Source organism: Streptomyces blastmyceticus, from assembly GCF_039521185.1.
In the GTDB taxonomy this organism is placed as follows: Bacteria; Actinomycetota; Actinomycetes; order Streptomycetales; family Streptomycetaceae; genus Streptomyces; species Streptomyces blastmyceticus.
This window is the reverse complement of sequence record NZ_BAAABW010000005.1, coordinates 99,276-148,300: the sequence shown is the minus strand read 5'-3', so window position 1 is coordinate 148,300 and position 49,025 is coordinate 99,276. Positions and strand designations below refer to the sequence as shown.

At 72.2% G+C, this 49,025-nt stretch carries 42 protein-coding genes and 1 tRNA gene (1 of these 43 only partly in view); 27 read left to right on the top strand and 16 right to left on the bottom strand.

What is annotated here, in order from left to right; all coding sequences use genetic code 11:
• Window positions 1-176 precede the first annotated feature (176 nt).
• Both ABD269_RS05905 and ABD269_RS05900 read left to right on the top strand, forming a co-directional pair.
• Complete coding sequence (locus ABD269_RS05905; RefSeq protein ID WP_344116716.1) at window positions 177-860, top strand: DegT/DnrJ/EryC1/StrS family aminotransferase; 684 nt, start codon at window positions 177-179, stop codon at window positions 858-860.
• A gap of 60 nt (window positions 861-920) precedes the next feature.
• A tRNA-Thr gene (locus tag ABD269_RS05900) sits at window positions 921-996 on the top strand.
• 53 nt (window positions 997-1,049) lie between these two features.
• On the opposite strand, the gene ABD269_RS05895 is transcribed toward ABD269_RS05900, so the two are convergent.
• Window positions 1,050-3,668, bottom strand: a complete 2,619-nt coding sequence (locus ABD269_RS05895; protein WP_301894292.1) for a SpoIIE family protein phosphatase — start codon at window positions 3,666-3,668, stop codon at window positions 1,050-1,052.
• A 254-nt stretch (window positions 3,669-3,922) separates the two neighbouring features.
• Between ABD269_RS05895 and ABD269_RS05890 the strand changes: the two genes are divergently transcribed.
• From ABD269_RS05890 to ABD269_RS05840, 11 genes are all read left to right on the top strand, one after another.
• On the top strand, window positions 3,923-9,433 hold the full coding sequence (locus ABD269_RS05890; protein ID WP_344116714.1) for a HAMP domain-containing protein: 5,511 nt from the start codon (window positions 3,923-3,925) through the stop codon (window positions 9,431-9,433).
• A gap of 274 nt (window positions 9,434-9,707) precedes the next feature.
• Window positions 9,708-10,391, top strand: a complete 684-nt coding sequence (locus ABD269_RS05885; RefSeq protein ID WP_301891920.1) for a response regulator — start codon at window positions 9,708-9,710, stop codon at window positions 10,389-10,391.
• Window positions 10,392-10,495: 104 nt separating this feature from the next.
• A complete protein-coding gene (locus ABD269_RS05880; protein ID WP_344116712.1) occupies window positions 10,496-13,264 on the top strand; it encodes a DNA translocase FtsK in 2,769 nt (922 codons plus the stop codon).
• A gap of 267 nt (window positions 13,265-13,531) precedes the next feature.
• The gene (locus ABD269_RS05875) at window positions 13,532-14,359 is read left to right on the top strand and encodes a helix-turn-helix domain-containing protein (protein ID WP_344116710.1); all 828 of its coding nucleotides are present in this window, start codon (window positions 13,532-13,534) and stop codon (window positions 14,357-14,359) included.
• A gap of 173 nt (window positions 14,360-14,532) precedes the next feature.
• Window positions 14,533-16,050, top strand: a complete 1,518-nt coding sequence (gene rimO, locus ABD269_RS05870) for a 30S ribosomal protein S12 methylthiotransferase RimO (protein ID WP_301891917.1) — start codon at window positions 14,533-14,535, stop codon at window positions 16,048-16,050.
• Window positions 16,047-16,694 (top strand): CDP-diacylglycerol--glycerol-3-phosphate 3-phosphatidyltransferase, encoded by a 648-nt coding sequence (pgsA, locus tag ABD269_RS05865; RefSeq protein WP_344116707.1) that lies wholly within the window; start codon window positions 16,047-16,049, stop codon window positions 16,692-16,694. Before rimO ends, pgsA begins: the two co-directional genes overlap by 4 nt.
• Window positions 16,691-17,224 (top strand): CinA family protein, encoded by a 534-nt coding sequence (locus ABD269_RS05860; RefSeq protein ID WP_301891915.1) that lies wholly within the window; start codon window positions 16,691-16,693, stop codon window positions 17,222-17,224. The genes pgsA and ABD269_RS05860 overlap by 4 nt, the downstream gene beginning before the upstream one ends.
• Before the next feature lie 109 nt (window positions 17,225-17,333).
• Entirely contained in the window at window positions 17,334-17,717 is a 384-nt protein-coding gene (locus tag ABD269_RS05855) for a helix-turn-helix domain-containing protein (protein ID WP_086566431.1), read from the top strand.
• Window positions 17,718-17,894: 177 nt separating this feature from the next.
• A complete protein-coding gene (locus ABD269_RS05850; RefSeq protein ID WP_301891914.1) occupies window positions 17,895-18,365 on the top strand; it encodes a Dps family protein in 471 nt (156 codons plus the stop codon).
• 92 nt (window positions 18,366-18,457) lie between these two features.
• Window positions 18,458-18,685, top strand: coding sequence for a hypothetical protein (locus ABD269_RS05845; protein WP_344116705.1), 228 nt, complete (start codon window positions 18,458-18,460; stop codon window positions 18,683-18,685).
• Between the two features lie 110 nt (window positions 18,686-18,795).
• Window positions 18,796-19,104 (top strand): hypothetical protein, encoded by a 309-nt coding sequence (locus tag ABD269_RS05840; RefSeq protein ID WP_344116703.1) that lies wholly within the window; start codon window positions 18,796-18,798, stop codon window positions 19,102-19,104.
• Window positions 19,105-19,119: 15 nt separating this feature from the next.
• Here ABD269_RS05840 and ABD269_RS05835 read toward each other — a convergent pair whose 3' ends face one another.
• The 3 genes from ABD269_RS05835 to ABD269_RS05825 all read right to left on the bottom strand — a co-directional run bounded on the left by ABD269_RS05835 (window position 19,120) and on the right by ABD269_RS05825 (window position 25,717).
• Entirely contained in the window at window positions 19,120-19,926 is an 807-nt protein-coding gene (locus tag ABD269_RS05835; RefSeq protein ID WP_344116701.1) for a DNA-formamidopyrimidine glycosylase family protein, read from the bottom strand.
• A 48-nt stretch (window positions 19,927-19,974) separates the two neighbouring features.
• On the bottom strand, window positions 19,975-24,723 hold the full coding sequence (locus ABD269_RS05830; RefSeq protein WP_344116699.1) for an ATP-dependent helicase: 4,749 nt from the start codon (window positions 24,721-24,723) through the stop codon (window positions 19,975-19,977).
• Window positions 24,724-24,796: 73 nt separating this feature from the next.
• On the bottom strand, window positions 24,797-25,717 hold the full coding sequence (locus ABD269_RS05825) for a hypothetical protein (protein WP_344116697.1): 921 nt from the start codon (window positions 25,715-25,717) through the stop codon (window positions 24,797-24,799).
• Between the two features lie 79 nt (window positions 25,718-25,796).
• On the opposite strand from ABD269_RS05825, the gene ABD269_RS05820 reads away from it, so the two are divergent.
• The 4 genes from ABD269_RS05820 to recX all read left to right on the top strand — a co-directional run bounded on the left by ABD269_RS05820 (window position 25,797) and on the right by recX (window position 29,133).
• Window positions 25,797-25,991, top strand: coding sequence for a DUF3046 domain-containing protein (locus ABD269_RS05820; protein ID WP_301891908.1), 195 nt, complete (start codon window positions 25,797-25,799; stop codon window positions 25,989-25,991).
• A 102-nt stretch (window positions 25,992-26,093) separates the two neighbouring features.
• Window positions 26,094-27,209, top strand: coding sequence for an AI-2E family transporter (locus ABD269_RS05815; RefSeq protein WP_425572843.1), 1,116 nt, complete (start codon window positions 26,094-26,096; stop codon window positions 27,207-27,209).
• Between the two features lie 177 nt (window positions 27,210-27,386).
• A complete protein-coding gene (recA, locus tag ABD269_RS05810) occupies window positions 27,387-28,505 on the top strand; it encodes a recombinase RecA (RefSeq protein ID WP_344116693.1) in 1,119 nt (372 codons plus the stop codon).
• A gap of 4 nt (window positions 28,506-28,509) precedes the next feature.
• On the top strand, window positions 28,510-29,133 hold the full coding sequence (gene recX / locus ABD269_RS05805) for a recombination regulator RecX (protein ID WP_425572839.1): 624 nt from the start codon (window positions 28,510-28,512) through the stop codon (window positions 29,131-29,133).
• A gap of 63 nt (window positions 29,134-29,196) precedes the next feature.
• Here the strand turns inward: recX and ABD269_RS05800 are convergent, their stop codons facing one another.
• From ABD269_RS05800 to ABD269_RS05770, 8 genes are all read right to left on the bottom strand, one after another.
• Complete coding sequence (locus ABD269_RS05800) at window positions 29,197-29,571, bottom strand: rhodanese-like domain-containing protein (RefSeq protein WP_344116691.1); 375 nt, start codon at window positions 29,569-29,571, stop codon at window positions 29,197-29,199.
• Window positions 29,568-30,113, bottom strand: coding sequence for a cupin domain-containing protein (locus ABD269_RS05795; RefSeq protein WP_344116689.1), 546 nt, complete (start codon window positions 30,111-30,113; stop codon window positions 29,568-29,570). The genes ABD269_RS05800 and ABD269_RS05795 overlap by 4 nt, the downstream gene beginning before the upstream one ends.
• Before the next feature lie 96 nt (window positions 30,114-30,209).
• Window positions 30,210-30,281: a putative leader peptide gene (locus ABD269_RS35305; protein ID WP_311775615.1), complete on the bottom strand. Its 72-nt coding sequence runs from the start codon at window positions 30,279-30,281 to the stop codon at window positions 30,210-30,212.
• 48 nt (window positions 30,282-30,329) lie between these two features.
• Window positions 30,330-32,084, bottom strand: a complete 1,755-nt coding sequence (locus ABD269_RS05790) for an FAD-dependent monooxygenase (protein WP_344116687.1) — start codon at window positions 32,082-32,084, stop codon at window positions 30,330-30,332.
• A 242-nt stretch (window positions 32,085-32,326) separates the two neighbouring features.
• On the bottom strand, window positions 32,327-33,244 hold the full coding sequence (locus tag ABD269_RS05785) for an amino acid ABC transporter permease (protein WP_344116685.1): 918 nt from the start codon (window positions 33,242-33,244) through the stop codon (window positions 32,327-32,329).
• The gene (locus ABD269_RS05780) at window positions 33,241-33,891 is read right to left on the bottom strand and encodes an amino acid ABC transporter permease (RefSeq protein ID WP_301891901.1); all 651 of its coding nucleotides are present in this window, start codon (window positions 33,889-33,891) and stop codon (window positions 33,241-33,243) included. Before ABD269_RS05780 ends, ABD269_RS05785 begins: the two co-directional genes overlap by 4 nt.
• 41 nt (window positions 33,892-33,932) lie before the next feature.
• Entirely contained in the window at window positions 33,933-34,850 is a 918-nt protein-coding gene (locus ABD269_RS05775; protein ID WP_301891900.1) for a glutamate ABC transporter substrate-binding protein, read from the bottom strand.
• Between the two features lie 130 nt (window positions 34,851-34,980).
• Window positions 34,981-35,766, bottom strand: coding sequence for an amino acid ABC transporter ATP-binding protein (locus ABD269_RS05770; protein ID WP_301891899.1), 786 nt, complete (start codon window positions 35,764-35,766; stop codon window positions 34,981-34,983).
• 269 nt (window positions 35,767-36,035) lie between these two features.
• On the opposite strand from ABD269_RS05770, the gene ABD269_RS05765 reads away from it, so the two are divergent.
• Window positions 36,036-36,743, top strand: a complete 708-nt coding sequence (locus ABD269_RS05765) for a response regulator transcription factor (protein WP_301891898.1) — start codon at window positions 36,036-36,038, stop codon at window positions 36,741-36,743.
• Between the two features lie 15 nt (window positions 36,744-36,758).
• A complete protein-coding gene (locus ABD269_RS05760) occupies window positions 36,759-38,189 on the top strand; it encodes a sensor histidine kinase (RefSeq protein ID WP_301891897.1) in 1,431 nt (476 codons plus the stop codon).
• A gap of 41 nt (window positions 38,190-38,230) precedes the next feature.
• On the opposite strand, the gene ABD269_RS05755 is transcribed toward ABD269_RS05760, so the two are convergent.
• On the bottom strand, window positions 38,231-39,229 hold the full coding sequence (locus ABD269_RS05755; protein WP_301891896.1) for a TAXI family TRAP transporter solute-binding subunit: 999 nt from the start codon (window positions 39,227-39,229) through the stop codon (window positions 38,231-38,233).
• 91 nt (window positions 39,230-39,320) lie between these two features.
• Window positions 39,321-40,130 (bottom strand): LysR substrate-binding domain-containing protein, encoded by an 810-nt coding sequence (locus ABD269_RS05750; protein WP_344116680.1) that lies wholly within the window; start codon window positions 40,128-40,130, stop codon window positions 39,321-39,323.
• A 59-nt stretch (window positions 40,131-40,189) separates the two neighbouring features.
• On the opposite strand from ABD269_RS05750, the gene ABD269_RS05745 reads away from it, so the two are divergent.
• From ABD269_RS05745 to ABD269_RS05735, 3 genes are all read left to right on the top strand, one after another.
• Window positions 40,190-40,594 (top strand): DUF5997 family protein, encoded by a 405-nt coding sequence (locus ABD269_RS05745; RefSeq protein WP_344116678.1) that lies wholly within the window; start codon window positions 40,190-40,192, stop codon window positions 40,592-40,594.
• A 42-nt stretch (window positions 40,595-40,636) separates the two neighbouring features.
• On the top strand, window positions 40,637-42,163 hold the full coding sequence (gene miaB, locus ABD269_RS05740; protein WP_344116676.1) for a tRNA (N6-isopentenyl adenosine(37)-C2)-methylthiotransferase MiaB: 1,527 nt from the start codon (window positions 40,637-40,639) through the stop codon (window positions 42,161-42,163).
• A 133-nt stretch (window positions 42,164-42,296) separates the two neighbouring features.
• The gene (locus ABD269_RS05735; protein ID WP_344116674.1) at window positions 42,297-43,007 is read left to right on the top strand and encodes a class III extradiol dioxygenase subunit B-like domain-containing protein; all 711 of its coding nucleotides are present in this window, start codon (window positions 42,297-42,299) and stop codon (window positions 43,005-43,007) included.
• 187 nt (window positions 43,008-43,194) lie between these two features.
• Here ABD269_RS05735 and ABD269_RS05730 read toward each other — a convergent pair whose 3' ends face one another.
• Together ABD269_RS05730 and ABD269_RS05725 are read right to left on the bottom strand one after the other, a co-directional pair.
• Entirely contained in the window at window positions 43,195-43,440 is a 246-nt protein-coding gene (locus ABD269_RS05730; protein WP_116214236.1) for an antitoxin, read from the bottom strand.
• A 31-nt stretch (window positions 43,441-43,471) separates the two neighbouring features.
• Window positions 43,472-43,714, bottom strand: coding sequence for a hypothetical protein (locus ABD269_RS05725; RefSeq protein WP_116214237.1), 243 nt, complete (start codon window positions 43,712-43,714; stop codon window positions 43,472-43,474).
• 195 nt (window positions 43,715-43,909) lie between these two features.
• On the opposite strand from ABD269_RS05725, the gene miaA reads away from it, so the two are divergent.
• From miaA to ABD269_RS05700, 5 genes are all read left to right on the top strand, one after another.
• On the top strand, window positions 43,910-44,848 hold the full coding sequence (miaA, locus tag ABD269_RS05720) for a tRNA (adenosine(37)-N6)-dimethylallyltransferase MiaA (RefSeq protein ID WP_301891891.1): 939 nt from the start codon (window positions 43,910-43,912) through the stop codon (window positions 44,846-44,848).
• 108 nt (window positions 44,849-44,956) lie between these two features.
• A complete protein-coding gene (locus ABD269_RS05715; RefSeq protein WP_301894291.1) occupies window positions 44,957-45,412 on the top strand; it encodes a hypothetical protein in 456 nt (151 codons plus the stop codon).
• Between the two features lie 57 nt (window positions 45,413-45,469).
• Complete coding sequence (dapF, locus tag ABD269_RS05710) at window positions 45,470-46,351, top strand: diaminopimelate epimerase (protein ID WP_344116671.1); 882 nt, start codon at window positions 45,470-45,472, stop codon at window positions 46,349-46,351.
• Window positions 46,352-46,534: 183 nt separating this feature from the next.
• On the top strand, window positions 46,535-48,664 hold the full coding sequence (locus ABD269_RS05705; protein WP_301891889.1) for a RelA/SpoT family protein: 2,130 nt from the start codon (window positions 46,535-46,537) through the stop codon (window positions 48,662-48,664).
• Between the two features lie 195 nt (window positions 48,665-48,859).
• On the top strand, window positions 48,860-49,025 hold the start of the coding sequence (locus ABD269_RS05700; RefSeq protein WP_344116667.1) for a M1 family metallopeptidase. The gene runs 1,313 nt beyond the window's last position; only the first 166 of its 1,479 coding nucleotides appear in the window; its start codon is at window positions 48,860-48,862; its stop codon lies beyond the right edge, outside the window.

The following is a 49,025-nucleotide window of genomic DNA, read 5'->3' as shown; positions in this document are numbered from 1 at the left end:
CTTTCAGCGCCGATGGTACTGCATGGGGGACCGTGTGGGAGAGTAGGACGCCGCCGAACAAATTTTCAAAAAGCTCCGTTATCTGGACCTCGGTTCAGATAACGGAGCTTTTTTGTTTTCATGATGAAGTGCAGAGCGTCACTCCACGTTAACGTCCTGCCGTCACCCTCCCTTCCATGGGGACAGTGGAGAGGCTCACGGCAGCGGGGATCGGCGCAGGTGACGAGGTCGTTGTGCCCTCGTACGCCACCACAGGGGCGGCGGAGGCGGTCCGTCAGGCCGGCGCGGTGCCCGTGTTCGCGGACATCGACCCGTACAGCCTCTGTCTCGACCCGGTCTCCGTCGCCGCCGCACTGACGCTGCGTACCGCCGCCGTGATGCCCGTTCATCTCTTCGGCCACCGCGCGGACTTGGCGGGGCTGAAGGCCGTCGCCGCCGCCCGCGGGCTGCTCGTCATCGAGTACGAGCCGCTGCGTCCCGTGGACGAGGACACCAGGAGGCGCCGGGAGAACGCCGCTTATCTGAACGCGCGGCTCACCGGGGTGCTGACCCCGCCCATGGCGCCCGAACTCCCGCACAGCTACGGCTCGTACGTGGTGCGGGTGCCCGGCAACGGGCGGCCGGACCGGGACGCGTTCGCCCGGGCGCTGCGGGCCCGTCGGGTGTGGTGCCAGGTGCCCGTACAGACTCCGGTGCACCGGACCGCGGCGTTCAGGCGTGAGTTGTGGCTGGCGGAGACGGAGCGGGCCGCCGATGAATGCCTCGCGCTGCCCGTGGACGCGTTGACGACACAGCGGGAACTGCACCGTGTGGTGTCCGCGTGCAACGCGCTCGGAGGGCTGTTGCGGGTGGCCGCCTGACGGAGTGACCAGGTGGTCAAAAGGACGTGCGAACGTCGGGTATGCTTTATCTCGTTGCCGGCCCCAATAGCTCAGTCGGCAGAGCGTCTCCATGGTAAGGAGAAGGTCTACGGTTCGATTCCGTATTGGGGCTCCATAAAGGAAAGGCCCCCGCCATCAGGCGGGGGCCTTTCTGCTGTCCCGGCGCGATCAGTCCTCGTGCAGAGCGGGAACGCGCATCGCCAGAATCGCCATGTCGTCGGAGGCGGGTTCGGCGGCGAACCGCTCCACGGCGCGCAGGATGCGCGCGGCGACCGCGCCCGCCGTCAGGCCCGTACAGTTCGACAGGACGTCGCTCAGGCCGTCGTCACCCAGCATGCGGGCGCCCTCGCGGCGCTCGGTCACGCCGTCCGTGACGCACAGCAGGACGTCGCCCGGGTCGAGGGTGACCGTCTGCTCGTACAGCTCCAGGTCCTCCATGACGCCCAGCAGGGGCTGGGGGTCCGCCGCGGGCTCCACCGTGCCGTCCGGGCGCAGGCGCAGCGGCAGCGGGTGACCCGCGCAGACGACCTTGAGGATCGCGCTGCCGTCCTCCTGCGGCCACAGCTCGCCGTACAGGAGGGTGAGGAAGCGGCTGCGGGCCCCCTCGTCGAGGATGGCGGCGTTGAGCCGCTCCAGGACCGCGGGGCCGCCGTAGCCCTCGCGGGCGAGGAGGCGCAGCGCGTGCCGGGCGAGACCGGTGACCGCGGCGGCCTCCGGGCCCGTGCCGCAGACGTCGCCGATCGCGAAGCCGTAGGCGCCGTCACGGATCGGGAAGAGGTCGTAGAAGTCGCCGCCGACCTCGTTGCCCTCGCCGGCCGCGCGGTAGATGACGTCGACCTCGACGCCGGCCACGTGGGGCAGCTCCGGCGGCAGCAGGCTGCGCTGGAGGGACTGGCTGATGGCAGTGCGCTCGCTGTAGAGGCGGGCGTTGTCCAGGGCGAGCGCCGCCCGGCGCGAGAGGTCCTCCGCGAGCTCCAGGATCTCCTGGCGGAAGTGGTCGTCGGTGGGCTTGCCGAGGGTGAGCATGCCGATGACGCGGTTGCGGGCCACGAGCGGCAGCACGACCGTCTCGCCGCCGACGGCGGCCGCCGTCGCGAGTGACGTGCTCGGCCCGGCGGTCCGGGTGATGTCGGACAGGCCGAGGCTGCGCAGGGAGCTGCGCAGCGCCGCGGAGTGCGCGGCCTCGGCGGGTGCCGTCCAGACGCGGGCACCGGGCGTGGGGACGGGCTCCGGCGGCGCGAGCTTGCCGAGCAAGGTCTTGAGGCCGTCGATGCGGTCCTCGTCCTCGTGCAGGACGTACGACAGCTCGGGGTCGGATGCGGGGTCGGCGACGGTGTAGACGGCGCACCAGGTGGCGAGCGTGGGCACGGTCATCTGGGCCATCAGGGCCAGCGTCTGGTCCCGGTCGAGGGTGCCCGCGAGCAGATCGGAGGCCTCCACGAGGAAGGAGAGCGAACCGCGGCGCAGACGTTCGAGCTCGTTGAGGCGGGCGCGTTCGACGGCGAGGGCGATACGGTCGGCGGCGAACTGGAGCCGCAGGGCCTCTTCGTTGGTGTAGCGTCCGGGGGCCTCGGCGGCGACGCCGAGCGAGCCGGTGAGACGGCCCTCGACCTTGAGGGGGACGGTGACGACGGAGCGCATGCCGGTGTCGGCCAGCAGGGGCACGGCACCGGGGATGACGGCGAGGTCCTCGTGGACCGCGGGCATCCGGGCCGAGCCATAGCGGCCCGTGCCCGCTTCGACGGGGACGCGGGCGAAGCGCTGGCGGGCGGACGGGAGACCGGTGGAGGCGCGGACCTCCAGCTCGGTCTCGTCGTCGGTGGCGAGCAGCAGATAGGCCGCGTCCCCGTCGAGCATGTCGCGGGCGCGCTCGACGGTGCGCTGGAGGAGGCCGTCGAGATCGTCGGGCGCGGGGGAGCCGATGAAGACCTCGAAGGGGTCCGTGGCGGTGCCGCGCTCGCTGCTCGCGGCGTCCGTCGCGGGCGAGCGCTGGAAGCTCTGGAGGACCGCGCGCTCCTCCTCGCGCACGAGCAGGCAGACCGTGGAAGGCGCGCCCGCGTTGTCCCGTACGCGCAGGTGGGAGGCGTAGACCGGGGTGATGCGGCCGTCGGCGTCCCTTATGCCGTACGAGCCTTCCCAGCGGGAGAGCCGCAGGGCCTCGGCGATGCCGGTCGAGGTGCCGGGGGTGTGCGGCCAGGCGGCGAAGTCCGTGAGGGGCTTTCCGGTGACCTTGTCGGCGGGGAAGCCGAACATGGCCTGCGCGTCCTCGTTCCAGGCGCTGATGATGCCGCCGTGGTCGATCTGGACGACCGCGACGCGGACGCGGGCGTCGGCGACGGGCAGGGCCTCCGCGGGGAGCGCGGGGCCCGCGGAGCGCGTTCCGGCCGGGCGGTCGGGCAGGTCGAGCTGGAACCACACCTGCTTGTGGGTGCTGCTGTACTCCACGCCCCAGCGGGTCGCCAGGGCCGCGCAGAGCAGCAGACCGCGGCCGCCCTCGCGGTCGACGCCGCCGAGCCGGCGGGCGGAGCTCTGGAGCGGCAGCTCGCGGTCCGGATAGTGGTCGGCGACCTCCACGCGCACGCCGGTGTCCGTGCGCATGCACAGGACGTCGGCGGCGGTGCCGGCGTGGACGACGGCGTTGGTGACGAGTTCGCTGGTCAGGACGACGGCGTCGTCGATGATGTCGGGAAAGCCCCAGCCCTGGAGAGTGTCCCGGACGAAGGCACGGGCGGAGGCGACCGAGCGTCCGACCGGCTCGAAGGTGGCGGCTGCCCGCGCGGTGATCACAGGTCTCCTCGTGTAGGTCTCGGCGATCTGCTCACCCATGTCGCAGCGCCCCTCCATTGCCCCGGTCGATTGCCAGGTTACTTACCCTCACCGCACGGGCGGAGGCCGGTGCGCGCTGATTCCACCTTGGGAGTGCCCGCGGACCATGTGCGATGCTGCCGAACTGTTATGGCCTGGTTGGGCCGGGGTGAAACACTGGGGAAGATTGCAACGGAAGCCCGACGAGGATGATCGAACCCAGCGGGAGGGACACGGTGGAGTCTGGCGCAGCGGCGCGGGGCGTGAGCACGCGCGCGAAGGGCGGACGGTCCCGGGCCAATGGGACGACGGAAGTGGACACGGCGGCCCTGAACCGGCTGCTGTCGGCTCTCTCCGCGATGCGGGACGGGAACTTCCGGAAGCGACTGACGGTCGCCGACGACGGCGTGATGGCCGAGATCGCGGCGGTCTTCAACGAGGTCGCCGACCGCAACATGCAGCTGACGGGCGAGCTGGCGCGGGTGCGCCGGGTGGTCGGGCGTGAGGGAAAGCTCACGGAACGGCTGGAGGTCGGGGCCTGCGAGGGGGCGTGGGCGGCGGCGATCGACGCGTCCAACGCCCTGGTCGACGATCTCGTGCGGCCGGTGTCCGAGGTGGGCCGGGTGCTGTCGGCGGTGGCCGAGGGCGACCTGGAGCAGCGGATGGACCTGCGGTCGCAGGGGGCGGACGGGGCGGCGCACCCGCTGCGGGGCGAGTTCCTCAAGGTGGGGCGCACCGTCAACGGCCTCGTGGACCAGCTGTCGGCGTTCACCGACGAGGTGACGCGGGTGGCGAGCGAGGTCGGCACCGAGGGCAAGCTGGGCGGGCAGGCCCGGGTGCGCGGGATGTCGGGTTCGTGGAAGGACCTCACGGATTCCGTCAACACCATGGCGTCCCGGCTCACCGCCCAGGTGCGGGACATCGCGCTGGTGACGACCGCGGTCGCGAAGGGCGATCTCTCCCGGAAGGTCACCGTCCATGTGGCCGGGGAGATGCTGGAGCTCAAGAACACCGTCAACACGATGGTCGACCAGCTGTCGTCCTTCGCCTCCGAGGTGACCCGGGTCGCGCGTGAGGTGGGTACGGAGGGCGAGCTGGGCGGCCAGGCGCAGGTGCCCGGTGTCGCGGGGGTCTGGAAGGACCTGACGGACTCGGTCAACCTCATGGCCGGCAATCTGACGGCCCAGGTGCGCGGGATCGCCCAGGTCACCACGGCGGTCGCGAACGGCGACCTGTCGCAGAAGGTGACGGTGAGCGCGCGCGGCGAGGTCGCGCAGCTGGCCGAGACGATCAACCAGATGACGGAGACGCTGCGGACCTTCGCCGACGAGGTCACGCGGGTGGCCAGCGAGGTCGGCGTCGAGGGCCTGCTCAGCGGTCAGGCGCAGGTGCCGGGTGCTGCGGGTACGTGGAAGGACCTCACCGATTCCGTCAACACCGCGTTCCGTAACGTCACCACCCAGGTGAGGGACATCGCCCAGGTGACGACCGCGGTGGCCAACGGCGACCTCGGCCAGAAGGTCACCGTCGATGTGTCCGGCGAGATGCTGGAGTTGAAGAACACCGTCAACACGATGGTCGACCAGCTCTCGGCCTTCGGCTCCGAAGTGACGCGTGTGGCGCGGGAGATCGGCGTCGAGGGCGAGCTGGGCGGCCAGGCGGCGGTGCCGGGTGCGGCGGGCACGTGGAAGGACCTCACCGATTCGGTGAACACCGCCTTCCGCAACCTCACCGGACAGGTGCGCAACATCGCGCAGGTGACGACGGCCGTGGCCAACGGCGACCTCTCGCAGAAGGTCACCGTCGATGTGTCCGGCGAGATGCTCCAGTTGAAGAACACCGTGAACACCATGGTGGACCAGCTGTCCTCGTTCGCCGACCAGGTGACCCGGATGGCCCGCGACGTGGGCACCGAGGGGCGGCTCGGCGGCCAGGCCCGGGTGGACGGCGTCAGCGGCACCTGGAAGGAGCTCACCGACTCCGTCAACTTCATGGCCGGCAACCTCACTTCGCAGGTCCGGCAGATCGCCCAGGTGACGACGGCCGTCGCGCGCGGTGACCTCTCGCAGAAGATCGACGTGGATGCCCGGGGCGAGATCCTGGAGCTGAAGAACACCATCAACACGATGGTCGACCAGCTCTCCGCCTTCGCCGAGCAGGTGACCAGGGTCGCCCGCGAGGTCGGTACGGACGGGCGGCTCGGCGGCCAGGCGCAGGTGCCGGGCGTGGCCGGGGTGTGGCGCGATCTGACGGACTCCGTCAACGGCATGGCGGGGAACCTGACCGCCCAGGTGCGCAACATCGCCGGTGTCGCCACCGCGGTGGCCCGGGGCGACCTCTCGCAGAAGATCGACGTGGATGCCCGGGGCGAGATCCTGGAGCTGAAGAACACCCTCAACACCATGGTCGACCAGCTGTCCTCGTTCGCCGAGCAGGTGACACGGGTGGCGAGGGAGGTGGGCACCGAGGGCATCCTCGGCGGTCAGGCCGAGGTGCAGGGGGTCTCCGGCACCTGGAAGGACCTCACGCAGTCCGTCAACTTCATGGCGAACAACCTCACCTCCCAGGTGCGCAACATCGCCGAGGTGACGACGGCGGTGGCCAAGGGCGACCTCTCGAAGAAGATCACGGTCGACGCGAAGGGCGAGATCCTCGAACTGGTCACCACCGTGAACACGATGGTGGACCAGCTGTCGGACTTCGCCGAGCAGGTCACGCGGGTGGCCCGCGAGGTGGGCACCGAGGGACAGCTGGGCGGCCAGGCACGGGTGCGGGACGTCACCGGCATCTGGAAGGACCTCAGCGACAACGTCAACCTGATGGCGAACAACCTCACCAGTCAGGTCCGCAACATCTCGCAGGTTGCAGCCGCCGTTGCCAACGGTGACCTGACCAAGAAGGTGACGGTCGAGGCGCGCGGCGAGGTCGCGCAGCTGGCCGACACCGTCAACACCATGGTGACGACGCTGTCCTCCTTCGCGGACGAGGTCACGCGCGTGGCGCGCGAGGTCGGCACCGACGGGATCCTCGGCGGCCAGGCGCGGGTCCTGGGCGTCAGCGGCACGTGGAAGGACCTCACCGAGTCCGTGAACTCGATGGCGTCCAACCTGACCGGCCAGGTCCGCAACATCGCGATGGTGACCACCGCCATCGCCCAGGGCGACCTGACGAAGAAGATCGACATCGACGCGCGCGGTGAGATCCTCCAGCTGAAGACCACCATCAACACGATGGTCGACCAGCTGTCGTCCTTCGCCGACCAGGTGACCCGGGTGGCCCGCGAGGTCGGCACCGAGGGCCAGCTGGGCGGTCAGGCGCGGGTGCGCGACGTGGACGGCACCTGGCGCGACCTCACCGAGTCGGTGAACGAGATGGCCGGGAACCTCACCCGGCAGGTGCGTGCCATCGCCGAGGTCGCCACCGCGGTGACCCGCGGCGATCTCAACCTCAAGATCGACGTGGACGCGGCCGGCGAGATCCTGGAGCTCCAGGACAACATCAACACGATGATCGCCAACCTCCGCGAGACCACGCTCGCCAACAAGGAGCAGGACTGGCTCAAGGGCAACCTCGCCCGGATCTCCGGCCTGATGCAGGGCCGCCGCGATCTGGAGGACGTCGCCGGGATGATCATGAGCGAGCTGACGCCCGTGGTCTCCGCGCAGCACGGCGCGTTCTTCCTGGCGATGCCGACGGGCGGCCAGGCGGCCGAGGACGCGTACGAGCTCCGGATGCTCGGCTCCTACGGCTACTCGATGGGCTCGATGCCCACCTCCTTCCGGCCGGGCGAGACGCTCATCGGCACCGCCGCACAGGAGAAGCGCACGATCCTGGTGGAGAACGTCCCGCCGGGCTATCTGAAGATCGCCTCCGGTCTGGGGGAGGCGCCGCCCGCTCACGTCATCGTGCTGCCCGTGCTCTTCGAGGGGCAGGTGCTCGGTGTGATCGAGCTGGCGTCCTTCCAGCCGTTCGCGCAGATCCAGAAGGACTTCCTCAACCAGATCGCCGAGATGATCGGCACGAGCGTCAACACCATCAGCGTCAACACCAAGACCGAGGTGCTGCTCAAGCAGTCGCAGGAGCTGACGGAGCAACTGCGCGAGCGGTCGGCGGAGTTGGAGAACCGGCAGAAGGCGCTGGAGATCTCCAACGCCGAGCTGGAGGAGAAGTCCGAGCGGCTCGCCCGGCAGAACCGCGACATCGAGGTGAAGAACACCGAGATCGAGGAGGCCCGGCAGGTCCTTGAGGAGCGTGCCGAGCAGCTCGCCGTCTCGATGCGCTACAAGTCCGAGTTCCTGGCCAACATGTCGCACGAGCTGCGGACGCCGCTCAACTCGCTGCTGATCCTCGCCAAGTTGCTCGCCGACAACGCCGAGGGCAACCTCTCCCCGAAGCAGGTCGAGTTCGCGGAGACCATCCACGGCGCGGGCTCGGACCTGCTCCAGCTCATCAACGACATCCTGGACCTGTCGAAGGTCGAGGCGGGCAAGATGGACGTCAGTCCGACCCGTATCGCCCTGGTGCAGCTCGTGGACTACGTGGAGGCCACCTTCCGGCCGCTGACGGCGGAGAAGGGGCTCGACTTCTCCGTACGGGTCTCGCCGGAGCTCCCGGCGACGCTGCACACGGACGAGCAGCGGCTGCTCCAGGTGCTGCGCAACCTGCTGTCGAACGCGGTGAAGTTCACCGACACCGGCGCGGTCGAGCTCGTCATCCGCCCGGCGGGCGGTGACGTGCCGGACAGCATCCGGGAGCAGCTGCTGGAGGCGGGTTCGCTGCGCGACGCGGACGGCGACGTGATCGCCTTCTCGGTCACGGACACGGGGATCGGCATCGCCGCGAGCAAGATGCGGGTGATCTTCGAGGCGTTCAAGCAGGCGGACGGGACGACCAGCCGCAAGTACGGCGGTACGGGCCTCGGGCTGTCCATCAGCCGGGAGATCGCCCGGCTGCTGGGCGGTGAGATCCACGCGGCGAGCGAGCCGGGCCGTGGCTCCACCTTCACCCTCTACCTCCCGCTCAACACGGGTGAGCTGCCGCCCCAGGGCTATCCGCAGCTCACGCCGGGCGTCCACGGTCTCGCCGTGCCGGAGCCGTCGGCCGGCGCGGGGGGCGGGGGCGACCACTCCGACCCGTCCGCCGCCGAGCCCGCGCGCGGGGCGGCCGGGCTCTTCCTGCGCCGCCGGCGCGCCGCGCAGGCGGCGGGGCAGTGGCCCGCGCTGCCCGGCCCGTCCGGCGTCGGCACGGGGGCATCCGCCCCGGCGTCCGAACCCGCGTCCGTCCCGGAGGAGGGCTCCTGGCTGAATGAGTCGACCGGTGACGCAGAGCAACCGTCGAGCCACGGGTTCGGCAAGGGCTTCGGAGGGGCCTTCCACGGCGAGAAGGTGCTGATCGTCGACGACGACATCCGCAATGTGTTCGCCCTCACGAGCGTCCTGGAGCAGTACGGGCTGTCGGTGCTCTACGCGGAGAACGGCCGCGAGGGGATCGAGGTCCTGGAGCAGCACGACGACGTCGTGGTGGTCCTGATGGACATCATGATGCCGGAGATGGACGGCTACGCCACGACGGCCGCGATCCGCAGGATGCCGCAGTTCGCGGGCCTGCCCATCATCGCGCTCACGGCCAAGGCGATGAAGGGCGACCGGGAGAAGAGCATCGACGCCGGGGCTTCCGACTATGTCACCAAGCCGGTTGATACGGACCATCTGCTGACGGTGATGGAGCAGTGGATGCGCGCCGAGTGACGGGTAACCGGACGGTTCCTGACCACCTGTTGACAGACTGTGGCCGAAGACGTGTGGGAGCACGGGATTCGGGGAACCTTCTGGTCCCCCACTACGTTTCCGCTACGTGCACAGTGACATCGTGGTGACAGGGTGTGGCGACCGGCAGGGTGCGGCTACCATGACCGGCACAAGGACGGGCGGCGCAAGGGAGTCGTCCCCTGGGGCGGCGCCCGGTGCTTCCCCCGGCTCTTCGAGCTGGGGAGACCCCAAGCCGGGACGAGGAGGACGGGGCATGGTTCAGAAGGCCAAGATCCTCCTGGTCGATGACCGGCCGGAAAATCTGCTGGCGCTGGAGGCGATCCTCTCGGCGCTCGATCAGACACTGGTGCGGGCATCGTCAGGGGAGGAAGCGCTCAAGGCGCTGCTGACGGACGACTTCGCAGTGATCCTGCTGGATGTCCAGATGCCCGGCATGGACGGTTTCGAGACCGCCGCGCACATCAAGCGGCGGGAGCGGACCCGCGACATCCCGATCATCTTCCTCACCGCCATCAACCACGGCCCGCACCACACCTTCCGCGGTTACGCGGCGGGCGCCGTGGACTACATCTCCAAGCCGTTCGACCCCTGGGTGCTGCGCGCCAAGGTCTCGGTGTTCGTCGAGCTGTACATGAAGAACTGCCAGCTGCGCGAGCAAGCGGCCCTGTTGCGCCTCCAGCTGGAGAACGGCCAGGGCCGGGCCGGCGCGGCTGCGGCCCAGGAGCCCGCGGGGCTGCTCGCCGAGCTCTCCGCGCGGCTCGCCGCCGTGGAGGAGCAGGCCGAGGCGCTCACCAAGCAGCTCGACGAGTCCGCCGACGCGGCGGCCGTCGCCACCGCCGCCCACCTGGAGCGCAAACTCACCGGGCTGCGGCGGGCGCTGGACGCCCTGGAGCCGGGCACCGGCAGTGGCGCGAGCCCGCTTCCCTCGCCCAGCTGACCCCCTGACGCCGCGTCACCCTCGGCACCGCCGGAGCGCGACACGAATGGGTGAACGCATGGGCGCAGGTGTCCCTCACGTCCGACGACGGTAACCTCGGCACCATGGCCTCACGTACGTCCGGCAAGGGTTCCCAGAGCACGGCGGGCACCTCGAAGCAGCGCGCCGGACGACCCGCGGGCGCGGCCAAGAAGGCGCCCGCGAAAAAAGCGGCGCTCAAGCCCGTGGGCAAGGCGCCCGCGAAGAAGGCGGCACCGCGCAAGGCGCCCGCCAAGAAGGCCGTCGCCAAGAAGGCGGCGCCCAAGCCCGCGCCGTCCGCGACCGGTGGCATCTACCGCCTCGTCAAGGCCGTGTGGCTGGGTGTGGCGCACGCTGTCGGCGCGCTCTTCCGCGGGGTCGGCCGGGGCGCCAAGAACCTCGACCCGGCGCACCGCAAGGACGGCCAGGCGCTGCTGCTCCTCGGCCTCGCCCTGATCGTCGCCGCGGGCACCTGGTCCAACCTCCAGGGCCCGGTCGGCGAGCTGGTGCAGATGCTCATCACCGGCGCCTTCGGCCGCCTGGATCTCGTCGTGCCGATACTCCTCGGCGTCATCGCGATCCGGCTGATCCGCCACCCGGAACGGCCCGAGGCCAACGGGCGGATCGTGATCGGCCTGTCCGCGCTGGTGATCGGCGTCCTCGGGCAGGTCCACGTGGCCTGTGGCTCGCCCGGCCGGGGCGACGGCGAGGAGGCCCTGCGCAACGCGGGCGGCCTGATCGGCTGGGTCGCCGCCGAACCCCTGATCGTCACGGTCGGCGAGGTGCTGGCCGTCCCCCTGCTCGTCCTGCTGACCGTCTTCGGACTGCTGGTGGTCACGGCCACCCCGGTCAACACCATCCCCCAGCGGCTGCGCAGGCTCGGGGTGCGGCTCGGGGTGATCGAGCCCTATCCGGGGGAGTACGAGACCGAGCCGGAGTACGCGGAGTACGACGACGAATGGCGCGAGGCCCCCGCCCGGCGGCCCCGCCGTGCGGCGGCCGCCCCCGTGGACGTGGAGAGCGCCGAGGAGGAGGCGCTCGGCAGGCGCCGCCGGCCGCGCGCCGTGCAGCCCCCGGCGGACCGGCCGCTGGACGCCGTCGACGTGGCCGCCGCGGCCGCCGCCTCGCTGGACGGCGCGGTCCTCCACGGGGTGCAGCCGTCGCCGCTCGTCGCCGGGCTCAGCAGCGGCATCTCGACCGAGCGGGAGGCCGGGCCGCGGAGCGCGCCGGAGGCCGGAGCCGAGCGGTCCGGCGCGGTGCCGGGCGCGCGCGGCACCGCGAAGGCGGGGCGGCCCACGGGCGTCCCCGACCTCACCAAGGCCGCGCCAGAGCCCTCGCAGGGGCTGCCCGCCCGCGCCGAGCAGCTCCAGCTGTCCGGCGACATCACCTACGCGCTGCCCTCGCTCGACCTGCTGGAGCGCGGCGGCCCGGGGAAAGCCCGCAGCGCCGCCAACGACGCCATAGTGGCCGCACTGACGAACGTGTTCGCGGAGTTCAAGGTCGACGCGGCCGTCACCGGCTTCACCCGCGGCCCGACGGTCACGCGCTACGAGGTGGAGCTGGGCCCGGCCGTCAAGGTCGAGCGGATCACCGCACTCGCCAAGAACATCGCCTACGCCGTCGCCAGCCCGGACGTACGGATCATCAGCCCGATCCCCGGCAAGTCCGCGGTCGGCATCGAGATCCCCAACACCGACCGCGAGATGGTCAACCTCGGCGACGTGCTGCGGCTGGCGGACGCCGCCGGTGACGAGCACCCGATGCTCGTCGCCCTGGGCAAGGACGTCGAGGGCGGCTATGTGATGGCCAACCTGACGAAGATGCCGCACATCCTGGTCGCCGGAGCCACCGGCTCCGGAAAGTCGTCCTGCATCAACTGCCTGATCACCTCGGTCATGATCCGGGCGACCCCCGACGACGTGCGCATGGTCCTCATCGACCCCAAGCGCGTCGAGCTGACGGCCTACGAGGGCATCCCGCACCTGATCACGCCGATCATCACCAACCCCAAGCGGGCCGCCGAGGCCCTGCAGTGGGTGGTCCGCGAGATGGACCTGCGCTACGACGACCTGGCGGCGTTCGGCTTCCGGCACATCGACGACTTCAACGCGGCCGTGCGCAACGGCAAGGTCAAGCCCCCGGAGGGCAGCGGCCGCGACCTGTCGCCGTATCCGTACCTCCTGGTGATCGTCGACGAGCTCGCGGACCTGATGATGGTCGCCCCGCGGGACGTCGAGGACTCGATCGTCCGCATCACCCAGCTCGCGCGGGCCGCCGGCATCCACCTCGTGCTCGCCACCCAGCGGCCGTCCGTCGACGTCGTCACCGGCCTCATCAAGGCGAACGTGCCGTCCCGGCTCGCCTTCGCCACCTCCTCGCTCGCCGACAGCCGGGTCATCCTCGACCAGCCGGGCGCCGAGAAGCTGATCGGCAAGGGCGACAGCCTCTTCCTGCCGATGGGGGCGGGCAAGCCCACCCGCATGCAGGGCGCCTTCGTGACGGAGGTGGAGGTCGCCGGCGTCGTCCAGCACTGCAAGGACCAGATGGCGCCCGTCTTCCGCGACGACGTCACGGTCGGCACCGCGAAGAAGAAGGAGATCGACGAGGACATCGGCGACGACCTGGACCTGCTCTGCCAGGCCGCGGAACTGGTCGTCTCCACACAGTTCGGCTCCACTTCGATGCTCCAGCGGAAACTGCGTGTGGGATTCGCGAAGGCGGGCAGACTCATGGATCTGATGGAGTCGCGCAACATCGTGGGCCCGAGCGAGGGTTCGAAGGCCCGCGACGTGCTGGTCAAGCCCGACGAGCTGGACGCGGTGCTCGCGGTGATCCGTGGGGACGGCGGTTCCTAGCCGGGCCGGACACCGCAGGCCGGGGGGCGGGGACGGCGCCGCCCTACGGAGGCCGGAGGCCGGGAAACCCCCGGAAGAGGAACCGGCCGACCGTTTCTCCCGGCTGCGCGCCGAGTTGAGGAGAGAGGGGGCGGGCCGATGTCCCACCATCGGCGTCCGAGAGTCATCTGATGGCGTACAAAGTCCGTCTTTCCGCTTGCCCGATGTTTTTGCATCCCCCCTAGACTGAACCTCCAGCAGGTGGCTACACGCTCGAAAGGCGCCCACGTGTCCATCGGCAACTCTCCCGCGGACACTCCCGCGGACGACGACGACCGGCCTTCCATCGGCCAGGCTCTCCAGCAGGCCCGAACCAGCGCAGGACTGACCGTCGAAGAGGTCAGTTCGACCACCCGAGTGCGCATTCCGATCGTCCAGGCCATCGAGCAGGACGACTTCTCGCGCTGCGGTGGCCACGTCTACGCCCGAGGACATATCCGCGTGCTGGCGAGCACCGTCGGACTGGATCCGGCCGAGCTGCTCACGCAGTACGCCGCGCAGTACGGCGGGCGGCCCTCGCCGACCCCCGCGGCGCCGCTGTTCGACGCCGAGCGCATCCGGCCGGAGCCCCGGCGGCCCAACTGGACGGCCGCCATGGTGGCCGCGATCGTCGCCGTGGTCGGCTTCGTGGGGTTCACCCTCTTCAACGGCGGCGCGAAGAGCTCGGGCGACTCCGTCGCGGCCGACTCGCCCTCCGCCAAGCCCCCGGCGTCCCCGAGCGTAAAGGCCCCTCCGGCCAAGCCCGCCGACCCCAAGCCCGAACAGTCCGAGAGCGCCATCGCCGGCGTCCCCGCCAACATGGTCACCGTCAAGCTCACCGCCCAGAACGGCCAGACCTGGATGTCCGCCAAGGACCACAATGGCAAGCTGCTGGAAGAGGGCGTGCTCAAGCAGGGCGACTCCAAGACCTTCACCGACAACAAGCGCATCGACCTCGTGCTCGGCAACGCCGGAGCGGTGCAGCTCTTCGTGAACGGCAAGCAGGTGAAGAACCTGACCGACGACGGCAAGGTCCAGCGGCTGAGCTACACCAGGGGGGACCCGGTCGCGGGCTGAGGCGGGCCCGGGGCCGGTCCCCGTACGGCCGTCCGCACGCCGCCGACCAGGCATCGGAGGAGTGGACGAGCGCCGGGAGAACCCAGCGCGGCGCGCCGCCGGGTGACCATCCTCTCGGTACTCGTCGCCACTCGGCAGCGGATGCGGCCCCGGGACAAAGTAGGCTGAGCCCTATGCCCGAACGCCGTACCGTCGCTCTTGTCACACTTGGCTGCGCCCGTAACGAGGTGGACTCGGAGGAGCTGGCAGGCCGCTTGGCGGCGGATGGCTGGGACCTCGTCGAGGACGCCGCCGACGCCGATGTGGCCGTAGTCAACACCTGTGGTTTCGTCGAGGCCGCCAAGAAGGACTCCGTCGACGCCCTCCTCGAAGCAAACGATCTCAAGACCGCGTCCTCCGACGGCCGTGGTGGCCGGACCCAGGCCGTGGTCGCCGTCGGCTGCATGGCCGAGCGGTACGGCAAGGAGCTCGCCGAGGCGCTGCCCGAGGCCGACGGCGTGCTCGGTTTCGACGACTACGCCGACATCTCCGACCGGCTCCAGACCATCCTCTCCGGTGGCGTCCACGCCTCCCACACCCCGCGCGACCGGCGCAAGCTGCTGCCGATCAGCCCCGCCGAGCGGCAGACCGCCGCGGTGGCGCTGCCCGGTCACGCCCAGACCGGAACCGGCCAGGAGCCCGCGGAGGAGCCGCCGGCCGACCTCCCGGAAGGCGTCGCCCCGGCCTCCGGGCCGCGCGCGCCGCTCCGCCGCAGGCTCGGCACCAGCCCCGTCGCCTCGGTCAAGCTCGCCTCCGGCTGCGACCGCCGGTGCTCCTTCTGCGCCATCCCCTCCTTCCGCGGCTCGTTCATCTCCCGCCGCCCCTCCGACGTGCTGAGCGAGACGCGCTGGCTCGCGGAGCAGGGCGTGAAGGAGGTCATGCTGGTCTCCGAGAACAACACCTCGTACGGCAAGGACCTCGGCGACATCCGGCTCCTGGAGACGCTGCTGCCGGAGCTCGCGGCGGTGGACGGCCTGGAGCGCATCCGGGTCAGCTACCTCCAGCCCGCGGAGATGCGGCCGGGCCTGATCGACGTGCTGACCTCGACGGACAAGATCGCGCCGTATTTCGACCTGTCCTTCCAGCACTCCGCGCCCGGTGTGCTGCGCGCGATGCGCCGCTTCGGCGACACCGACCGCTTCCTGGAGCTGCTCGACCAGATCCGCTCCAAGGCCCCGCAGGCGGGTGCCCGCTCCAACTTCATCGTCGGCTTCCCCGGGGAGACCGAGGAGGACGTGGCCGAGCTGGAGCGCTTCCTGACCGGTGCGCGCCTGGACGCGATCGGCGTCTTCGGCTACTCCGACGAGGACGGCACCGAGGCCGCCACGTACGAGGACAAGCTCGACCCGGAGGTCGTGGCGGAGCGGCTGGAGCGCATCTCCCGGCTGGCCGAGGAGCTGACCGCGCAGCGCGCGGAGGAGCGGCTCGGAGAGACCATTGAAGTACTCGTCGACCGGATCGACGAGGAGGACGGCGTGCTCGGCCGGGCCGCCCACCAGGCGCCCGAGACCGACGGCCAGGTGCGGCTCGCCACGGACCGGGAGTTCGCCCCGGGCAGCATGGTCGTGGCCAAGGTGGTGGCGACCGAGGGAGTGGATCTCGTCGCCGAGCCACTGGGCGACGGAGGGTGTACCGAGGAGGCGGCCAGATGACCGGAGTCCCGGCCTCCGCTGCCGGAGGCCATGCCCCGGCATCGGCCATGAGGCCGGCCGGTTTGTGGAACATCGCCAATATCCTCACCATGGTGCGGCTGCTGCTCGTGCCCGGGTTCGTGTTGTTGATGCTCCATAACGGCGGTTCCGACCCGGCCTGGCGCTCCTTCGCCTGGGCCGCGTTCGCCGTCGCCATGATCACGGACCTGTTCGACGGCCATCTGGCCCGGATGTACAACCTGGTCACCGACTTCGGCAAGATCGCCGACCCGATCGCCGACAAGGCGATCATGGGCGCGGCGCTGATCTGCCTGTCCTCGCTGCATCTCCTGCCGTGGTGGGTCACGGGCGTGATCCTCTTCCGCGAGGTCGGCATCACGCTGATGCGGTTCTGGGTCATCAAGCACGGGGTCATCCCGGCCAGCCGCGGCGGCAAGATGAAGACGCTGGCCCAGGGCGTGGCGGTGGGGATGTACATCCTCGCGCTGACCGGGCCGTTGGCCACTGCCCGCTTCTGGGTGATGGTGGTGGCCGTGGCGTTGACCGTGTACACCGGCCTCGACTATGTGCGGCAGGCCCTCGTCCTGCGCCGGGCCGGGCTGGCCGCACAGCGCGAGCGGGCCGGCCGGGACGCCGTGCGATGAGCGCGGCCACGGACGACGCCCCGGCGCCGGCCGCGGCGGTCCTGGCCGCCCTGGTGGACCGCGGTCTGACGGTGGCGGCCGCCGAATCGCTCACCGGTGGCCTGGTCGCGGCTGGGCTGACCGCGGTGCCGGGCGCCTCCCGCGCGGTGCGCGGCTCGGTCACCGCGTACGCCTCCGAGGTCAAGCGCGACGTCCTGGGCGTGGACGGGGAACTGCTCGCCGGGCGCGGGGCCGTCGACCCGGACGTGGCGCGGCAGATGGCGGCCGGCGTACGGACGTTGCTGAACGCCGACTGGGGCACGGCCACGACCGGGGTCGCGGGGCCGGAGCCCCAGGACGGCCGGCCGGTCGGTACGGTGTTCGTCGCCGTCGCGGGACCGGGGGGCCGCTCGGCCGTCAGGGAACTGGCGCTGACCGGTGACCGGGGTCGGATCCGCGGGGAAAGCGTGCGGGCCGTGCTGGAACTGCTGCTGAGCGAACTGACAGAAAACGTGGGCGCAAAGGATACGGAACACAACGGGGGGAATTGATGTTTGCAGCCCTGAGTGAACACGACATAGCTCCCCGCACGGCCGGAGCCCGAGGCGGTACGGTGGGGCGTGAAGGATCCGGATTCGCGGTCCAAGGAGGGAGCCACCGATGATTTTGCTCCGTCGCCTGCTGGGTGACGTGCTGCGTCGGCAGCGCCAGCGCCAGGGCCGCACTCTGCGCGAGGTCTCCTCTTCCGCCCGGGTCTCGCTCGGTTACCTCTCCGAGGTCGAGCGGGGGCAGAAAGAGGCGTCCTCCGAGCTTCTCTCCGCAATCTGCGACGCTCTGGACGTACGGATGTCCGAGGTCATGCGCGAGGTGAGTGACGAATTGTCGCTCGCCGAGCTGGCGCAGTCGGCGGCGGCGAGTGAGCCGGTACCCGCGCCGATGCGGCCGATGTTCAATTCGGTGTCCGTGACGTCCGTGACGGGCGTCCCGGGAGAGCGTGTGACGATCAAGGCTCCCGCGGAGGCCGTGGACGTGGTCGCGGCCTGAGGGAGTACGGGACGGCGTTCGTTCCGGAAGCGTTTGTTTTCCATCGAAGATCCCGGTCAGGAGTCTGACCGGGATCTTCGCGTTTCCGGCCCCGTCGGGACCTTTGTGCGATGGTGGGGAAACGGGGAGCAAACCGATCAGAGCGGACAGTTTTCCCAGCCCGAACAGGAGAAGCGGATGTCTGTGGTGAAGAGCCCGCTGACCGAGAAGGACCGGAAGACCGTGGGCGACGCCCTCCAGGGCGCCCTGGTCGACCTGGTGGACCTCTCCCTCGTGGCCAAACAGGTCCACTGGACCGTGGTGGGCCCGCGCTTCCGCTCGGTCCACCTCCAGCTGGACGAGGTCGTCGCCAGCGCCCGCCTGCACGCCGACACCGTCGCCGAGCGCGCCTCGGCACTGGGCGTGGCACCGGACGGGCGGGCGGGGACCGTCGCCAAGACCAGCGGCATCGCCCCGGTGGGCGACGGCTGGAACAAGGACACCGCGGCGGTGCAGACCCTGGTCGACGCCCTGCACGCCGTGATCACCCGGATGCGGGAGCGCATCACGGACACGGGGGACCCGGATCCGGTCACCCAGGACATCCTCATCGGACTGACCGGGGACCTGGAGAAGCACCACTGGATGTTCCAGGCGGAGAACGCCTGAGCGGGCCCGGCGCCCGTCCCCGCCGGGCTCCCGGAGAGGCGCGTCGCGACTTCCGGTGGCGTGCGCCGCGCGGTCGCGCTCTCCTTGAGGGCATGGGCGAGGAGGGCACGGACGAGCACCCCGTGGTGCGCTTCACGAACGAGCTGGTGGTGGTCTCGGACCTCGACCGGACGACGGCCGGTGCCTTCGTCCGGCTGGTGTACCAGGAGGGCGTCCACGAGGGCGAGCAGCGGCTGATCGTCGACCTGCACCAGCGGGACCGCCGGATCACGGAGCTGGAGCGGGAGCTGGACCGGCTCCGCGGCACAGCGCCCGGCTGACGGGCCCGCCGCCCGGGGCGCGTACGGGAACGACGCACGCCGCTGCCGCCGCCCGGTGCGCTCTCTCCGGCCCCTGGAAGCCGGTCTACCGTCGCCCGAAGGAGGCAGCCATGGTCCGGCATGACTTCTGGGGCGGGATACGGCGTGGCGCCCGGAGAGGGCGCGGGCCGCGGGGGCCGGTCGGCTGGGTGGCCGCGGTGGTGCTCGGCGGGGTGTGGTGGTGTGCCGCGCTTCGGCTGCTCGCACAGCCGGAGCGGTCCGGGCCGGTGGAGGGGCTGGTCGTCGCGGGCGGCTGGGGGCTGAGCCTGCTGCCCGTGCACTGCGTGCCCTGGACCCGCCGCCCGTCCCGGGGCCGGGCGTGGACACGGCGGCTGGCCGCCCGGATATGGCGCGGCGGCGGGGGAGTGCGGGGCCGTTGACGCGGGCCGACCCCTTCACTCGTTCGGGTCAATGCCCGGGGCCGGCTGGCAGCGCGGACACCAGTAGGTGGGGCGTTCCTGCCCGGGCTGCCCCTGACCGGCGGAGCGCAGGAGCGTGCCACAGCGCCGGCAGGGCCGGTCGGCCCGCCCGTACACCCACAGCTGGTGGCCGGGGCGGGGGTCGGCGGTGGTGATGCGCGCGGGCCTGGCCTTGTTGGCCTCCAGGAACCTCTTCGCGAGCGCCGTCAGCCGCTCCGGCCCGGGGATCCGTGAGACCGGGAGCCACGGCGAGATCCTGAGGACGAAGCACAGCTCGGATTTGTAGACATTGCCGATCCCGGCGAGGTTGCGCTGGTCGAGCAGGGCCTCGCCGACGGGGCGCCCGGGATCGGCGAGCAGCCGCCGCAGCGCCTCCCCCGGGTCCCAGTCGGGGCCCAGGAGATCCGGGCCGAGGTGGCCGACGGCCGTGGACTCGTCGGCCGTGCGCAGCAGTTCCAGGACGGGGAGCCGGTAGCCCACCGCCGTGCGGTCGGCGTTGGCCAGCACGGCGCGGATCTGGTGCTGCGGGCCGCCGTGCCAGTGCTCCCCGGGGGCGAAGACCCGCCACGCGCCGTCCATCTTCAGGTGCGAGTGGAGGGTGAGGCCGCCCTCGACGCGCGTGAGGAGGTGCTTGCCGCGCGGGACGACCCCGGTGACGCGGCGACCCGTGAGATCGACGGTGGCGAGCTTGGGAACGCGCAGGTCGGAGCGGGTGAGCGGGCGATCCGCGAGGGCGCGGTGCAGGGCGTGGGCGGTGCGCCAGACCGTATCTCCTTCGGGCATGCCGCCATGATGCCGTCACGCCGCCCGACCGGGCGTGCGGCGGCCCGGTCAGGGGGCGCGCAATCGCAGACCGCGGGGTGTGGCGTGGAAGCCCGCGGCCTCCAGCAGCGCCCCCAAGGGGGAGGAGAGCGCCGGGGAGCCGTTGACCCGCTCGACGGTGACCGTGCCCAGCGCGCCCGCGCGTGCCGCTTCGGCCAGGGCCGCCGCCGCTTCGGCGAGCCCCGCGTCGTCGGGGCCCGCCGAAGCGGCTCCCTCCTCCTGGGGCCACATCAGCAAGGTCTTGCCGCCGCGCTCCACATAGAGCGCCAGCGCACCGTCGAGGAGCACCACCAGCGAACCGGCCTTGCGCCCGGGCTTGTGGGTCGAGCCGGTGGGCGGCTCGGGCCAGGGGAGCGCGGCGCCGTACGCGTTGGCCGGGTCGGCGGCGGCGAGGACGACCGCACGGCGGCGGGCGTTCCCGCGCGCGGGTGCCGCGTTGCCCCACGGGCCCTCGGGGGCGTCACCGCCCGCCCGCTCGCGCGCCGTGCTGACGGCCCGGAGCCGGTCGACCGCGCCCTCCATGGCGAACTGCGCGGCACCCAGGCCCTCGACCACATAGCCGCGTCGCGCCTGCCCGCTCTCCTCGAAGGCGGACAGTACGCGATAGGCGGCGGAGAAACCGCCCTCCACGCCCTCGGCCGCCACCGCCCCCCGCGTCACCACGCCGTGCCGGTCGAGGAGCGTACGGGCCAGGGCGTGGGCCCGGTGTGTCGGATCCGGCTCGTGCGGGGGCAGCAGCGACCAGCGGCCCGCGACCGTGGGCGGCCCGCTGCGCGATGCCGTGGAGGCCGTCGCGAGGCCCACCCGGCCGGTGAAGGAGCCGTAACGCCCGCGCGGGACGGCGCGTCTGGCGCGGTGCGCGGTGGAACCCGCCGTCCTGCCCGACCCCAGGAGCGCGCGGAGCGGGGCGAGGGTGTCGTTGGTGAGACGGCCGGACCAGGCCAGATCCCATACGGCGTCGGCGATCTGCGGGTCCGTACCGCCCGGATCCACCTCCCGTACGCGGTCGGCGATCTGACGGAAGAACAGGCCGTAGCCGCCCGACAGGGCGTCGAGCACGGCCCGGTGCACGAGGGAGAGCTCCAGCGGATGCGGCGCCGGGAGCAGCAGCGGGGCCGCGTCCGCGAGCAGCAGCGAGACCCAGCCATCCTTGCCGGGCAGGGCGCCCGCGCCGGCCCACACGACCTCACCGGCGGCGGTGAGTTCGTCGAGCATCGTCGGGGAGAAGTCCGCCACCCGGGCGGGCAGCACCAGCTTCTCCAGGGCGGAGGCCGGCACCGGCGCGCCCTGCAACTGCTCGACGGCGCGCGCCAGTCCGTCGATGCCGCGCAGGCTGTGCGTGCCGACGTGCTGCCACTGCGGGAGGAAGGCGGCCAGCGCGCGGGGCGGCACCGGCTCCAGCTCCTGCCGGAGCGCGGCCAGCGAGCGGCGCCGCAGCCGCCGCAGGACCGTGGCGTCGCACCATTCCTGACCGATGCCGGAGGGGTGGAACTCGCCTTGGACGACACGGCCGTTCGCCGCGAGCCGCTGCAGCGCGCCGTCGGTCACGGCCGGGCCGAGACCGAAGCGCGCGGCCGCCTGCGCGGAGGTGAACGGGCCGTGCGTGCGGGCGAAGCGGGCGAGGAGGTCCCCGAGCGGGTCCTTCACCGGCTCTGTGAACGCCTCGGGGACGCCGACCGGCAGCGCCGTGCCCAGCGCGTCCCGCAGCCGGCCGGCGTCCTCGACGGCCGCCCAGTGGTCCTGGGAGGTGATCCGGACGCGGATGGCCCGTCGCGCGGCCGCCAGCTCCTCCGGCCACCGCGGGTCGGCGCCCCGCTCGGCCAGCTCGGCCCCCGTGAGCGGGCCGAGGACGCGCAGCAGGTCGGCGACGCCCTCGGCGTCCTTGACCCGGCGGTCCTCGGTCAGCCACTGGAGCTCGCGCTCCAGCTCGGCGAGCACGTCCGCGTCGAGCAGCTCGCGCAGCTCGGCCTGGCCCAGCAGTTCGGCGAGCAGCCGTGAGTCGAGGGAGAGGGCCGCGGCCCGGCGCTCCGCGAGCGGGGAGTCGCCCTCGTAGAGGAACTGGGCCACGTAGCCGAACAGCAGCGAGCGGGCGAACGGCGAGGGCTCCGCGGTGGTCACCTCCACCAGCCGGACGCGGCGGGCCTCGATGTCGCCCATCAGCTCCGTCAGCCCCGGAACGTCGAAGACGTCCTGGAGGCACTCGCGGACGGCTTCGAGAATGATCGGGAACGACCCGAACTCCCCGGCGACCTGGAGCAGCTGGGACGCCCGCTGGCGCTGCTGCCACAGCGGGGTGCGCCTGCCCGGGCTGCGGCGGGGCAGCAGCAGGGCGCGGGCGGCGCACTCGCGGAACCGGGCGGCGAACAGCGCGGAGCCGCCCACCTGGTCGGTCACGACCTGGCCGATGTCGCCCTTGTCGAAGGTGATGTCGGCGGCGCCCACGGGGGACCGGCCGGCGTCGTACTCCGTGCCGCGCAGGGCGGGGTCGGCGTCGAGCAGGCCAAGGTCCATCAGCTCGGCGTCCGGCAGGCGCAGCACGATGCCGTCGTCGGCGTGCATCACCTGGGCGTCCATGCCGTACCGCTCCGTCAGCCGCGCGCCCAGGGCCAGCGCCCAGGGGGCGTGCACCTGGGCGCCGAACGGGGAGTGGACGACGACCCGCCAGTCGCCCAGCTCGTCACGGAACCGCTCCACGACGACCGTCCGGTCGTCCGGCACGTGCCCGCAGGCCGCGCGCTGCTCGGCGAGATAGGACAGGACGTTCTCCGCGGCCCAGGTGTCGAGGCCCGCCGCGGTGAGCCGCTCACGGGCGGCCCCGGGCGCCAGGCCGCCGACCTCGCGCAGGAACGCGCCCAGCGCGCGGCCCAGTTCGAGCGGGCGGCCCAGCTGGTCGCCCTTCCAGAACGGCAGCCGCCCGGGGACGCCCGGCGCGGGGCTCACCAGGACCCGGTCGCGGGTGATGTCCTCGATCCGCCAAGAGGTGGTGCCGAGGGTGAAGACGTCGCCCACCCGCGACTCGTACACCATCTCCTCGTCCAGCTCGCCGACGCGGCCGCCGCCCTTCTTGGGGTCCGCGCCCGCCAGGAAGACACCGAACAGACCGCGGTCGGGGATGGTGCCGCCCGAGGTGACGGCGAGCCGCTGCGCCCCGGGGCGGCCGGCGACCGTGCCCGCCACCCGGTCCCAGACCAGACGGGGCCGCAACTCCGCGAAGGCGTCGGACGGATAGCGCCCGGCGAGCATGTCGAGCACCGCCGAGAAGGCGGACTCGGGCAGGGCGGCGAAGGGCGCCGCCCGCCGCACCATGGTCAGCAGCTCCGTCACGTCCCAGGTGTCCAGGGCCACCATGGCGACGATCTGCTGGGCCAGCACGTCCAGCGGGTTGGCGGGGACGCGCAGCGACTCGATGGCCCCCGTGCGCATCCGCTCCGTCACCACGGCCGCCTGCACCAGATCGCCCCGGTACTTGGGGAAGACCACGCCGGTGGAGACCGCGCCGACCTGGTGCCCGGCCCGGCCGACCCGTTGCAGCCCGGAGGCGACCGACGGCGGGGACTCGACCTGGACGACGAGGTCGACCGCGCCCATGTCGATGCCCAGCTCCAGGCTGGACGTGGCGACGACGGCCGGCAGACGGCCCGCCTTGAGGTCCTCCTCCACCAGCGCCCGCTGCTCCTTGGAGACCGAGCCGTGGTGCGCGCGGGCGAGCACCGGGGGCGCGCCCTTGGCGGCGCCGGACTCGGCCATCAGCTCGGCCGGGGAGTGGTGCTCGGGCAGGGGCTCGCCCGTGGCGCGCTCATAGGCGATCTCGTTGAGCCGGTTGCACAACCGCTCCGCCAGGCGGCGGGAGTTGGCGAAGACGATGGTCGAGCGGTGGGCCTGGACGAGGTCGGCGATCCGCTCCTCGACATGGGGCCAGATCGACGGCTTCTCCTTGCCGTCGCTGCCCTCCTGCACGGGCGAGCCGCCCAGCTCCCCGAGATCCTCCACCGGGACGACCACCGAGAGGTCGAACTCCTTGCCGGACGGCGGCTGGACGATCTCCACCTTGCGCTGCGGCGACAGATAGCGGGCCACCTCGTCGACCGGCCGGACCGTCGCGGACAGGCCGATGCGCCGGGCGGGGCGCGCGAGGAGGGTGTCGAGACGCTCCAGGGACAGGGCCAGGTGCGCGCCGCGCTTGGTGCCGGCGACGGCGTGGACCTCGTCCAGGATGACCGTCTCCACCCCGGTGAGGGCGTCCCGCGCGGCGGAAGTGAGCATCAGGAACAGCGACTCGGGCGTGGTGATCAGGATGTCCGGGGGCCTGCCGGCCATCGCCCGCCGCTCGGCGGCCGGGGTGTCGCCGGACCGGATGCCCACCCGGATCTCCGGCTCGGGCACGCCCAGCCGGACGGACTCCTGGCGGATGCCGGTGAGCGGACTGCGCAGATTGCGCTCGACGTCCACGGCGAGGGCCTTGAGCGGGGAGACATAGAGCACCCGGCAGCGCTTCTTCGCCTCCGCGGGAGGCGGCGCGCTCGCCAGCCGGTCGAGGGAGGCGAGGAAGGCGGCCAGCGTCTTGCCAGAGCCCGTCGGGGCTACCACCAGCACGTCGGAACCTTCGCCGATCGCCCGCCAGGCTCCGCTCTGCGCGGCCGTGGGCGCCGTGAACGCCCCCGTGAACCAGGCGCGTGTCGCGGGAGAGAACCCCGCAAGGGCCCCCGCAGGGTCGCCCGCCGCTTCGGCCGCCGGACCGGCCGCACTGTCGTCCGCCATGCACCCCATCGTGCACCGCACCACTGACAACGCCGCGGAATCGCAGCTCAGGGCGGGTATGAGCGCCTCGGCGTCAGAGCGCCCGCCCGTAGGCGCGCAGGGTCAGCAGCGAGGAGATGGTCACCATCGGCCGGCCTTCCAGCCCTGTGCCCGGTGCCCACTGGCGCCAGCGGACCGGCCAGCCGCCGTCCTCCTCCTGGGCGGCGGTGAGGAAGTCCAGCGACCGGTCCAGCTCCGTGTCGGTGAACCAGCGACGGGCCAGGGAGCCGGGCGTCCGGGCGAAGTCGTACGGGAAGTGGTGCTCGCCCGGGGCGTAGCCGTCCGGCACGGGGTGGTCCGCCATCCGCGAGGGGTCCAGCACCGCCAGCCGCTGCTCCCGCACCACACGGCCCAGCCGCTCCGCGGCCGCCTCGGCGCGCGGCCGGTCGGGGGCGCCGTCCAGGAAGGCCACGGCCGCCTCGACCTCGTACGGGTGAGTCCGCGCCCCGCCGCCCAGGGTGTCGACCGCGGCCCAGCAGAAGTCGGTGGCCCGGAACAGCCACGCGTGCCACACCTCGTTGCGGTGCAGCAGGCCCACCACGGGGCCGGTCGCGAGGAGATCGCTCGGAGGGTCGTCGACCACCGGGATCCACGGGGCCGCCGGATAGCCGCGCAGCGAGGGGTGCAGCGCGGGCAGGGCGCCGTCCGGGGTGGAGACGGCGGTCAGATAGCGGCAGACGCGCTCCACCCGCCGGTCGCCGCAGCGGCCGATCTCGTCGAGCACGTGCAGCGCGTGCGCGGTGTGCAGCGGCTGGCTCACCGGGCCGCGCAGGTCGGGCTCCAGGGCGTAGCCGTACCCCCCGTCGGCCCCCAGGTAGGCCGTCAGGGCGGCCTCGACGGCGTCGGGTCCGCCGTCCAGGAAGTGGAACGCGAATCTGCGTTGTTCGAGGACGCGGGCGGTCAGCCACATGAACTGCTCGGCACGGACTACGGGGGATGCTCCGGATCGGGCCATGCACCGACCGTAGGGCGGAATGCGCCGCCGGTCAGCGGCTCGTGCTCGGCAGCACTCTCAGGGGCGGGATACTGGTCGCATGCGGTTGACGGTCTTCTGGCAGCGGATGGCGGATTATTTCGGCGCGGGCTACGCCGACTCCTTCGCGCGCGATCATGTGATGTCCGAACTCGGCGGGAGGACCGTGCACGAGGCGCTGGACGCCGGCTGGAACGCCAAGGACGTCTGGCGCGGGGTGTGCAGGGCGCTGGAGATCCCCGACGACCGGCGCTGACCGACCGGGGCGATTCATCCCATAGGCCACACTTGCCCCGTGGCAGCAGAAGACACCGCTCCGGAAGCGGACCCGCGCCCCCGGCCCGACGCCGACGCCCGCATGCCGCGCTGGCTGCCCCGGGCGATGGTGGTGGCGCTCGCCCTCCTCGCCTGTTTCCAGCTGGCGAGCTGGGCCTTCCACCAGCTCGTCGGCCTGCTGATCAACATCCTGATCGCGTTCTTCCTCGCCCTGGCGATCGAGCCGGCCGTGGCCCGGCTGTCCGCGCGCGGCATGCGGCGCGGGCTCGCGACGGGCCTGGTACTCCTCGCGATCGCCGTGGCCGTCGCGGGCTTCTTCACCCTGCTCGGCTCCATGCTCGCCGACCAGATCACGACCATGGTGGCGAACTTCCCCTCCTACGTGGACTCCGTGATCGGCTGGGTCAACCGGACGTTCCGCACCGACTTCTCCCGGGTCGAGATCCAGCAGAGCGTGCTGCACTCGGACTGGCTCCAGAAGTACGTGAAGAACAGCGCGGGCGGTGTGCTGGACATCTCCGCCACCGTCCTCGGCGGACTGTTCCAGCTGCTGACCGTGGTGCTGTTCTCGTTCTACTTCGCGGCCGACGGGCCCCGGCTGCGCCGCGCCCTGTGCTCCGTCCTGCCGCCGAACCGGCAGGCGGAAGTGCTGCGCGCCTGGGAGCTCGCGGTGGCGAAGACCGGCGGGTACCTCTACTCGCGCGCCCTGATGGCGCTGATCTCCGGCATCGCGCACTACGTCCTGCTGGAGATCCTGGGCGTGCCCTACGCCCCCGCGCTCGCGATCTGGGTGGGCTTCGTCTCCCAGTTCATCCCCACCATCGGCACCTATCTGGCGGGCGCGCTGCCGATGCTGATCGCCTTCACCGTGGACCCCTGGTACGCGGTCTGGGTGCTCGGCTTCGTGGTGGTCTACCAGCAGTTCGAGAACTATGTGCTCCAGCCCCGCATCACCGCCAGGACCGTGGACATCCACCCGGCCGTCGCCTTCGGCTCGGTGATCGCGGGCACCGCGCTGCTCGGCGCGGTGGGCGCGCTGATCGCGATCCCCGCGACCGCTACGCTCCAGGGTTTCCTGGGGGCCTACGTGAAGCGGTACGACGTCACCGACGACCCGCGGGTGCACGGCTGGCGCCCGGACGACGGGCCGCGTTCCTCGGCCCTGGCCCGGCTCCTGCGGGCGCTGCGCGAGCGGTGATCCGGGGCGGCGTGGTGCGCTTGACACCAAAATCGAACATCCATTCTCATGGGTGTTCCGGGCCTTCTGGGAGGCGAGTTATCCACAGGCCAGGGGGGACGCCCGGGCCCATTGTCAGTGGCAGGCGTTAGCGTCGTTGACGTGAAGCGATCGACTCAAGCAAACCGGGTGGAACCCATGGCAGGCACCGACCGCGAGAAGGCGCTGGACGCCGCGCTCGCACAGATTGAACGGCAATTCGGCAAGGGCGCCGTGATGCGCCTCGGCGACCGGCCGAACGACCCCATCGAGGTCATCCCCACCGGGTCGACCGCACTCGACGTCGCTCTCGGCGTCGGCGGGCTGCCCCGCGGCCGCGTCGTGGAGGTGTACGGACCGGAGTCCTCCGGTAAGACCACCCTCACCCTGCACGCCGTGGCCAACGCCCAGAAGGCGGGCGGCACCGTCGCCTTCGTCGACGCGGAGCACGCGCTCGACCCGGAGTACGCGAAGGCGCTGGGCGTCGACACCGACAACCTCATCCTCTCCCAGCCGGACACCGGCGAGCAGGCGCTGGAAATCGTGGACATGCTGGTCCGCTCCGGCGCCCTCGACCTGATCGTCATCGACTCCGTCGCCGCGCTCGTGCCGCGTGCGGAGATCGAGGGCGAGATGGGCGACTCCCACGTCGGCCTCCAGGCGCGACTGATGAGCCAGGCGCTCCGCAAGATCACCAGCGCGCTCAACCAGTCCAAGACCACCGCGATCTTCATCAACCAGCTCCGCGAGAAGATCGGCGTCATGTTCGGCTCGCCGGAGACGACGACCGGTGGCCGGGCCCTGAAGTTCTACGCCTCGGTGCGCCTGGACATCCGCCGCATCGAGACCCTCAAGGACGGCACGGAGGCCGTCGGCAACCGCACCCGCGTCAAGGTCGTCAAGAACAAGGTCGCGCCGCCCTTCAAGCAGGCCGAGTTCGATATCCTCTACGGCCAGGGCATCAGCCGCGAGGGCGGCCTGATCGACATGGGCGTGGAGCACGGCTTCGTCCGCAAGGCCGGCGCCTGGTACACGTACGAGGGCGACCAGCTCGGCCAGGGCAAGGAGAACGCCCGCAACTTCCTCAAGGACAACCCCGACCTCGCCAACGAGATCGAGAGGAAGATCAAGGAGAAGCTGGGCGTCGGCCCGAAGACCGAGACCCCGGCGGCCGAGCCCGGCGCGGACGCGGCGGGTGCGGGCGAGCCGGCCAAGTCGGTCCCGGCCCCGGCGAAGTCCACGGGCAAGACGGCCAAGGCCACGGCTGCCAAGAGCTGATCCCGTGACACGGCGATCGGAATACCCCCGGCCGCAGGCCGAGGGCCTGCCGGAGACGGGTGCGGACGACCCGACCTGTGGTGATGCCCCCTCCTCGTCGAGGGCCGGGGACGGGACACCACCACGGCCGGAGGAGCAGGCGCGGGCGATCTGTCTGCGCCTGCTCACCGGATCCCCGCGCACCCGCAAGCAGCTCGCGGACGCCCTCGCCAAGCGGGGGATCCCGGCCGAGGTGGCGGAGGAGGTCCTGGCCCGGTTCGAGGATGCGGGCCTGATCGACGACGCGGCCTTCGCCGACGCGTGGGTGGAGTCCCGGCACCACGGCCGGGGGCTCGCCCGCCGGGCCCTGGCGCGCGAGCTGCGCACCAAGGGGGTGGACTCCGCGGTGATCGACGAAGCGGTCGGACAGCTCGACTCCGACCAGGAGGAGCACACGGCGCGTGAGCTGGTCCGGCGCAAGCTGCGGGCCACTCGCGGCCTGGACCGGGAGAAGCGGCTGCGCCGCCTCGCCGGGATGCTGGCCCGCAAGGGCTATGCGGAGGGCCTGGCCCTGCGCGTGGTGCGCCAGGCCCTGGAGGAGGAAGGCGAGGAAGCGGAGCTGCTGGACCACTGGCTGCCGGACGCCTGAGCCGGCGGCGCCCGAAGCGCCGGCAGCGTCCGGGTCCGGCCGCCCCGCCCCGGACCCGCGGCGTCAGTGGCGCACCGGGAGCCCCGCCGCCCGCCAGGCCTGGAAGCCTCCGATCAGGTCCGTGGCGTGGCGCAGGCCCAGCAGGCGCAGGGAGGCCGCGGCGAGGCTGGAGGCGTAGCCCTCGTTGCAGATCACGACCACGCGCAGGTCGTGCCCGGTGGCCTCCGCCGCCCGGTGTTCGCTCAACGGGTCGAGCCGCCACTCCAGTTCATTGCGCTCCACGACGAGCGCCCCGGGAACGAGCCCGTCCCGCTCCCGCAGCGCCGCATAGCGGATGTCGACCAGCAGCCCGCCCCCGGCCTGGGCCGCGGCCGCCTCCGCCGGGCCGAGGCGGTCCAGCTCCGCACGGGCGGCGGCCAGCAGTTCCTCGACCCTCATGCCCACTCCTGCGGCCACTCGACCTGCTCCAGCCGCAGCACCTGTCCCGTACGGCTGTACCGCCGCATCATCGGGAGCGGCGGGTGGTAGGCGTGCACGGAGACCGCGTGCCCGGTCCGCGACGCGTTGAACACCTGGTGCACGTGGTGCGGGCCGAAGGCCCGGCCCTGACTCTCGGAGAGCTGCCGTTCGCGGTCGATGCCGTCCGCCAGCTCCAGCACCTTCCAGCCCTCCGTGGGCAGTTGGGCGGCGAGCGACTGCTCGGTCAGCAGGCCCGCGGCCGTCGCGAAGGCGCCGTGCGAACCGCCGTGGTCGTGCCAGCCGGTCCCGGACCCCGGCGGCCAGCCGATCAGCCACGCCTCGCTGCCGCCCGGTCCCTGCAGCCGCATCCATGTGCGGCCCTCGGGATCGAGCGGGAGAGAGGCGACCAGCGCGACGTCGGCGGCCGTGCTGCGGGCGAAGTCGAGGAGATCGGCCCCGGAAGGCGCCGCGGACGTGTTCGCGGGAGAGGCGACGGCCGACCTGTGCCGGGCTGAGGGCACAGGTACGGGCAGGGGAAGAAACACAGGGGACCGTCCTGAGTGATCGCGAAGGTGCGCGCGGCGGCACTCGGCGCGGCCACGCGAAGGGGAAGCGGATCAGCAGGACGGACGACAGACGCAGCCCGCGTAGCGGACAAGGTCGAGATGGACCCTCCGCCAGAAACGCACGCCGCTGTCAGTCACGTTCCGTAGTCAACCACGGTCGTTATGGGAAGGTCAACGGTTGGCCGTGGCCTCACTGGGCGCTCCGTCGGGGTCACCCGCGCGCCCGGCGCCGGCGCCCTCCCCGTCGGCGCCCCCTTCCGCTCCCTCGGCACCCGCCGCCTGCCCGCGCGGCGTCGCCGACCCGCCCCGTACCGCGTCCGCGCAGGCGTACAGCTCCGCGGGCCGCACCCCCGCCATCGCCGCGACCAGGTGCCCGTCCGGACGCACCATCAGCACGGTGTGCGCGGACGCCCCCGGATATGCCTCGGCGACCAGCAGCTCCGCCCGCATGGGCAGCGCGCCGATGGCGGCCGATAGCCCCGGCATGAGCCCGGCGCCCAGCCAGTGCCGCCGCTCCCACACGCCCGTGCCGGGCGCGACCAGGACCACCAGCAGATCGCCGCCCAGCCGCTCCCGCAGCCCGACCACCGAGCCGTCCGGAGCGGTGACCGGAACGTCCTCGACCGGATCGCCGGGGGCCGTGGCCACCGGGACGGGGTCCGCGGGCGGCCCGGCCGGTGCCAGGGGCGTGCGGTCGTAGACGGGGGGCGCGGCGAGCGTCCCACGCCCCAGGTGACCGTCGGTGAGCAGCTCGTCGTGTCCGCGCACGGCGCCCGGCACCAGCGCGCGCCGTGCCGTGCGCCACCCGCCCGAGCTCCGTACCGCCGTCAGGGCGCGGTCGGCGGAGCGCAGCCGGGCCACGATCGCCCCGCGGCGCTCCGCCTGATAGCTGTCGAGCAGGGTCTCCGAGGCGCCGTGGTGCCAGGCGAGAGCGAGCTTCCACGCCAGGTTCTCCGCATCCCGCAGGCCCTCGTCGAGCCCTTGGGTGCCGAGCGCCCCGAGCAGGTGGGCGGCGTCACCGGCGAGGAAGGCCCGCCCCGTGCGCATGCGGCGCGTGAGCCGGTGGTGCACCGCGTGTACACCGGTGTCCAGGAGCTCGTACGGCGGCACCTCGCCGCACCACGTCGCCAGGGAGTCGCGGACCAGCGTGAGCAGGGCGTCGGGCGTGACCAGGTCGCCGCCCGGCGGCAGCAGCCAGTCGAGCCGCCACACGCCGTCCGGCAGCGGACGGGCCGTCACTTCGCCGCCGCGCGGCGGCGACCGGTGCAGCACCGCCTCGCCGGGCCAGGGGAGTTCGGTGCGCAGCGCGGCGACGGCGTACCGCTCGACGGCCGTGCGCCCCGGGAAGCGGGTGCCCAGCAGCTTGCGCACGGTCGACCGGGCGCCGTCGCAGCCGACGAGGTAACTGCCCCGCCAATGGCCGCCGTTGCTGCCCCGCGTGTGCGCGGTGATTCCGGCGGAGTCCTGCCGCAGGCTGTCCAGGTGGCCGCCGGGGACGATCCGTACGCCGCTCTCGCGGATGAGCGCCGCACGCAGCTCCCGGGTCAGCGCGTGCTGCGGCAGGTGCAACGGCGAGGCCTCGCGGGCCTCCTGCGGGGCCGTGGCGGCCTCCTCCGCGGCCTCCTCGGCGCCGTCGGTCCCCGCGGGCCGCCGGGGCCCCGCGAAGGGCACCTGGGCGACCACGGCGCGGCGGCGCAGGGTCCGCCAGCCGGTCCACCGGGTGCCGCCCTCCAGGGTGCACCCCAGGCGCTCCAGCATCTCGGCAGTGTCCGGGCGCAGCACGGCCGTGCGGGCCGGGCGCTCCTCCTCGCCGGTGCCGTCGGCGGGGGTCTCGTCGAGGACGACGACGCGGACCTCGCGGCGGGCCAGGGTGAGCGCGAGCGTGAGGCCGACCGGCCCGGCCCCGACGACGATCACGGGGTCCACGGCACCGCTCCCTGCGTGCCGCGGCGGCCGACGGCCGCGCCGTGGGCTCCGCGGTGCGTACGGACCGCGCGCACCGCTCGGTGCGCGCGGGGGCCGGCGGGGGGGACACGGTGCTCGATCACAGAACGTATGCAACCCATTGCGGGTGCTTGCGTCAAGTGATCAGGGCTCTCGTCGCGGCGCGCCGGTGCGGGCGCGCCCCGTCGCCGGCCGCGGCCGACGGGGCGTCACCCGCGCCGGTCTCAGCCGGTATTGGGACCGTCCGTGCCGGGTGCGCCGGTGGCGCCCGGCGCCCCGAGCCCGGGACCGGCCATGACGGCGGCGCCGGGCGCGGCCATCGGCGGCGGGGTGCCCTTGCGCGAGCGCTTCGTGCGCCGTTCGACCCACGTCGCGACGGAGGACAGCGCCATGCACAGCAGGATGTAGATCGAACCGAAGACGATCACCATCGGGATGAAGGCGTAGACGCCGTTCACGGGCGGCCGCTGTTCCGCGAACCGCTTGCCGACGAACAGCAGCTCCTCGTAGACGATGATGTAGCCGAGCGAGGTGTCCTTGAGGGTCACCACGAGCTGGCTGATGATCGACGGCAGCATGGTGCGGACGGCCTGGGGGACGAGGACGCTCGTCATCACCTGCGTCTTGCGCAGGCCCAGTGCGTACGCCGCTTCCCCCTGACCCTTGGGCAGCGCGTTGATGCCGGAGCGGAAAATCTCCGACTGCACCGAGCCGTTGTAGAGCGTCAGCCCTATGACGAGCGCCCACATCGGGTCCGAGGTGAAGACGGCCGCCCACAGCAGGAAGATCATGATGAGCAGCGGCATGGCGCGGAACGCCTCGACGGCCACGACGCCGATCCAGCGCACCGGTTTGTGATCGGACAGCCGGGCGGCTGTCAGCACCACGCCGAGCACGACCGACAGGGCGGCTGCGATCGCGAAGGTCTCGACCGTGGTGCGCAGTCCGTCGAGGATCTGCCGCTGGGTGCTGCTGTATTCGTAGATGTTCCACAGCTCGCCCTGGAACTGTCCGGTGTCGTCCAGCCGGTAGACGACGAAGGCGACCAGTCCGAGCACGGCGACGGTGGAGAGGATGCCGTAGACGCGGTTGCGGGCCCGCGCCTTGGGGCCGGGTACGTCGAAGAGGACGCTCGCGCTCATCGGGCCACCGCCAGCCTGCTCTCCAGCAGTCGGAACAGCCCGCTGATCGCGAAGGTGATGACGACGTAACAGATCGCGATCCAGAGGAAGATCACGAAGATGTTGTAGCCCGAGTCGGCGTTGAGGGTCTTCTGCACGGATCCCAGCTCGGTGACGTTGAAGCTCGACGCGATCGTGGTGTTCTTGGCGAGCGCGATCATCAGGCTGCCGAGCGGTGGCACGGCCGTCCGGGTGGCCTGTGGCAGCACGATCTGGCCGAGCGTCTGGTTGAAGGTCATCCCGATGGACCGGGCGGCCTCCGCCTGGCCCACCGGAACGGCGTTGATGCCCGACCTGATGGCCTCGCAGACGAACGCCGAGGTGTAGCTGCCCAGGGCCATGACGGCGAGCCAGAAGGAGTCCCACCCCTTGAGGCCGAGCGCCGGGAGACCCAGGGTGACGGCGAGGAAGAGCAGCACCAGGGGCGTGTTGAGCAGCAGGGTCACCCAGGTGCTGCCGAATATTCGCAGGGCGGGCACGGGCGAGACGCGGAACGCAGCGATCAGGATGCCCACCACCAGGGCGAGCAGCGCGCTGAGCACGGTCAGTTCCACGGTGCCGACGAAGCCTTCGCGGAACATCGCGAAGTTGTCCGACAGAACGTTCACGTCAACTCTCCGGAGTTCGCGTGGCGGAGTTCCGCCGCCGGTCAGTAGCGGTCGACCGCGGGCGGGGACGAGGCCGGGATGCCGGAGAGGCCGAGCGTGGCGTCGTACGCCTTCTTCCAGTCGCCGTTCTTCTCATGGGCCTCGATGGCGTTGTCGACGGCGTCGCGCAGCGCCTTGTCGTCCTTCTTCAGGCCGACGCCGTACGGCTCCTTGGAGAACGGATTGCCGACGACCTTCAGGGCGCCCTTGTTCTCCGCCGCGTAGCCCTTGAGGATCGCGTCGTCCGTGGTGACGGCGTCCACCGAGCCGCCGACGAGCTGCTGCACGCACAGCTGGTAGCCCTGCTGCGACATGGCCTCGGCCACGCCGTACTTGGCCTCCTTGATCCGCTTGAGCGGCGTGGAACCGGCCGCGGAACAGACCTTCTTGCCCTTGAGGTCGTCCGGGCCCTTGATGCTGCTGTCGGCCTTCACCAGCAGGTCCTGGCCGGCGACGTAGTACGGGCCGCCGAAGCCGACCTGCTTCTTGCGCTCGTCGTTGATCGTGTACGTGCCGACGTACAGGTCGACGCCCCCCGTGGCGATCTGGGTCTCACGGGCCTCGGAGGGGATGGTCTTGAAGGTGATGTGGTCCTCGTCGAAGCCGAGGTCCGCCGCGATCATCCGGGCGATCTCCACGTCGAAGCCGGAGCGCTTCTTGGTGCTGGGGTTCTCGAAGCCCAGGCCGGGCTGGTCGGCCTTGGTGCCGATGGTGATCTTCTTGCCCTTGATCTTGTCGAAGACGGACGAACCCTTCACGTCCGCCGCGGTGTTCACCTTGTAGGTCGGCGCGGCCGGTGCCGGCTTCCCGTCGCTCGCCTTGTCGTTCTTGTCGTCCGGACTGCCCGACTTGCCGCAGGCGGACGCGGTGAGCGCCAGCACCACGACGGCGGCCGCTGCGGCGGTTGTGCGGAGCTTCATGGTGAACATCCTTTGCGTCTGCGGGCGTTGTCGAAAGGTGTGCGGCACCGACGTGGTCACAGCGGGAAGGGCGCAGCGGCCGTTGCCGAGAGGTACGCGGTGAGCGGGCGTCGGGCGCTTCGGGCGCGGGTCAGTGGTGGAGGATCTTCGACAGGAAGTCCTTCGCCCGGTCGCTCCGCGGATTGCTGAAGAACTGGTCCGGCCGCGCCTCCTCGACGATGCGGCCGTCCGCCATGAAGACGACGCGGTTGGCGGCGGAGCGCGCGAAGCCCATCTCGTGGGTGACGACGACCATCGTCATGCCGTCCCGCGCGAGCTGCTGCATGACCTCCAGCACCTCATTGATCATCTCCGGGTCGAGCGCCGACGTCGGCTCGTCGAAGAGCATCAGCTTCGGCTCCATGGCGAGCGCGCGGGCGATGGCCACCCGCTGCTGCTGACCACCGGAGAGCTGGGCCGGGTACTTCTCGGCCTGGGCGCCCACCCCGACGCGGTCGAGCAGGTCACGCGCCTTCTTCTCGGCCGCCTTGCGGTCCGTCCTGCGGACCTTGACCTGGCCCAGCGTCACATTCTCCAGCACCGTCTTGTGGGCGAAGAGGTTGAAGGACTGGAAGACCATGCCGACGTCGGCGCGCAGCCGCGCCAGCTCCTTGCCCTCCTGGGGCAGCGGCCGGCCGTCGATGGTGATCGAGCCGGAGTCGGTCGTCTCCAGCCGGTTGATCGTCCGGCACAGGGTGGACTTCCCGGACCCCGACGGCCCGATGACGACGACGACTTCGCCGCGCGCGATGGTCAGGTCGATGTCCTGGAGGACATGCAGGGCGCCGAAGTGCTTGTTGACGCTGTTCAGGACGACCAGTGCGTCCGGGGGAGCCGCAGCGGCCGCCGCGGCATCGGTCACCGATACTTCGCTCATCGGCGTTCCTCGCTCCATCCTCCTCGGTTGGGGAGGACCCTAATCAGCGGGAACGACCAGCGTCATTACATCTGAGCTGAAATTGAGCATAACGATCCGGCGGCAAAGGGACACTCCGTGTGAAGGGGGCGCACGGCGCGCACGCGGGTGGTGCGGGCGTACCGGCTGGGTAACGGAAGCTCCTCCACCCCCGCAACCCCCTTGACGGGGTGGGCGTCCATCAGCGTGGATGCGGTGTTGCGACACCACGGCCGGACGGAGGGCGCGGATTGAGACTGCTGCTCGTGGAGGACGACGACCATGTCGCCGCTGCCCTGTCCGCGGTGCTGGCCCGGCATGGATTCGACGTCACCCACGCCCGCAGCGGCGAGGAGGCCCTCCGGGCGCTGCTGCCCGCCGGGGGCGCCCCCTTCGCCGTCGTCCTGCTCGACCTCGGCCTGCCCGACCAGGACGGCTTCGAGGTCTGCGGCAGGATCCGCAAGCTCACCGCCACCCCCGTCATCATGGTCACCGCCCGCGCCGACACCCGCTCCAAGATCCACGGCCTCAACCTCGGTGCCGACGACTATGTGGTGAAGCCCTACGACACCGGCGAACTCCTCGCCCGCATCCACGCCGTCGCCCGGCGCACCCCGCCCGCCGACAACGGCGTCGAGGACACCCACGACCTCGACGGCCCGCGGGCACTGCACCTGGGCGCGCTGACCGTCGAGCTCCCCAACCGCGAGGTGTCCGTCAGCGGCACGCCCGTCCCGCTCACCCGCAAGGAATTCGACCTCCTGGCGCTGCTCGCCCAGCGCCCCGGCGTCGTCTTCCGGCGCGAACAGATCATCAGCGAGGTGTGGCGCACCAGTTGGGAGGGCACCGGGCGCACGCTGGAGGTGCACATCGCCTCGCTCCGCTCCAAGCTCGGCATGCCCGCCCTCATCGAGACGGTGCGTGGCGTCGGCTACAAAATCGTCGTCCCGGCCGCGTGACGGTCGTACGAAGCCGTGCGCACCCGACTCCTCCCGCTGCTCATCGTCCTGCTGGCCGGAGTGCTGCTGGCGCTGGGCTTCCCGCTCGCCGCGAGCATCGCCGCCGCAGAGCAGCAGCGGCTCGTGGTCGACCGCATCGACGACACCGCGCGCTTCGCCTCCCTCGCGCAGTACGTCACCGCCCGGCCCTTCGACCCCGCGGCCGACCAAGACGAACGGCTCGGCACCCTGCGCTCCGAACTCCTGCGGTACGAGGACGTCTACGGCATCAGGGTCGGCGTCTTCTACCGCGACCGCCGGGTCATGGCCGTCGCCCCCGCCGACTTGTCCGTACCCGACCAGGGCGAGGGGCAGCGGGCCTTCCAGGAGGCCCTGGCGGGGCGGCGCAGTCACGACCCCGGGCAGGTGTGGCCCTTCGAGCGCCGCCGGCTGACCGTCGCCTCACCCGTCATCCGGGACGGCGACGTCGTTGCGGTCGTCGTCACCGACTCGCCCACCGGTCGGCTGCGGTCACGGATCCTGCACTCCTGGCTGCTGCTCGGGGCGGGTGAGACCGGGGCCATGCTGCTCGCCGTCGCGGCCGCCTTCCGGCTCACCGGCTGGGTGCTGCGGCCCGTACGGACCCTCGACACCGCCACCCACGGCATAGCCACCGGGCGGATGAACTCCCGCGTCGCGGTGGACAGCGGACCGCCGGAACTGCGCCGCCTGGCGAGGTCGTTCAACGAGATGGCCGACCACGTCGAAGAGGTCCTGGAGCAGCAGCGTGCCTTCGTCGCCGACGCCTCGCACCAGCTGCGCAACCCTCTCTCCGCCCTGCTGCTGCGCATCGACCTGCTCGCGCTCGACCTGCCCGAGGGGCACGGGGAGGTCGAGTCTGTCCGGGGCGAGGGCCGGCGCCTGGCCCGGGTCCTCGACGACCTGCTGGGCCTGGCGCTGGCCGAGCACGCCTCCGCGGACCTCCAACTGGCCGACATCGCCGAGATCGTCACCGACCGGGTGGGCGCCTGGTCGCCGGTGGCCGACCGCGAGCGCGTCGCCCTCACCTACAGCGGGCCGTCCGCCACGACCGGCTGGGCCGACCCGGTGGCCCTCTCCAGCGCGCTCGACGCCGTGGTGGACAACGCCCTGAAGTTCACCCCGGGAGGCGCCGACGTGCGCGTCAGCGTCGCGGTCGACGGTGACACGGTGAGCATCACGGTCGCCGACCGCGGCCCCGGCCTGACCGAGGAGGAACTCACCCGGATCGGCGACCGCTTCTGGCGCAGCAGCCGCCACCAGAACGTCGACGGCTCCGGCCTGGGCCTGTCCATCTCCCGCGCCCTCCTCGCCGCGGGCGGAGCCACGCTCTCGTACGCCCCGAACACCCCGCACGGCCTGCGTGCGGTGATCCGCCTGCCGCGCGACCGCGCCGCCGAGCAGGCGGCCGCCCCGCACGGGAGTTGACAATTCGCGCCCGCGAACGGGCGACAGCCGGGGGAGGGCCGCTACGGCTTGACCGACAGGTAGTAACGGCGCGCGCCCACGTGCAGGTCCAGGGGATCGGTGAAAATCGCCGTACGGAGGTCCACTTTCTGCGCCGCGTGCACCTTCTGCCCTATGCGGTCGCGGCTGTTCATGACCGACCGGGTGACGCTCTTCGCGAGCTCGGTGTCCGCGTGGTCCATCGTGATCAGGAGATTCGCGACCGCTATCGTCTTCACCGCTTGCGCGGCGTGCAGTTCCGGATACGCGTCCACCGGCATCACGGCCGCCCTGTAGTAGCGCGTCTCCGGGCCGAGCGCGTGCAGCGGCCCTATGAGGTCGCCCAGCTGGACGAGCCGGATCGACAAGCGGAGGCCGAGGCTCTGCACGGCGTTGGTGGGCAGGCCGCCCGACCAGAAGAACGCGTCGATCCGCCCCTGCTCCAGCAGCTCCGGCATCCTGTCGATGCCCACGCGTACGGGCTCGATGTCCTTGTCGAAGTCGAGTCCGGCGGCCTGCAGCAGCCTCCTGGTGATCAGCTGTACGCCCGACTCGTCCGTACCGACGCCGACCCGCATCCCCTTGAGCTCCTTCGCCGACTGCACCGGTGAACCCTTCGGGACCACCAGCTGGATGTAGTCGTCGTAGAGCCGAGCGCAGGCGCGCAGCCCCGCCCAGCCGGGTTCCCGCCGGTCGCGGTAGGTGGCGACGGCGTCGGCGGTGGCCAGGGTGAAGTCGGCCTCGCCCGACGTGAGCTGCTTGAGGTTGTCCAGCGACCCCTGACTGCGCCGGAGCCGCACGTCCAGGGAGGGCATGTCCCGGCCGAGGTCCTCCTTCAGGAGGTCGCCGTACTTCGCGTACACCCCGGTCGGCACCCCGGTCGCGAACGACATCCGGCCGCTGGGCGACGACGAGCCGTGCAGCGACACCAGCCACCACGCCAGCAGGGCGAGCACGGCGCCGGCCGCCACGCCTGCCTGCAGGGCGCGACGGCGGCCGGGACGCGGGAGCCGGAGAGTCATGGGCGGATCCTGCCAGTCCCGGCCGGGCTTCGGCAGAGGGCGGAAGGACGACCGCCGCGTCAGCGGCCCCGCGCGACCGCCACGGCCACGACTACGGCCGGCGGCGGGGCTTGCCGCGCTTGGGGGCGCCGGAACCGCTGCGCGGGTTCTTCCCGCCCTTGGTGCCGCTCCCGCCCTTTGCGCCGCCGGAGCCGCTCCGGGGATTCCGGCCGGTCGACTTGCCCGCCGCGGGCTTGCGCTGTGCGCCGCCCGCGGCGGGGCGCTTGGTCTTGGGCTGTGCCACGGCCGGGGGACGGCCCCGGGTGCTGTTGACGGTCCGGCCGCGCACGATCCCGATGAACTGCTCCACCAGGTCGGTGGTCTCGTCCTGCGGCCACGACAGCGCGACGCGCGACTCGGGGGCGTCCGTGAGCGGGCGGTACGTGAGGTCCTTGCGGTGGTGCAGACGGGCGAGCGACTGCGGGACGACGAGCACTCCCACCCCCGCCGCCACCAGCTCGACGGCGTCCGCCGTCGTGGCGGGCCGCTCGATCGCGGGCCGCCCCGGCAGCCGCTCCCAGCCGAGGGTGTCGTCGAGGGGGTGCAGGACGATCTCGTCGGCCAGCTCCTCGGCGGAGACCTCCTCGACCGCCGCCACGACGTGGTCCTTGGGGACGACGACCACGGTCGTCTCGGTGTAGAGGGGGATCGCGCTGAGGTCGTCCCGGTCGACCGGCAGCCGTACGAAGCCCGCGTCGGCGCCACGGCCGCGCAGCAGGTCACACGCCTCGGCGGCGGGCACCGCGACGAGAGTCAGCGGGATTTCGGGCAGCCGCTCGTTCCAGATCCGCACCCACTTCGTGGGCGTCACCCCCGGGACGTAGGCGAGCCGGAACGAAGGGGATACATCCGAGCCTGTCACTCCGCAAGGTTAGCCGCTCGTGGTCGGAGGTAGCGCACATGCTCGATACCCTTGACACCATGAAGTCGCACCAGACCACCCAGACGATGAAGCCCGCGACCGCGGCCAAGAAGCTGGGTGTGTACCTCGAGGCCACCCCCGCCGAGTTCCAGGAGGGCGTCGTCTCGCGCGCCGAGCTGAACGCGCTGCAGGCCGACCCGCCCCAGTGGCTGCTGGAGCTGCGGCGCGACGGGCCGCACCCGCGTCCGGTGGTCGCGGCGAAGCTCGGCGTCTCCATCTCGGGTCTCGCCCGCGGCGGGGTCACCGAGGCGCTCACCACGGAGCAGATCGACGCCCTGAAGCAGGACAGCCCCGAGTGGCTGCAGCGGGAGCGCGCCACCCAGGCGGAGGTCCGCAAGGAGGCCGTCCGCATCAAGGAGAAGAAGGCGGAGCAGGCCGATCAGCCCGGCCGGCCGCGTTCCTGACCTCTGGCGGGAGCCGCTCCGGTGCCCCCTTACCCTTGAGGAATGACCAGCAGCGGTGACCGGAGCCAGGCAGTGGACGTCAAGGGAACATACGAGGTGCGCACCTACGGGTGCCAGATGAACGTCCACGATTCCGAGCGGCTCTCCGGTCTGCTGGAGGACGCGGGCTACGTCCGCTCGCCCGAGGGCACCGACGAGGGCGACGCCGACGTCGTCGTCTTCAACACCTGCGCGGTGCGCGAGAACGCCGACAACAAGCTCTACGGCAACCTCGGCCGGCTGGCTCCCATGAAGACGAAGCGGCCCGGGATGCGGATCGCCGTCGGCGGCTGCCTCGCCCAGAAGGACCGCGACACGATCGTCAAGCGGGCGCCCTGGGTGGACGTCGTCTTCGGCACGCACAACATCGGCGCCCTGCCGGTGCTGCTGGAGCGAGCCCGCGTCCAGGAAGAGGCGCAGGTCGAGATCGCCGAGTCCCTGGAGGCGTTCCCCTCGACGCTGCCGACGCGGCGCGAGAGCGCGTACGCGGCCTGGGTCTCCATCTCCGTCGGGTGCAACAACACCTGCACCTTCTGCATCGTCCCGGCACTGCGCGGCAAGGAGAAGGACCGCCGCCCCGGCGACATCCTCGCCGAGGTCGAGGCGCTCGTCGCCGAGGGCGTCACCGAGATCACCCTCCTCGGGCAGAACGTCAACGCCTACGGCTCCGACATGGGCGACCGCGAGGCGTTCTCCAAGCTGCTGCGCGCGTGCGGCGCGATCGAGGGCCTGGAGCGCGTGCGCTTCACCTCCCCGCACCCCCGGGACTTCACCGACGACGTCATCGCCGCGATGGCCGAGACGCCCAACGTGATGCCGCAGCTGCACATGCCGCTCCAGTCCGGTTCGGACACCGTCCTCAAGGCGATGCGCCGCTCGTACCGCCAGGAGCGCTTCCTGGGGATCATCGAGAAGGTGCGCGCCGCCATGCCGGACGCCGCCATCTCCACCGACATCATCGTGGGCTTCCCCGGCGAGACCGAGGAGGACTTCGAGCAGACCATGCACACCGTGCGCGAGGCGCGCTTCGCGAACGCCTTCACGTTCCAGTACTCCAAGCGACCGGGCACCCCGGCCGCCGAGATGGAGGGGCAGATCCCCAAGGAGGTCGTGCAGGCGCGCTACGAGCGCCTGGTCGCCCTCCAGGAGGAGATCTCCTGGGACGAGAACAAGAAGCAGGTCGGCCGGACGCTGGAGGTCCTGGTGGCCGAGGGCGAGGGCCGCAAGGACGACGCGACCCGCCGCCTCTCCGGCCGCGCCCCCGACAACCGCCTGGTGCACTTCAGCAGGCCCGACGAGCCGGTGCGCCCCGGCGACGTGGTGACCGTCGAGATCACCTACGCCGCCCCGCACCACCTGCTCGCCGAGGGCCCGGCGCTCGCCGTCCGCCGCACGCGCGCCGGTGACGCCTGGGAGAAGCGCAACGCCGCGCCCGCCGAGAAGCCGTCCGGCGTGATGCTGGGCATCCCGACGATCGGGGCCCCCGCCCCGACGCCGGCCCCGGCCGCCGCGGGCTGCGGCTGCGACTGACGGCGACAGGGGAGAACCGGGACGGCCCGCGGTACGACGAGGACGCCGTCCCGGTCACGCCGCCCCGACCGGGACGCGCGGACCTCCCCCGAGGCTTCCCCTGACGCCGTGGAGCGCTTGTTAGGGTGCCGACATGCTCGTCGCCGCCGCTGTCTGCCCCTGTCCGCCCCTGCTGGTGCCCGAGGTCGCCTCCGGGGCCGCGCCCGAGCTCGACGGCCTGCGGGCCGCGTGCCTCGACGCCGTGGCGGTGCTGGCCGCGGCACGCCCGGACCGGCTCGTGGTCCTCGGCCCCGCCGACTCCGCCGGACAGGGAACGCACCCCCAGGGCACGGCCGGATCCTTCCGGGACCTCGGCGTGGACGTCGACGTACGGCTCGGCCACGGCGACCCCGCCGGAGACCGGGAACTGCCGCAGTCCCTGGCCGTCGCGGGCTGGCTGCTGGGACGTACGGACTGGGCCGCCGCGCCCGTCGAGGGCCTGGGCGTCGGGGACACGCTGGAGGCCGGGCGCTGCCTGGACACCGGCCGGGAACTGGTCGCGGGGGACGACAGGGTCGCGCTGCTGGTCATGGGCGACGGCAGTGCCTGCCGGACCCTCAAGGCCCCCGGATACCTCGACGACCGTGCCGAAGGATTCGACGCCGAGGCCGCGCGGGCGCTGGGCGCCGCCGACACCGGCGCGCTGGCCGCGCTCGACGCGGAGCTGGCCCATGAGCTGAAGGCCGCGGGGCGGGCGCCCTGGCAGATCCTCGCGGGCGCGGGGGAGGGAGCCGGCCTGAAGGGCGAGCTGCTCCACGACGACGCCCCCTATGGCGTGGGGTACTTCGTCGCGACCTGGTCCTAGCGCGGGCGCCGCCCCGGAGAGGGCCCCAGGGGTGCGCTGACGGCGTACGACCGCCCCGACGGGGTTCCGGTCGCTCGCGCGCCCGTACGGACGGGAGAGCGGCTCACAGGGCCGCCCGCCCCACGAGAGCGGAGAAACGACGACGGGCCGCGGAGCTCCCGCTCCGCGGCCCGTCGTCGACGAGATCTCAGGAGGCCGTGGAGCCCGGACCGTCGTCCTTGCCGTCCTTCTCGGCGAGGCGGTCGATGGCGTCCTTGGCCTTGCCGGTGCCCGTCTGGATCTGGCTGCTGTACTTGCCCTTGGTCTTCTCGTCGACGACCTTGGCGGCCTTCTCCAACCCCTGCTCGATCTTGTCCCCGTGCTGCTGCGCGAGGTCGCCGACCTTGTCCTTCACGGGACCGAGCTTGGCCTTGAGATTGTCCAACAGGCCCATGGCGCCTTCCCTCGTCTTTCCTGGTCGGAAGCTACTTACGGGCGCCCTCACCGGCCTCGCTGTCCGCCGCCTTCTCCGCGGACTGCTGCTTGGGAATCTCGACTCCCTCGGCCGGTGCGGCCTCCGCCTCGGCCTCGCCGGACTTCTCCGGCGCCGCCTCGGCGGTCTCGGTGGTCGCCGCCTCGTCGGCCGATTCCGTCGTCAGAGTGGCTGTCGCCGCCTCTTCGGTTGACGCCTCGGCCTTCTTGCGGCGAAACCTTGAAAACACGCCCATATCTACTCCATTACCTTACTGGTGTGAGCGAAGCCCCGCGTCGCCCGGAGCGTCCCATTGCGCCGCTTCCGGACACCGGCCCGTGAACCGGCTCTCGGAACCTCGCAACAGGCAACGAAACCGACAGCGTCGCGTCACGTCGCTCGTTCGAGGGGCGCGCCAAAGGTTTGCGAGACTGATGCGGTGAAAAACCCGGTGAAAAACGCACGTCCCGCCCCGCGGGTCATCGCCGTCGTCGGCCCCACGGCGGCCGGCAAGTCCGATCTCGGCGTCGCCCTCGCCCAGCACCTGGGCGGTGAGGTGGTCAACGCCGACTCCATGCAGCTCTACCGGGGCATGGACATCGGCACCGCCAAACTGACGCTCGACGAGCGGCAGGGCGTACCGCACCACCTGCTCGACATCTGGGACGTCACGGAGGCCGCCAGCGTCGCCGAGTACCAGCGGCTCGCCCGCGCCGAGATCGACAGGCTGCTCGCGGAGGGCCGCACCCCCGTGCTCGTCGGAGGGTCCGGGCTCTACATCAAGGGCACGATCGACGCCCTCGACTTCCCCGGCACCGATCCGGCCGTACGCGCCCGCCTGGAGGACGAACTGGCGGAAGCGGGCCCCGGCGCCCTGCACGAGCGGCTCGCCGCCGCCGACCCCGCCGCCGCCCGCGCGATCCTGCCCGGCAACGGCCGCCGCATCGTGCGCGCCCTGGAGGTCATCGAGCTCACCGGCAAGCCGTTCACCGCCAACCTGCCCGGTGAAGAGCCCGTGTACGACGCGTTGCAGATCGGTGTCGACGTCGAGCGCCCGGAGCTGGACGAGCGGATCACCGTCCGGGTCGACCGCATGTGGGACGCCGGGCTCGTCGACGAGGTGCGCGCCCTGGAGCGCGAGGGCCTGCGCGAAGGGCGCACCGCCTCGCGGGCGCTCGGCTATCAGCAGGTGCTCGCCTTCCTCGCCGGGGAGTGCACCGAGGAGGAGGCGCGCACCGAGACCGTACGGGCCACGAAGCGGTTCGCGCGGCGGCAGGACTCGTGGTTCCGCCGCGACGGCCGCGTCCACTGGCTGAGCGGCGCCGCCGACCGGAGGGCGGAACTCCCCGGGCAGGCCCTGACGTTGCTCGAACGGGCGGTCACAGCCTGATCACGTGATGGCATCGGGACGCTATGCAAGCCCTTCCGGCCTGCGTGGGCGTGCCATCATCAAGCGGTCGATCGAGCGGTGAAGTCCGAGTGGGGAGGGCGCGTGGCGATGGAGGCCGGCCCTCGTGACAGACCACAACAGCCGCCGCGGGATGAACCGGAGGTTCTCACTCCGGACGGCCCCGAGGAGACCGACGGCTCGGTGACCGGTGTCACCGTCCCGGTGCCCGCCTCGTTCCGGGAGCTGCGCCCCCAGCGCAGGCTGCGCGTCTGGCAGCTCGCTCCCATCGTCGCGCTGGCCGCCACCGGCTCGCTGATGTTCGCCTTCCCGCTCGCCTTCGAGTTCGGGGACGGCGGGCCGGTCGTGGCCATGCTCGGACTGCTCATCAGCTGCTGCGCCGCGGGCTGGGCCGTGATGGCGGCCCGCCGCGTCGGCTACACCTGGCCCGGACTGCCGCCCAGGGGCTCCGGCAACCGTCCGGACTGGCGGTACGTGGCCGCCTACGTGGCCGTCGTCGCGGTGGTCGTCTTCCTGGCCGTCTGGCGGGTGGCCCGCCTGCGCTGAGCGCGGGCGCCCGGCCTCGCCGGGATCCCTGTCGGCGGTGCCCCGTACCATCGAAGCGTGAGCACCGCGCAGATCGCCTTCCTCAAGGGTCACGGCACCGAGAACGACTTCGTGATCATCCCCGACCACGACGGCCTGGTCGAGCTGTCGCCGGCCGCCGTCGCCCGGCTGTGCGACCGCCGGGCGGGCCTCGGGGCCGACGGCGTCCTGAGGGTCGTGCGGTCCGCCGCCCACCCCGAGGCGCGCGCCATGGCCGACGAGGCCGAGTGGTTCATGGACTACCGCAACAGCGACGGCACCGTCGCCGAGATGTGCGGCAACGGCGTCCGCGTCTTCGCCCGCTACCTCCAGCGCGCGGGCCTCACCGGAGCCGGAGACCTCGCGGTCGCGACCCGCGCGGGCGTCCGCCGGGTGCACATCGCCAAGGAGAGCGCGGGCGGCGACGTCACCGTCTCGATGGGCAAGGTGCTGCTGCCCGGCGGGGACGTCACCGTCACGGTCGGGGACCGCAGCTGGCCCGCTCACAACGTCAACATGGGCAATCCGCACGCCGTCCTCTTCGTCGACGACCTCGCCGACGCGGGGAACCTGTACACCGCGCCCCTGGTCACGCCCGCCGCCGCGTACCCGGAGGGCACCAACGTGGAGTTCGTAGTCGACCGCGGCCCGCGCCACGTCGCCATGCGGGTGCACGAGCGCGGCTCGGGCGAGACCCGCTCCTGCGGCACGGGCGCCTGCGCGGTGATGGTCGCGACGGCCCGCCGCGACGGCGCGGACCCGGCGCTCACCGGCGTCCCCGTCAGCTACACCGTGGACGTGCCCGGCGGCCGCCTGGTGATCGGCGAGTCCCCGGACGGATCGGTCGAGATGACCGGCCCCGCGGTGATCGTCGCGGAGGGCGCGTTCGACGCCTCCTGGCTGGGCACGGCGCTCGGCTGACCGCCCCGCACTACCGCGACTCCGCGCAACCGCCGAACTCCTGGCTGCGTGGCTCGCTCGAATGGGTGATCCGTTTCACTCTGGGCGAGAGCGGGTGAGCGGCGCGTGATGGGCTCGGTAACATCAAGCACCGGGGTCTGGAGGCGATGGGCCGGCCACCGGTCGACGCTGCCGGAGGTGCCCATGAGCGCGGAGGCCCCCAATGAAGGTGCTCTCGGCCGCAGGCGCGGCCGCGCCCGTCTCGACCTGAGGCGGCTGGGGCGCGCGGCGCTCAGCGGCTCCGGGTCGCGCGGCCGCCTGCCGGATGCCATCGACCACGTCGCCAAGGTCCACCGGGCCCACCACCCCGGCGCTGACCTCGACATCCTCTGCCGGGCCTATCTCCTCGCCGAGTCCTCCCACCGCGGTCAGACGCGCAAGAGCGGCGAGCCGTACATCACCCACCCGCTCGCCGTGACCCTGATCCTCGCGGAACTGGGCGCCGAGACCACCACCTTGACCGCCTCCCTCCTCCACGACACGGTCGAGGACACCGAGGTGACCCTGGATCAGGTGCGGTGCCAGTTCGGCGAGGAGGTCCGCTTCCTGGTCGACGGCGTCACCAAGCTGGAGAAGGTCGACTACGGTGCCGCGGCCGAGCCCGAGACCTTCCGCAAGATGCTGGTCGCCACCGGCAACGACGTCCGCGTGATGTCCATCAAGCTCGCCGACCGGCTGCACAACATGCGCACCCTCGGCGTGATGCGACCCGAGAAGCAGGCGCGCATCGCCAAGGTCACCCGCGACGTGCTGATCCCGCTCGCGGAGCGGCTGGGCGTCCAGGCGCTCAAGACCGAGCTGGAGGACCTGGTCTTCGCGATCCTCCACCCCGAGGAGTACGCCCGCACCCGCGACCTCGTCCTCTCCCACGCGGACCGCCCCGATCCGCTGGTGGAGACGGCCGAGCGGGTGCGCGCCGTGATGCGCGAGGCGGGCATCGCGGCCGACGTCCTGGTGCGCTCCCGGCACTTCGTCTCCGTCCACCGGGTGCGGCTCAAGCGCGGCAGGGTGACGGGCTCGGACCTGGGGCGGCTCCTGGTGCTCGTCGCGGAGGACGCCGACTGCTACGCGGTCCTCGGTGAACTCCACACGTGCTTCACGCCGTTCGTCTCGGAGTTCAAGGACTTCATCGCGGTGCCGAAGTTCAACCTCTACCAGTCGCTGCACACCGCCGTGGCCGGGCCGGGCGGCGAGGCCGCGCAGGTGCTCATCCGCACGCACCAGATGCACCGCGTCGCCGAGGCCGGTGTCGTCGCCCTGGGGAACCCGTACGCGACCCCCGAGACGCCCGACGCGGCGGACGGCGAGCGCGTCGACCCCACCCGGCCCGGCTGGCTCTCCCGGCTCCTGGAGTGGCAGCGGGCCACGCCCGACCCCGACACCTTCTGGACCTCCTTGCGGGACGAGCTGGCCCAGGACCGCGAGGTCACCGTCTTCCGCGCCGACGGGGGCACGATTGGCCTGCCGGCCGGGTCGAGCTGCGTCGACGCGGCGTACGCCCAGCACGGGGACGGCGCGCACAGCTGCATCGGGGCCCGGGTCAACGGCCGGCTGGCGACGCTCAGCACGGTCCTGCGCGACGGCGACACCCTCCAGCTGCTGATGTCCCGCGACACCGCTTCGGGCCCCTCCCCCGACTGGCTGGAGCACGCCCGTACGCCGGCGGCGCGCATCGCCATCGAGCGCTGGCTGGCCACCCATCCGGCACCGGACCCCGTCGCCCCGCCCGTGCCCCTGACGCCCGACCGGCCCTGTCCGCCGCCGCGCTCCACCGCCCCGGCGGCCCGGTGGCCCGTCGTGGTCACCGCCGACGGCACCGACCTGGCGGCCACCAGCGTGCGGCTCGCCGGCTGCTGTACGCCCGTACCGCCCGACGAGGTCACCGGCTTCGCCGTGCGGGGCGGCGCGGTGACCGTGCACCGCGCGCACTGTCCCGCGGTGGGCCGGATGGTCACCTCGGGACGCGAGCCGGTGGAGGTGCGCTGGAGCAGTCCCGAGAGCGCGGGGGCGTTCGACTACAGGGTCACGCTGCTGGCCGAGTCGTTCAGCAGGCCGCACCTGCTGGCCGACCTCACCGAGGCCATCGCGGGGGAGGGGGCCGCGGTCATCTCCGCCGCGGTGGAGCCGCCGCACGAGCAGCGCGTGCGGCACACCTACACCCTCCAACTGGCCGATGCCGCTCAACTGCCGGAGCTGATCCGGGCCATGCGACGCGTCCCGGGGGTCTATGACGTCGAGCGGGCGGGGCGGGCCTTCGCCGGAGCACAGCTCTAGCCGTACGGGAGGCGGCCTTCGGGCGACGCCGGAGGTGGGGGAGCCGAGCCTCCGGTGCGCGGGGTGCCGCGCGTCCGCCCGATCCGGAAAAGGCCCACCGGTGTGACGCTCGTACAGCCTTCCGAAACGCTCATACGGGTGGGGCGGCGTCGTGCCGCCGACGGCGGTGCCTCCCGCGCTGATAGCGGTGGACGCATGCCGCACTCTCCCGGGACGCGCTCCCCGAACCGCCGCCGCCCCGTACGCCGCCGGGTCGCCTTCTCCACGGCCGCCGCCACAGCCCTCCTGGTGGGGGCCTCCGCCCCGCCCGTCGCCACTCCGGAGGGGATCGGCGACCGGCTCTTCCCGTACCTGGGCAACC

Coding starts and splice junctions, on each gene's coding strand:
- ABD269_RS05905 (WP_344116716.1), top strand. CDS start 177: ATGGGGACAGTGGAGAGGCTCACGGCAGCGGGGATCGGCGCAGGTGAC.
- ABD269_RS05885 (WP_301891920.1), top strand. CDS start 9,708: ATGGTTCAGAAGGCCAAGATCCTCCTGGTCGATGACCGGCCGGAAAAT.
- ABD269_RS05880 (WP_344116712.1), top strand. CDS start 10,496: ATGGCCTCACGTACGTCCGGCAAGGGTTCCCAGAGCACGGCGGGCACC.
- rimO (WP_301891917.1), top strand. CDS start 14,533: ATGCCCGAACGCCGTACCGTCGCTCTTGTCACACTTGGCTGCGCCCGT.
- pgsA (WP_344116707.1), top strand. CDS start 16,047: ATGACCGGAGTCCCGGCCTCCGCTGCCGGAGGCCATGCCCCGGCATCG.
- ABD269_RS05860 (WP_301891915.1), top strand. CDS start 16,691: ATGAGCGCGGCCACGGACGACGCCCCGGCGCCGGCCGCGGCGGTCCTG.
- ABD269_RS05855 (WP_086566431.1), top strand. CDS start 17,334: ATGATTTTGCTCCGTCGCCTGCTGGGTGACGTGCTGCGTCGGCAGCGC.
- ABD269_RS05850 (WP_301891914.1), top strand. CDS start 17,895: ATGTCTGTGGTGAAGAGCCCGCTGACCGAGAAGGACCGGAAGACCGTG.
- ABD269_RS05845 (WP_344116705.1), top strand. CDS start 18,458: ATGGGCGAGGAGGGCACGGACGAGCACCCCGTGGTGCGCTTCACGAAC.
- ABD269_RS05840 (WP_344116703.1), top strand. CDS start 18,796: ATGGTCCGGCATGACTTCTGGGGCGGGATACGGCGTGGCGCCCGGAGA.
- ABD269_RS05835 (WP_344116701.1), bottom strand. CDS start 19,926: ATGCCCGAAGGAGATACGGTCTGGCGCACCGCCCACGCCCTGCACCGC.
- ABD269_RS05830 (WP_344116699.1), bottom strand. CDS start 24,723: ATGGCGGACGACAGTGCGGCCGGTCCGGCGGCCGAAGCGGCGGGCGAC.
- ABD269_RS05825 (WP_344116697.1), bottom strand. CDS start 25,717: ATGGCCCGATCCGGAGCATCCCCCGTAGTCCGTGCCGAGCAGTTCATG.
- ABD269_RS05820 (WP_301891908.1), top strand. CDS start 25,797: ATGCGGTTGACGGTCTTCTGGCAGCGGATGGCGGATTATTTCGGCGCG.
- ABD269_RS05815 (WP_425572843.1), top strand. CDS start 26,094: ATGCCGCGCTGGCTGCCCCGGGCGATGGTGGTGGCGCTCGCCCTCCTC.
- recA (WP_344116693.1), top strand. CDS start 27,387: ATGGCAGGCACCGACCGCGAGAAGGCGCTGGACGCCGCGCTCGCACAG.
- ABD269_RS05800 (WP_344116691.1), bottom strand. CDS start 29,571: ATGAGGGTCGAGGAACTGCTGGCCGCCGCCCGTGCGGAGCTGGACCGC.
- ABD269_RS05785 (WP_344116685.1), bottom strand. CDS start 33,244: ATGAGCGCGAGCGTCCTCTTCGACGTACCCGGCCCCAAGGCGCGGGCC.
- ABD269_RS05775 (WP_301891900.1), bottom strand. CDS start 34,850: ATGAAGCTCCGCACAACCGCCGCAGCGGCCGCCGTCGTGGTGCTGGCG.
- ABD269_RS05770 (WP_301891899.1), bottom strand. CDS start 35,766: ATGAGCGAAGTATCGGTGACCGATGCCGCGGCGGCCGCTGCGGCTCCC.
- ABD269_RS05755 (WP_301891896.1), bottom strand. CDS start 39,229: ATGACTCTCCGGCTCCCGCGTCCCGGCCGCCGTCGCGCCCTGCAGGCA.
- ABD269_RS05745 (WP_344116678.1), top strand. CDS start 40,190: ATGAAGTCGCACCAGACCACCCAGACGATGAAGCCCGCGACCGCGGCC.
- miaB (WP_344116676.1), top strand. CDS start 40,637: ATGACCAGCAGCGGTGACCGGAGCCAGGCAGTGGACGTCAAGGGAACA.
- ABD269_RS05735 (WP_344116674.1), top strand. CDS start 42,297: ATGCTCGTCGCCGCCGCTGTCTGCCCCTGTCCGCCCCTGCTGGTGCCC.
- ABD269_RS05730 (WP_116214236.1), bottom strand. CDS start 43,440: ATGGGCCTGTTGGACAATCTCAAGGCCAAGCTCGGTCCCGTGAAGGAC.
- ABD269_RS05725 (WP_116214237.1), bottom strand. CDS start 43,714: ATGGGCGTGTTTTCAAGGTTTCGCCGCAAGAAGGCCGAGGCGTCAACC.
- ABD269_RS05715 (WP_301894291.1), top strand. CDS start 44,957: ATGGAGGCCGGCCCTCGTGACAGACCACAACAGCCGCCGCGGGATGAA.
- ABD269_RS05705 (WP_301891889.1), top strand. CDS start 46,535: ATGAGCGCGGAGGCCCCCAATGAAGGTGCTCTCGGCCGCAGGCGCGGC.